Source organism: Variovorax sp. Varisp36 (genome assembly GCF_047304235.1).
In the GTDB taxonomy this organism is placed as follows: domain Bacteria; phylum Pseudomonadota; class Gammaproteobacteria; order Burkholderiales; family Burkholderiaceae_C; genus Variovorax.
In genome coordinates, this window is record NZ_JBGLYU010000003.1 from 1 (window position 1) to 54,583 (window position 54,583).

General features: G+C 68.2%; 53 protein-coding genes. 24 read left to right on the forward strand and 29 right to left on the reverse strand.

Going from position 1 to position 54,583, the window contains the following annotated elements; all coding sequences use genetic code 11:
• Positions 1-71: 71 nt before the first annotated feature.
• A complete protein-coding gene (locus ACCD11_RS02780; RefSeq protein WP_007836795.1) occupies positions 72-527 on the reverse strand; it encodes a hypothetical protein in 456 nt (151 codons plus the stop codon).
• Positions 528-662: 135 nt separating this feature from the next.
• Between ACCD11_RS02780 and ACCD11_RS02785 the strand changes: the two genes are divergently transcribed.
• On the forward strand, positions 663-1,088 hold the full coding sequence (locus ACCD11_RS02785) for a hypothetical protein (RefSeq protein ID WP_007836797.1): 426 nt from the start codon (positions 663-665) through the stop codon (positions 1,086-1,088).
• 22 nt (positions 1,089-1,110) lie between these two features.
• Here the strand turns inward: ACCD11_RS02785 and ACCD11_RS02790 are convergent, their stop codons facing one another.
• On the reverse strand, positions 1,111-2,118 hold the full coding sequence (locus ACCD11_RS02790) for a recombination-associated protein RdgC (protein WP_413312227.1): 1,008 nt from the start codon (positions 2,116-2,118) through the stop codon (positions 1,111-1,113).
• A gap of 129 nt (positions 2,119-2,247) precedes the next feature.
• Here ACCD11_RS02790 and ACCD11_RS02795 point away from each other — a divergent pair, with 129 nt between their 5' ends.
• Positions 2,248-3,198, forward strand: a complete 951-nt coding sequence (locus tag ACCD11_RS02795; RefSeq protein WP_413312228.1) for a branched-chain amino acid transaminase — start codon at positions 2,248-2,250, stop codon at positions 3,196-3,198.
• Positions 3,199-3,206: 8 nt separating this feature from the next.
• Positions 3,207-3,416 carry a zinc-finger domain-containing protein gene (locus ACCD11_RS02800; protein ID WP_007836801.1) on the forward strand — a complete coding sequence of 70 codons (210 nt, stop codon included), beginning with the start codon at positions 3,207-3,209 and terminating at the stop codon, positions 3,414-3,416.
• 45 nt (positions 3,417-3,461) lie between these two features.
• Here the strand turns inward: ACCD11_RS02800 and ACCD11_RS02805 are convergent, their stop codons facing one another.
• The 6 genes from ACCD11_RS02805 to ACCD11_RS02830 form a co-directional block, all read right to left on the reverse strand.
• Positions 3,462-4,733, reverse strand: a complete 1,272-nt coding sequence (locus ACCD11_RS02805; protein ID WP_413312230.1) for an O-antigen ligase family protein — start codon at positions 4,731-4,733, stop codon at positions 3,462-3,464.
• Positions 4,734-4,876: 143 nt separating this feature from the next.
• Positions 4,877-6,076: an ATP-binding protein gene (locus ACCD11_RS02810; protein ID WP_413312232.1), complete on the reverse strand. Its 1,200-nt coding sequence runs from the start codon at positions 6,074-6,076 to the stop codon at positions 4,877-4,879.
• Between the two features lie 15 nt (positions 6,077-6,091).
• Positions 6,092-6,814, reverse strand: a complete 723-nt coding sequence (locus tag ACCD11_RS02815) for a response regulator transcription factor (protein ID WP_007838761.1) — start codon at positions 6,812-6,814, stop codon at positions 6,092-6,094.
• A gap of 117 nt (positions 6,815-6,931) precedes the next feature.
• The gene (locus tag ACCD11_RS02820) at positions 6,932-7,792 is read right to left on the reverse strand and encodes a beta-ketoacyl synthase chain length factor (RefSeq protein WP_413312234.1); all 861 of its coding nucleotides are present in this window, start codon (positions 7,790-7,792) and stop codon (positions 6,932-6,934) included.
• 112 nt (positions 7,793-7,904) lie between these two features.
• Positions 7,905-9,110: a beta-ketoacyl-[acyl-carrier-protein] synthase family protein gene (locus ACCD11_RS02825; protein ID WP_007838018.1), complete on the reverse strand. Its 1,206-nt coding sequence runs from the start codon at positions 9,108-9,110 to the stop codon at positions 7,905-7,907.
• Positions 9,111-9,247: 137 nt separating this feature from the next.
• The gene (locus ACCD11_RS02830; RefSeq protein WP_413312237.1) at positions 9,248-10,633 is read right to left on the reverse strand and encodes an AmpG family muropeptide MFS transporter; all 1,386 of its coding nucleotides are present in this window, start codon (positions 10,631-10,633) and stop codon (positions 9,248-9,250) included.
• Between the two features lie 60 nt (positions 10,634-10,693).
• On the opposite strand from ACCD11_RS02830, the gene ACCD11_RS02835 reads away from it, so the two are divergent.
• From ACCD11_RS02835 to ACCD11_RS02895, 13 genes are all read left to right on the forward strand, one after another.
• Positions 10,694-11,548: a M48 family metallopeptidase gene (locus tag ACCD11_RS02835; protein ID WP_413312239.1), complete on the forward strand. Its 855-nt coding sequence runs from the start codon at positions 10,694-10,696 to the stop codon at positions 11,546-11,548.
• 196 nt (positions 11,549-11,744) lie between these two features.
• A complete protein-coding gene (gene atzF / locus ACCD11_RS02840) occupies positions 11,745-13,496 on the forward strand; it encodes an allophanate hydrolase (RefSeq protein ID WP_413312241.1) in 1,752 nt (583 codons plus the stop codon).
• A gap of 22 nt (positions 13,497-13,518) precedes the next feature.
• Complete coding sequence (locus ACCD11_RS02845) at positions 13,519-14,520, forward strand: ABC transporter substrate-binding protein (protein WP_413312243.1); 1,002 nt, start codon at positions 13,519-13,521, stop codon at positions 14,518-14,520.
• Positions 14,521-14,525: 5 nt separating this feature from the next.
• On the forward strand, positions 14,526-15,353 hold the full coding sequence (locus tag ACCD11_RS02850) for an ABC transporter permease (RefSeq protein WP_413312245.1): 828 nt from the start codon (positions 14,526-14,528) through the stop codon (positions 15,351-15,353).
• Positions 15,354-15,476: 123 nt separating this feature from the next.
• Positions 15,477-16,310: an ABC transporter ATP-binding protein gene (locus ACCD11_RS02855; RefSeq protein ID WP_413312247.1), complete on the forward strand. Its 834-nt coding sequence runs from the start codon at positions 15,477-15,479 to the stop codon at positions 16,308-16,310.
• The gene (hpxZ, locus tag ACCD11_RS02860) at positions 16,307-16,687 is read left to right on the forward strand and encodes an oxalurate catabolism protein HpxZ (RefSeq protein WP_413312249.1); all 381 of its coding nucleotides are present in this window, start codon (positions 16,307-16,309) and stop codon (positions 16,685-16,687) included. Before ACCD11_RS02855 ends, hpxZ begins: the two co-directional genes overlap by 4 nt.
• A gap of 49 nt (positions 16,688-16,736) precedes the next feature.
• Entirely contained in the window at positions 16,737-17,861 is a 1,125-nt protein-coding gene (locus ACCD11_RS02865; RefSeq protein ID WP_413312251.1) for a BMP family ABC transporter substrate-binding protein, read from the forward strand.
• Between the two features lie 19 nt (positions 17,862-17,880).
• On the forward strand, positions 17,881-18,948 hold the full coding sequence (locus tag ACCD11_RS02870; RefSeq protein WP_413312253.1) for an ABC transporter permease: 1,068 nt from the start codon (positions 17,881-17,883) through the stop codon (positions 18,946-18,948).
• A complete protein-coding gene (locus ACCD11_RS02875; RefSeq protein WP_413312254.1) occupies positions 18,945-19,868 on the forward strand; it encodes an ABC transporter permease in 924 nt (307 codons plus the stop codon). The genes ACCD11_RS02870 and ACCD11_RS02875 overlap by 4 nt, the downstream gene beginning before the upstream one ends.
• Before the next feature lie 5 nt (positions 19,869-19,873).
• Positions 19,874-20,581, forward strand: a complete 708-nt coding sequence (locus tag ACCD11_RS02880; RefSeq protein ID WP_413312255.1) for a cysteine hydrolase family protein — start codon at positions 19,874-19,876, stop codon at positions 20,579-20,581.
• A gap of 5 nt (positions 20,582-20,586) precedes the next feature.
• Entirely contained in the window at positions 20,587-22,176 is a 1,590-nt protein-coding gene (locus ACCD11_RS02885) for an ABC transporter ATP-binding protein (RefSeq protein WP_413312257.1), read from the forward strand.
• Between the two features lie 87 nt (positions 22,177-22,263).
• Entirely contained in the window at positions 22,264-22,941 is a 678-nt protein-coding gene (locus tag ACCD11_RS02890; protein WP_413312258.1) for a cysteine hydrolase family protein, read from the forward strand.
• A gap of 28 nt (positions 22,942-22,969) precedes the next feature.
• Complete coding sequence (locus tag ACCD11_RS02895) at positions 22,970-23,713, forward strand: GntR family transcriptional regulator (protein ID WP_413312259.1); 744 nt, start codon at positions 22,970-22,972, stop codon at positions 23,711-23,713.
• Positions 23,714-23,844: 131 nt separating this feature from the next.
• Here the strand turns inward: ACCD11_RS02895 and ACCD11_RS02900 are convergent, their stop codons facing one another.
• Both ACCD11_RS02900 and ACCD11_RS02905 read right to left on the reverse strand, forming a co-directional pair.
• Complete coding sequence (locus ACCD11_RS02900) at positions 23,845-24,810, reverse strand: tripartite tricarboxylate transporter substrate binding protein (protein WP_413312260.1); 966 nt, start codon at positions 24,808-24,810, stop codon at positions 23,845-23,847.
• A gap of 44 nt (positions 24,811-24,854) precedes the next feature.
• Positions 24,855-26,096 carry a flavin-dependent oxidoreductase gene (locus ACCD11_RS02905; RefSeq protein WP_413312262.1) on the reverse strand — a complete coding sequence of 414 codons (1,242 nt, stop codon included), beginning with the start codon at positions 26,094-26,096 and terminating at the stop codon, positions 24,855-24,857.
• A 106-nt stretch (positions 26,097-26,202) separates the two neighbouring features.
• On the opposite strand from ACCD11_RS02905, the gene ACCD11_RS02910 reads away from it, so the two are divergent.
• Positions 26,203-27,096, forward strand: a complete 894-nt coding sequence (locus ACCD11_RS02910) for a LysR family transcriptional regulator (protein WP_413312264.1) — start codon at positions 26,203-26,205, stop codon at positions 27,094-27,096.
• 3 nt (positions 27,097-27,099) lie between these two features.
• Here the strand turns inward: ACCD11_RS02910 and ACCD11_RS02915 are convergent, their stop codons facing one another.
• From ACCD11_RS02915 to ACCD11_RS02930, 4 genes are read right to left on the reverse strand one after another with little or no spacing between them, the layout of a single operon-like run.
• Entirely contained in the window at positions 27,100-29,079 is a 1,980-nt protein-coding gene (locus ACCD11_RS02915; RefSeq protein ID WP_413312265.1) for a DUF4034 domain-containing protein, read from the reverse strand.
• A gap of 39 nt (positions 29,080-29,118) precedes the next feature.
• On the reverse strand, positions 29,119-29,895 hold the full coding sequence (locus ACCD11_RS02920; RefSeq protein WP_413312267.1) for a DUF1266 domain-containing protein: 777 nt from the start codon (positions 29,893-29,895) through the stop codon (positions 29,119-29,121).
• Positions 29,889-31,124 (reverse strand): hypothetical protein, encoded by a 1,236-nt coding sequence (locus tag ACCD11_RS02925; protein WP_413312269.1) that lies wholly within the window; start codon positions 31,122-31,124, stop codon positions 29,889-29,891. Before ACCD11_RS02925 ends, ACCD11_RS02920 begins: the two co-directional genes overlap by 7 nt.
• A gap of 17 nt (positions 31,125-31,141) precedes the next feature.
• Entirely contained in the window at positions 31,142-31,945 is an 804-nt protein-coding gene (locus ACCD11_RS02930) for an exodeoxyribonuclease III (protein WP_301503818.1), read from the reverse strand.
• Between the two features lie 12 nt (positions 31,946-31,957).
• Between ACCD11_RS02930 and pyrE the strand changes: the two genes are divergently transcribed.
• Both pyrE and ACCD11_RS02940 read left to right on the forward strand, forming a co-directional pair.
• Complete coding sequence (gene pyrE / locus ACCD11_RS02935) at positions 31,958-32,641, forward strand: orotate phosphoribosyltransferase (protein ID WP_007838033.1); 684 nt, start codon at positions 31,958-31,960, stop codon at positions 32,639-32,641.
• A gap of 14 nt (positions 32,642-32,655) precedes the next feature.
• Complete coding sequence (locus ACCD11_RS02940) at positions 32,656-33,348, forward strand: DUF4124 domain-containing protein (protein WP_413312271.1); 693 nt, start codon at positions 32,656-32,658, stop codon at positions 33,346-33,348.
• A gap of 103 nt (positions 33,349-33,451) precedes the next feature.
• Here ACCD11_RS02940 and gatB read toward each other — a convergent pair whose 3' ends face one another.
• The 3 genes from gatB to gatC are packed head-to-tail and all read right to left on the reverse strand — an operon-like array spanning position 33,452 to position 36,733.
• Positions 33,452-34,942 carry an Asp-tRNA(Asn)/Glu-tRNA(Gln) amidotransferase subunit GatB gene (gene gatB / locus ACCD11_RS02945; protein WP_007833429.1) on the reverse strand — a complete coding sequence of 497 codons (1,491 nt, stop codon included), beginning with the start codon at positions 34,940-34,942 and terminating at the stop codon, positions 33,452-33,454.
• Between the two features lies 1 nt (position 34,943).
• Positions 34,944-36,434, reverse strand: a complete 1,491-nt coding sequence (gatA, locus tag ACCD11_RS02950) for an Asp-tRNA(Asn)/Glu-tRNA(Gln) amidotransferase subunit GatA (protein ID WP_413312273.1) — start codon at positions 36,432-36,434, stop codon at positions 34,944-34,946.
• Positions 36,434-36,733: an Asp-tRNA(Asn)/Glu-tRNA(Gln) amidotransferase subunit GatC gene (gene gatC, locus ACCD11_RS02955; protein WP_007833433.1), complete on the reverse strand. Its 300-nt coding sequence runs from the start codon at positions 36,731-36,733 to the stop codon at positions 36,434-36,436. The genes gatA and gatC overlap by 1 nt, the downstream gene beginning before the upstream one ends.
• Positions 36,734-36,948: 215 nt before the next feature.
• On the opposite strand from gatC, the gene ACCD11_RS02960 reads away from it, so the two are divergent.
• The 4 genes from ACCD11_RS02960 (at position 36,949) to mrdA (ending at position 41,702) form a co-directional block, all read left to right on the forward strand.
• Positions 36,949-37,992, forward strand: coding sequence for a rod shape-determining protein (locus ACCD11_RS02960; protein WP_007833435.1), 1,044 nt, complete (start codon positions 36,949-36,951; stop codon positions 37,990-37,992).
• An 86-nt stretch (positions 37,993-38,078) separates the two neighbouring features.
• The gene (gene mreC / locus ACCD11_RS02965) at positions 38,079-39,038 is read left to right on the forward strand and encodes a rod shape-determining protein MreC (protein WP_007833437.1); all 960 of its coding nucleotides are present in this window, start codon (positions 38,079-38,081) and stop codon (positions 39,036-39,038) included.
• On the forward strand, positions 39,035-39,556 hold the full coding sequence (gene mreD, locus ACCD11_RS02970; protein WP_007833440.1) for a rod shape-determining protein MreD: 522 nt from the start codon (positions 39,035-39,037) through the stop codon (positions 39,554-39,556). Before mreC ends, mreD begins: the two co-directional genes overlap by 4 nt.
• Before the next feature lie 175 nt (positions 39,557-39,731).
• Positions 39,732-41,702 carry a penicillin-binding protein 2 gene (gene mrdA, locus ACCD11_RS02975; RefSeq protein ID WP_007833442.1) on the forward strand — a complete coding sequence of 657 codons (1,971 nt, stop codon included), beginning with the start codon at positions 39,732-39,734 and terminating at the stop codon, positions 41,700-41,702.
• Positions 41,703-41,828: 126 nt separating this feature from the next.
• On the opposite strand, the gene fahA is transcribed toward mrdA, so the two are convergent.
• The 6 genes from fahA to ACCD11_RS03005 all read right to left on the reverse strand — a co-directional run bounded on the left by fahA (position 41,829) and on the right by ACCD11_RS03005 (position 48,409).
• Entirely contained in the window at positions 41,829-43,094 is a 1,266-nt protein-coding gene (gene fahA, locus ACCD11_RS02980; RefSeq protein ID WP_413312276.1) for a fumarylacetoacetase, read from the reverse strand.
• Between the two features lie 37 nt (positions 43,095-43,131).
• Positions 43,132-44,109, reverse strand: coding sequence for a Bug family tripartite tricarboxylate transporter substrate binding protein (locus ACCD11_RS02985; RefSeq protein ID WP_413312278.1), 978 nt, complete (start codon positions 44,107-44,109; stop codon positions 43,132-43,134).
• On the reverse strand, positions 44,106-45,419 hold the full coding sequence (gene hmgA / locus ACCD11_RS02990) for a homogentisate 1,2-dioxygenase (protein WP_413312280.1): 1,314 nt from the start codon (positions 45,417-45,419) through the stop codon (positions 44,106-44,108). Before hmgA ends, ACCD11_RS02985 begins: the two co-directional genes overlap by 4 nt.
• A gap of 47 nt (positions 45,420-45,466) precedes the next feature.
• Positions 45,467-45,664, reverse strand: coding sequence for a DUF2783 domain-containing protein (locus ACCD11_RS02995; protein WP_007833460.1), 198 nt, complete (start codon positions 45,662-45,664; stop codon positions 45,467-45,469).
• 8 nt (positions 45,665-45,672) lie between these two features.
• Positions 45,673-47,310, reverse strand: a complete 1,638-nt coding sequence (locus tag ACCD11_RS03000; RefSeq protein ID WP_413312282.1) for an FAD-dependent oxidoreductase — start codon at positions 47,308-47,310, stop codon at positions 45,673-45,675.
• Between the two features lie 139 nt (positions 47,311-47,449).
• On the reverse strand, positions 47,450-48,409 hold the full coding sequence (locus tag ACCD11_RS03005) for an MBL fold metallo-hydrolase (RefSeq protein ID WP_413312284.1): 960 nt from the start codon (positions 48,407-48,409) through the stop codon (positions 47,450-47,452).
• Between the two features lie 143 nt (positions 48,410-48,552).
• Between ACCD11_RS03005 and ACCD11_RS03010 the strand changes: the two genes are divergently transcribed.
• Complete coding sequence (locus ACCD11_RS03010; RefSeq protein WP_413312286.1) at positions 48,553-49,398, forward strand: IclR family transcriptional regulator; 846 nt, start codon at positions 48,553-48,555, stop codon at positions 49,396-49,398.
• A 4-nt stretch (positions 49,399-49,402) separates the two neighbouring features.
• On the opposite strand, the gene ACCD11_RS03015 is transcribed toward ACCD11_RS03010, so the two are convergent.
• From ACCD11_RS03015 to ACCD11_RS03040, 6 genes are all read right to left on the reverse strand, one after another.
• Complete coding sequence (locus ACCD11_RS03015; protein ID WP_007833468.1) at positions 49,403-49,624, reverse strand: hypothetical protein; 222 nt, start codon at positions 49,622-49,624, stop codon at positions 49,403-49,405.
• 30 nt (positions 49,625-49,654) lie between these two features.
• A complete protein-coding gene (locus ACCD11_RS03020) occupies positions 49,655-50,335 on the reverse strand; it encodes an ABC-type transport auxiliary lipoprotein family protein (RefSeq protein ID WP_413312287.1) in 681 nt (226 codons plus the stop codon).
• Positions 50,336-50,355: 20 nt separating this feature from the next.
• Positions 50,356-51,315 (reverse strand): MlaD family protein, encoded by a 960-nt coding sequence (locus tag ACCD11_RS03025; RefSeq protein WP_007833473.1) that lies wholly within the window; start codon positions 51,313-51,315, stop codon positions 50,356-50,358.
• Between the two features lie 14 nt (positions 51,316-51,329).
• A complete protein-coding gene (locus ACCD11_RS03030; protein ID WP_007833475.1) occupies positions 51,330-52,169 on the reverse strand; it encodes an ABC transporter ATP-binding protein in 840 nt (279 codons plus the stop codon).
• Between the two features lie 12 nt (positions 52,170-52,181).
• Positions 52,182-53,348, reverse strand: a complete 1,167-nt coding sequence (locus ACCD11_RS03035; protein ID WP_413312289.1) for an MlaE family ABC transporter permease — start codon at positions 53,346-53,348, stop codon at positions 52,182-52,184.
• Positions 53,349-53,517: 169 nt separating this feature from the next.
• Complete coding sequence (locus ACCD11_RS03040) at positions 53,518-54,465, reverse strand: LysR family transcriptional regulator (protein ID WP_413312290.1); 948 nt, start codon at positions 54,463-54,465, stop codon at positions 53,518-53,520.
• Between the last annotated feature and the right edge of the window lie 118 nt (positions 54,466-54,583).

The window sequence follows — 54,583 nt, forward strand, 5'->3', positions numbered from 1 at the left end:
TTATTTGCGTTCGGTCGTCTTCGCCTGGCATAACCGCCGCCGGCGGTGGGGGGGGCCGCGCCCCACCCTCCCTATCCCCCGATGTGCATCGTGAACGCCGGTCCGCTGTTGAGCACGCATTGGCCGCTGCCCAACGTGGCCGAGTTCATCGTGTACTGGCAACTCAGGTTGCCGCCGCGGCTGCCGGTGGCATTCGCCACGCCGGTGCCTCGCGAGCCTGCGACCCGGGTTGCCTCTCCCTGAAACTGTTCGCCGCCGATCTGTGCGTTGAAGTGGCCGCGGCCGTTCATGTCGTTCGTGACCGTGCCGGCGACGGCGCCGTAGCGCGCGGCTTCGGCGTTCGACGGGTACAGCCGCGCGTTGAAGGTCTGTGCGACCGGGCCCGGTGCCACGGCGTACGCCTGCGAGGGCGGTGCTGCGGGAGCGGGTTGTCCGAGCGGGACCACGTAGCAGCCGCTGAGGGCGATGCCCGCGAGCGCGGCGACGAGGGTGAGACGAACGAAAGTGACGGAACGCGGAATGGTCATACGCTTTTCAGTGGCCCGGGCTGATGCCCGTGCGGCGAAATGTGCCGCGTGGCGCTCGCGTGCCGTGCGCTTTTCGGGGGGAGTACCGTCCGGCGCGCCCGGCGGTAGCCATGGTCGCTACTGCGGGCGGCGACAATGCGCGCCATGAATTTCAAGAAATTTCTGGTGCCCGTCGGTGCCGTCCTTCTCCTCGGGCTGGCGTGGCGCAGCGGCGGATGGGGCGGCGTGGCCCTGGCCGGTGGCGCGATCGTGATGTTCCTGCTGTTGCACTTCAACCGCGCGATGCAGGTGCTCAAGCGAGCCGCCGAGCGGCCGGTGGGCTATGTGGCAAGTGCCGTGATGCTCAATGCCAAGCTCAAGCCTGGGGTCACGCTGATGCACGTGATCGCGATGACGCGCGCCCTCGGCGAGCTGCGCTCGCCCAAGGACGAGCAGCCCGAGCACTACCGCTGGACCGACGGCGGCGGCTCGTACGTAGACGCCGTGTTCAATGGCGGCAAGCTGCAGAGCTGGACGATGACGCGGCCCGAAACCCCGGAAGAAGACCCGCCGGCGGCCTGAGCCACGCCTGTTGGAAGACGCGTCAGAACGGCGCGTCTTCTTCCTCGGGCGCGTCGGCCGGGGTCGTCATTGTGGGAGCGGCTGCTGCTGCGGCGGCGGGCTTCGCCGCTTCGTCCGGCACGGCCGCCGAGAATGCCGCCTCGCCGCCGAGCGCATCGAGCAGCGCCGGCACCAGCTGGCCCAGTTCGCCCGTGGCAATGGCCACGTCGGCGTCGAAGTTGTCTTCCTTCTTGCCGCCCGCGGCGCCGTCGCCCGTGCCTTCGAGGAAGGTGATCTTGCGGATCAGCAGGCCATGCGTCAGCTCGAACGACACGCGGTCGTCCCAGGTGAGCGCCAGGCGCGTCGGGCGCTTGCCGTCCGTGATGTGCTTCTGCACTTCCTCGATGTCCAGTGGATGCTTGGCGTAGCGCACCACGGCCTTGGAGTCGTCCGAGGCCTTGAGCTCGCACTCGCGGTCGATGGTGAAGCCGGCTGGCGGCTCCTGCGTCAGCAGCCAGTTGGCCATGGCGGCGGCGGGCTCGATCTGCGTGTTGATGAGGGCCACCGCGAAACCGTCGAGCGACTTCACGAGGCTGGTGACCACTTCGTCGGCGCGCGATGCGTTGCCGCTGTTGATCACGAGGCGGTTCTCGGCCTTGTCGATCCACACCGTCACGCGCGCACTGCGGGTGAAGGCCATCGGCAGCAGCTCCAGGGTGATGTCTTCCTTGAGTTCCTTCTTTTCCTTCTTGCCGGGCTTGCGGCCGGTGGTGGCTTCGATCTGAGCGCAGCGTTCGTCGAGCTTGCGGCGCACCACCGAGCCGGGGACCTGCTTGCTCTCGATCATGTATTCGACCAACCACTGGCCGTCGATGGACTCGACCAGCGGGCCATTGGCTTCGCCGCGGGGCTCGACCCAGCCGGCGGACTTTTCCTGCGAGGGGCCACAAGGCACGAAGCGCTGCTTGCCGAGCCCTTCTTCTGCCTCGGTCAGTGTCTGGGACCAGGCAGGTTCGATGCGATAGACGATGACGTTCTTGAATACGGACACGGAAACCCTTTTCCACTGGTTTGCACAACCGGGCATTGTCGGGCACCCCGCCAATCCCGCCGCCGTAAAATCGAAAGCTTTTGCGACTTCCCACCTCGCTCCCAACACCGCTTCCAAAGGAATCAGGAAATGAGCTCGATCCCCCCCTCGCTGGACGACCGTGACGGCAAGATCTGGATGGACGGCGAACTCGTGGACTGGCGCGACGCCAAGATCCACGTGCTGAGCCACACGCTGCACTACGGCTGCGGCGCCTTCGAGGGCGTGCGCGCCTACAAGACGCCCGAGGGCGCCGCGATCTTCCGCCTGGCCGAGCACACCGAGCGCCTGTTCAACAGCGCCAAGATCCTGCGCATGAAGATCCCGTTCACGCAAGAACAGCTGAACGAGGCCCAGAAACAGGTGGTGCGCGAGAACAAGCTCGAAAGCTGCTACCTGCGCCCGCTGATCTGGATCGGCTCCGAGAAGCTCGGCGTGAGCCCCAAGGGCAATCGCGTCCACGCCATGGTCGCGGCCTGGTCGTGGGGTGCCTACCTCGGCGAAGAAGGCATGAAGCGCGGCATCCGCGTGAAGACTTCGAGCTACACCCGCCACCACGTCAACATCACGATGACGCAGGCCAAGACGGTGAGCAACTACACCAACTCGATCCTCGCCAACATGGAAGCGCTGGACGACGGCTACGACGAGGCACTGCTGCTCGACGCGAGCGGCTTCGTCTCCGAAGGCGCGGGCGAGAACATCTTCGTGGTCAAGGGCGGCGTGGTCTACACGCCCGACCTGTCGGCCGGCGCGCTCAACGGCATCACGCGCAACACCATCCTGCACGTGTGCAAGGACCTGGGCCTGGAGCTGGTGCAGAAGCGCATCACGCGCGACGAGGTCTACATTGCCGACGAAGCCTTCTTCACCGGCACCGCCGCTGAAGTGACGCCCATCCGCGAACTCGACCGCGTCGAGATCGGCAACCGCGGCGACGGCGGCGCCCGTGGCCCGATCACCGAGAAAATCCAGTCTGCCTTCTTCGACATCGTGAACGGCAAGAATCCCAAGTACGCCCACTGGCTCACGAAAGTCTGAGAAAACCCATGTCCACCAATGCAGTCGTCGAACTCCTGGCCAAGGAGCTCAATCATCAAGGCGGCGTATTCTGCCCCAGCCCCAAGGCCGACATGAAGCTCTGGAACAGCCACCCGAAGGTCTACCTCGACGTGGCGCGCACCGGCGAGGCCAAGTGCCCGTATTGCGGCACGGTGTACCGGCTGAAGGCCGGCGAGACGGTGTCGTCGCGGCACTGAGCCGCTGGCCGCCGAGCCATCCGGCCCCGGCCGTCCGATGCCTCTTCAGGCAGCCGGGCGGGTGGGGTCTTTTTCCAGGTTTTCCAGGCTCTTCAAGCGCGAGGACAGCAGTCCGCGCCACGGATCCGGGTCGTTCTTCTCCTGCGCGAGCCGCAGGTAGACCATCGAGACGAACAGCAGCGCCAGGCCGATCTGCGCGTCGCGCATGGCCGAATTCACGCTCGATGCGATCAGCGCGATCAGCGTCGCGGCCAGCGCATAGCGGCCCGCGATGTCGGGCCGCTTCCATGCCTGCCAGACGGCGGCGACCATGATGATGAGCAGGCTCAGCAGGGCAGGCAGCCCGCCTTGCGCGCCGGCCCACAGGAAGTCGTTGTGCGGCATGTTCGAGTCGGCGAGCAGCGCCGGGCCGCGCTTGTGCCACTGGTCGGTCCAGCCACCGATGCCCCAGCCGGTGAACGGTCGATCGGCGATCATGAGGCCGGTGTCGCGGTACATGTAGTAGCGGATGACCCAGCTGCCCTTGAAGACCGCGCCGGCCTGCGCCTCCTCGAGTTCCTGCACGCCGGTCTCGACCTTGTGCTGCAGCTGCGGCACCTGATAGAGCGCCGCCCCGAGCACCACAGCCCCCAGCACCAGCGCGCCCACCAGCATCTTCAGGTGATTGCGCCACTGATGGACGCAGACCACCGGAATCACCAGCAGCAGCGCGAGCACCGAGGTGCGCGAGGTCAGCGGCAGCGCCACCACCAGGCCCAGTCCGAGCATCAGCACGAAGGCGGGAATGGAGCGCAGCGGCCTGTGCGCGGCGATCTGCGCGATGCCCCACACGGCGGCCGTGGACGCCACCACGCTGAACAGCAGTGCGTTGCTGATCGACTTGTTGCCCACTTCCATCACCACCGCGCGCAGCGGCAACCAGATGTTGAAGCCGCCGACCGCGTAGAAGAAGCTGACCAGCAGGATGTTCAGCACGGCGACCAGCAGGAAGCCGCGCAGCGCCCAGATGGCCTCTTCGCGCGTGAGCGCCATCGCCATGAGCATGGTGAGGCCGATGCGGATGCCGTGGAACAGGTTGGAGCCGGTCTCGGGATAGTGCTGCCCGATGGCCAGCACGATGAAGGTCCAGGCCAGGTAGGCCATCACCGGCCACCACAGCGGGTTGGCGCGCAGCCGCGCATAGCGCTTGTCCAGGCCGCCGGCCACCAGCATGGTGAGCAGCAGCAGGATGGCCGAAAGATAGGTGACGCCGACCGGCATGAACACCACCAGCCCCCAGAACATGGCCGCGGGCCGAACGATGTGCGATCTCTGCATAGGGGCGGGATTTTAGGTGGACGGGCTTGGTACTCCCCCAGGCTTCGCGCACTTCGTGTCGCTTCTCCTTCCCCCTCGCCGGGGGCGACGCCTGCGGCCCGGCGAAGCCGCTTCCGCGGCGTCCCGCCAGCAGGACCGGGGGCTCAATGCCCGCGCGCGGCCACCGGCAGGCGGATCACGAAGCTCGCGCCGCCGCCCGGGCGGTCTTCGCAGCGCACCGTGCCGCCATGGCGCTCGGCGATCGACTTCACCAGCGCCAGCCCCAGGCCGACGCCGCCGTTGCGCTCGCTGGCGCCGGGCAGCCGGTAGAAGGGCTCGAAGATGCGTTCGCGCAGGGCCGTGGGCACGCCCGGGCCGCGGTCGTTGACGCGCACGGTGGCGTAGCCGTTGGCGCTGCCCAGCTCCACGGCGATCTCGCCGGCACCGTAGCGGCGGGCGTTCTCCAGCAGGTTGCGGATCGCGCGGCGCAGCAGGCGCGACACACCCGGCACGGTCAGCGTGGCGTTGTCGGTGCCTGCGGCCAGGTCGAGTTCGGCGTTCACCTGCGAGCATTCCTCGGCCGCGAGGCCGGTCAGGTCCACGGCCTCGATGGTGCCCATGTCGGCCTCGCTGGCGTCGAGGCGGCTGGCCAGCAGGATCTCGTCGATGAGTTGGTCGAGCTCGCCGATGTTGCGCGAGATCTCTTCTCGAGCCGACTGGCTCGGGCGCTCGCCCATCAGCTCCAGGCCCATGCGGATGCGTGTGAGCGGCGAACGCAGCTCGTGCGAGGCGTTGGCCAGCAGCGACTTGTGCGAACGCACCAGCTGCTCGATGCGTTCGGCCGACGCGTTGAATCGTTTGGAGAGATCGGTCACTTCGTCCTGCCCTTCTTCGGTCACGCGCACCGAGAGATCGCCTTCGCCCCATCGCTGCACGCCGCGCTGCAGCGATTCCAGCCGCTGCGTGATGCGCCGCACGATCGGATACACGCCCAGTGCCACCGCTACCCCCACCAGCGCGATCATCCATCCCAGCCCGAACGGCGTGCGCCATGGCGCGAAGCCGGCTGAGCCCGGGAGCCGTTCGCGCGGCGCCACGCGCAGCGTGAGCGCCTTGCCGTCGCTCAGCGTCACGTCGAACTCCAGGCCCTGGCCCGGCACGCGCAGCGCGGTGCCTGCGCCGATGGGCTTGTCCTGCGCGTCGAGCACCACCACGTGGCGCGGCACCGGCGCCAGGCGCTCGCGCTCGGCCTCCGCCGCTTCGCGCACGATCCAGTTGGCCATCAGCGTGAGGATGACGACGCCACCCACCACCGCGAGCCAGATGCGGACGTAGAGGTGGCGGGAATAGAGGTTGCGCAGCATCGGGCCGGGGTCGGGTCAATCTTGCTGCTTGGCAAAGACGTAGCCCACGCCGCGCACCGTGAGGATGCGCTTCGGGTTCTTCGCGTCGACCTCGATGGCCGCGCGGATGCGGCCCATGTGCACGTCGATGGAGCGGTCGAAGGCCTCGAGTTCGCGGCCGCGCACGGCTTCCATGATCTGGTCGCGCGTGAGCACGCGGCCCGCGCGTTCGGCCATCGCCACCAGCAGGTCGAACTGGTAGGAGGTGAGGTCGGCCAGCGCGCCGGCCACCGACACGGTGCGCGCGTTGCGATCGATCTCCAGCGTGCCGAAGCGCATCACGGTGGAGGCTTCGGCCTCGGTGGCGTTCTCGCTGCGGCGGCGCAGCACGGCGCGGATGCGCGCCAGCAGCTCGCGCGGCTCGAAGGGCTTGGGCAGGTAGTCGTCGGCGCCGATCTCCAGGCCGATGATGCGGTCCATCGGGTCGCCCTTGGCCGTCAGCATCAGCACCGACACCTTCGACAGCGGAGCAGGCAGCGCGCGGATGCGGCGGCACACTTCGAGCCCGTCGGTGTCGGGCAGCATCAGGTCGAGGATCACGAGGTCGGGAGCGTGCTGCTGCAGCTGCTCGAGTCCGCTCGCGCCGTCGCCGGCATGGTTGAACGCGAAGCCCGACTGCGTCAGGTACTCGCCCACCATCTGCGCCAGGCGGGCGTCGTCTTCGATCATCAGGAGTTGGGGGGTGCTCATGCGCTTCATGGTCGTCCAAAGTGAGCAAGCGGGCTTGAACGCTCCGTAAAGTTGGGTAAACCTCGAACACCCCTGTCAACCGGCGATGCTGCGAAAAGCATAGCGCCGACTCCAGAGGGCGTGGGCTCAGCCCCGCTCGAGCGGCCGCAACTGCAGCCGCAGCGACAGGGACGAGGACAGCGGCAGGTCAACCGGCGCGCCCGCGCCGTTTCCCGAGTGCGCCAGGTGCGCCAGCGATTCGAACAGCGCCAGCGCCTGGGCCATGGGGTTGATCTCGGCCAGCGATTTCGCCGCTTCCGAGCTCGGTGGCGTGGCTGCGGGCGCCGTGCCGCCCTCGCCGGCCAGCGACCAGTCGAGCGCCGCCACGGTGCGCTGCGTCGGCTCGTGGGCGATCACCAGCGCCACCGCCAGCAGGCCGCGGCTGTCGGTGACCGAAGCCAGTGCGCCCACCGTGGGCGTGTCGCAGCCCACCAGCAGCACCGGCTCCTGGTCGCAGGCGCACTGCACCGCCGCTTCGAGCAGGCCCGAGGCAAAGCTGTGCTCGTAGGCCGAAATCGCGTTGCTGGCCGCCATGCAGCCGGTGCCGATGGTCCAGTAGCCCACGGCCGCGTTGTGCACCGAGTTGTGGAACTTGGTGGGCGACAGCATCTTCGGATCGCTCGCGAGCGTGCTGCACATGTAGTCGTTGATCGACAGGTCGCCGTGCGCCGACGTGAACACGCAGGGCACGTCGGCCGCGTTGCGGCCCGAAGCGGCCATGGCGGCGGCCGCCACTTCGAGCGCCAGCGCCACGGTGTCGGGCGCGCGGCGGCGCTCGGCCGGGGCCAGCACCTGCGGCGAGGGGCGCTTCGCGGGCGGGTCGGCCAGCGCGCCTTCGCCGCGGAAGGCGGCGCGCGCGGCGTCCCAGCCGGGCAGCGTGGGCGTCCAGAAGGCGGGGCCTTCGATGTAGAGGGTCGGGCGGGTAGGGACGCTTGTCGTGGTTGTCATTGGATTGCCTTCTCGCGGAACACCGTGGAACCGGCTTTGCCGGGCCATTGGTGTTGCCCCCGGTCGGGGGGAGGAGAAGCGACACGAAGTGCGCGCAGCCTGGGGGCGAGCCTCATGATTCCGCCTTGCCGAAAACGAGGGAGCAGTTGTTGCCACCGAAGCCGAACGAATTGGACAGTGCATAGCGCACCTCGCCGTGCGCCGGTTCGAGCTTGATCTGCGGGCCGAAGCCTTCGTCCAGCGTGCGGGTGTTGACCGTGCCCGGCATCAGGCCGCGCTCGATGGCCAGCAGGCTGATGACAGCCTCGACGATGCCCGCCGCGCCCAGCGTGTGGCCCATGAAGCCCTTGGTCGAGCTGGCGTGCGTGCGCGCCGGGAAGCGGCGCGCCACCAGCGCGCCTTCGACCTCGTCGTTCTTCTGGCTCGCGGTGCCGTGCATGTTGATGTAGTCGATCGCCTCGGGTGGCAGGCCGGCGCGCGCCAGCGCTTCGTCGAGCGCACGCTCGGCGCCCAGGCCCTCGGGGTGCGGCGTCGACATGTGGTGCGCATCGCTGGCCTCGCCATAGCCCAGCAGGTGCAGCGGTGCGGCATCGGCGCCGGCCTGCACGCGCTCGACCAGCGCGAAGCCCGCGGCCTCGCCCAGGCTGATGCCCTTGCGGGAGGCGTCGAAAGGCCGGCACGGCTCGCTCGACACCAGTTCGAGCGAGTTGAAGCCGAACAGCACGCTGCCGCACAGCGTGTCGGCCCCGCCGACCACGGCCGCGTCGGCCAGGCCCAGCCGGATCAGCCGCTCGGCCGAGGCGAACACCTTGGCGCTCGACGAGCAGGCGGTGGAAATGGTTTCGCTCGGGCCGCTGATGCCCAGCAGCTGCTGCGTGAACATGGCCAGCGAATGCGGCGTGTGCACCCTGGCGCGGCGCTGGTTGGGCGGGAACATGCCCTGTTCGTCGAGCTGCGTGTAGGCCAGTTCGGTTTCGCCGATGCTGGCGGTCGAGGTGCCCAGGATCAGCGCGACGCGCGAAGCACCGTACTTCTCGCGCGCCGCAGCCACCGCCTCGAGGAAGCCATCGGCCTGCAGGCCCAGCCAGGCGAGCCGGTTGTTGCGGCAGTCCCAGTGGGCCAGCGATTCGGGCAGGCGCACTTCTTCGAGTCCATCGACGCGGCCGATCCAGGTGGGCAGCGGCGCATCGCCGAAGTCGTTGGCGCGCAGCCCGCTGCGCGACTGCGCAAGCGCGTCGGCCAGCACTTCCTTGCCGACGCCGACGGCGGAAGTCGCCGTGTAGGCGCTGATTTGGAGAGGAGAAATTCGGGACGGCACGATCTTGTAGGGGCTTGCTGGCAGACGGGTGCGCGGGAAGTGGCGCAGGAAGGGAAAAGAAAACGAATGTATAGCGCCCGCAGCCTACCAGTTGCGCGGTGCGCGCAATGTCGGCTGTTTCCTATAAGGCCCAGGCCCTATTGACGGTCCGCGGGCCTTGTGGTCGTCGTCAGCCGCGAGGCCAAAGCCACCAGCACCAGCACCGGCAGGCCGAGCATCGCGGTGGCGACGAAGAAGGTGCTGTATCCATAGGCATCGACGAAGGCGCCCGAATAGCCGGCGATGAACTTCGGCAGCAGCAGCATCAGCGAGCTGAACAGGGCGTACTGCGTGGCCGAGTAGCTGATGTTGGTGAGGCTCGACAGGTAGGCGATGAAGGCCGCCGAGGCGATGCCGCCGGCCAGGTTGTCGGCCGAGACCACCGCGATCAGCGCCGTCAGGTCGTGCCCGCGCGAGGCCAGCCAGGCGAACAGCAGGTTGCTGGCCGCGCTCAGCACCGCGCCCAGCATCAGCACCCGCATCACGCCCAGGCGCATCGACAGCACGCCGCCGACGAAGGCGCCCACCAGCGTCATGATCACGCCGTAGATCTTGCTGACCGTGGCCACCTGATCCTTGGTGAAGCCCATGTCCACGTAAAAAGGGTTGGCCATGATGCCCATCACCACGTCGCTGATGCGGTAGATGGCGATCAGCGAGAGGATCAGCGCGGCCTGCCACCTGTAGCGGCGGATGAAGTCGGCGAAGGGCTCGATGAGCACGCTGCGCAGCCACTCGGCGGCATTCTTTGCCTTGGGCAGTACGCGCGGCACCGGTTCGGGCGACAGCAGCACCGTCAGCACTCCCACCGCCATCGAAGCGGCCATTACCAGGTACGCCGTCTTCCACGCCCCGTTCTGGTACGCCGCCGCACCCGTGACCGCGGCCGCCGGCGCCATCTCGGCCCAGGCCGCGACCCACAGCACGCCCGCACCGGCCCAGATCATCGCGAGCCGGTAGCCCGTCTGGTAGGCGGCCGCCAGCGCGGCCTGCTTGCGTGTCTCGGCCGATTCGATGCGGAAGGCGTCGAGCGCGATGTCCTGCGTGGCCGAGCCGAAGGCCACCAGCAGCGCGCACCAGATCAGCGGCGTGAGCCCCTGGCGCGGGTCGTTCAGCGCCATGCCGATCAGGCCGGCGATCACCACGCACTGCGCCAGCAGCAGCCAGCCGCGCCGGCGTCCGAGCAGCGTGGTCAGCGGCGGCAGCGGCAGCCGGTCGACCAGCGGCGCCCAGACCCACTTGAAGCCGTAGGCCAGCCCGACCCAGCTCAGGTAGCCGATGGTGGTGCGGTCGATGCCCGCTTCGCGCAGGCGAAAACTCAGGGTGCCCAGCACCAGCAGCAGCGGCAGCCCGGCCGAGAAGCCCAGCGCCAGCATGCGCAGGGTGGCGGGCTCCAGGTAGACCTTCAGCGCATCGCGCCAGGGCGGGGAAGAGGCGGTGGGGGTTTCTGCGGAAGGTACGGACATGAGCCTCGGATTGTCCATGAGTGCCGGGGGGCCTCGCCCCGGCCCTTTGTCTTCATTTGTTCCTATGATCCGGCTCCTATGTGCACACGATGCGATCGCCCTGTTTCCGCCATCTCCACAGCCTCCGCATGGAATCCCCGGCGGGCCTTCCTGCTGGCGGCCGCCGGCGCCGCCCTCAGCGGTAGGGCGCTGGCGCAGGTCAATGTCGGCAATGCCTCGGTGGCGCGCAACCTCGTGCCGGCCGACAGGATCGAGGCGGCCGGCGTGCAGCAGTATGGCCAGCTGCTCGAACAGGCGCGCGCCAAGAACGCGCTCGCGGGCGACGGCAACCCGCAGCTGCAGCGCCTGCGCGCCATCGCGAAGCGCCTCATTCCCTTCGCCACGCCCTGGAATTCGCGCGCCCGCGACTGGAAGTGGGAGGTCAACCTGATCGGCAGCAAGCAGATCAACGCCTTCTGCATGCCCGGCGGCAAGATCGCCTTCTTCACCGGCATCCTCGAACAGCTCAAGCTCACGGACGACGAGGTCGCGATGGTCATGGGCCACGAGATGGCCCACGCGCTGCGCGAGCATGCGCGTGCCCGAATGGCCAAGAGCGCGGGCACGGGCGCGGCGCTCTCCATCGGTGCGCAGCTGCTCGGGCTGGGGCAGATGGGCGACCTGGCGGCGCGCGCCGGCACGCAGCTCCTCACGCTCAAGTTCAGCCGCAGCGACGAGTCGGAGGCCGACCTCGTGGGGCTCGAACTCGCGGCACGTGCGGGCTATGACCCGAAGGCATCGGTGTCGCTGTGGCAGAAGATGGGCACGGCGTCGAAGAACCAGGGCGGGCTGAGCTTTCTCTCGACGCATCCGAGCGGGCCGGACCGCATCGCGAAGCTGGAGGCGAACCTGCCGAAGGTGGAGACGCTCTACCGCGACGCGAAGAAGAGCTGACCTGCCTGACTCCCTCTCTCCCCTGGGCAGGGGTGAGGGTGGCCGCCTTCATACGAGGGCCGCGCTTCTTCGCCTGCAACTGCCCTCGCCCCAACCCCCTCCCCGAGGGGAGAGGGAGCAACGGCCCAATTCCCTGAATTGATCCGCGCGACCCTGCGTCGCCGCTGGCACGCCGCTTGCATCTTAACTTGTACACATGTTTGGATGCTTGATGATGGTGCATGAAGAAAACGGATCGCCCGCCGCCGCCTGGATCACCAGGTTCGCGCAGCCCATGGCGCACGCCCGGGCTGGCGAAGCCCCCGGCTCAGTCCTGCCGCTCGACGGGCTGCGCTTCGCGGTCAAGGACAACATCGACGTGGCCGGCGTGCCCACCACCGCCGCCTGTCCGGCCTTCGACCGCCTGCCCCCGGTCCACGCGGCCGTGGTGCAGCGCCTGCTTGAAGCCGGTGCATCGCTGGCCGGCAAGACCAACCTCGACCAGTTCGCCTGCGGCCTGAACGGCACGCGCTCGCCCTACGGCGAGGTGCCCAATGCCTTCGACGCGCGCTATGTCTCGGGCGGGTCCAGTTCGGGCTCGGCCTACGTGGTGGCGGCTGGCGAGGTCGACTTTGCGCTGGGCACCGACACCGCGGGCTCGGGCCGCGTGCCGGCCGGGCTCAACAACATCGTCGGCCTGAAGCCCTCGCGCGGCCTGCTGAGCACCTTCGGCGTGGTGCCCGCTGCGCAGAGCGCGGACTGCGTCTCCATCTTTGCGCGCACCGTCGCCACCGGGGTCGACGTGCTGCTCGCTTGCGCCGGCTACGACGCGCGCGACCCCTATTCGCGCGACCTGCCTTTGCGCCGCGAGCCGCTGCCTGCGCACTTCCGCTTCGGCGTGCCCGACAGGCTAAGCTTCTTCGGCGACACCGCCGCCGAGGAGGCCTTCAACGACGCGACCGCACGGCTGCTGGCCATGGGCGGCTCGCCCGTCAGCATTCCCTACGCCCCGCTTGCCGAGGCTGCTGCGCTGCTCTATGAAAGTGCGCTCGTCGCCGAACGCTACGCCGCGGTGCGCGAGTTCTTCGACGCGCACGGCGACGAAGTGATCGAGCCCGTGCGCGGCATCCTCGCGAGCGGCCGCAGCTACGCCGCCGCCGACGTGTTCGAAGCCCAGACGCGGCTGCGCGCCATTGCGCAGCAGGTCGAGCCGATGTGGCGCGGCATCGACGTGTTGCTCGTGCCCACCGCGCCCACGCACTACACCCGCGAGCAGATGCGCGCCGATCCGGTGGTGCTCAACCGCAACCTCGGTGCGTACACCAACTTCGTCAACCTGCTCGATTACGCCGCGCTCTCCGTGCCCAGCAGCCTGCGCGCGGACGGCCTGCCGTTCGGCATCACGCTGATCGGCCCCTGCGGCAGCGACCTTGCGCTGGCCGACCTGGGCCAGCGCTACCACCACGCCACGGGGCTCGCGCAAGGCGCCCTCGGCCTGCCGCTGCCCGCGCCGCGCGCCATTCCCGGCCTCGCCGCGCCGGGTGCCGGCACCCTGCCCATCGCTGTGGTCGGCGCGCATCTTTCGGGCATGCCGCTCAACGGCCAGCTCACAGAGCGTGGCGCCACGCTGCTGCGCACCACCACCACCTCGGCCGCCTACCGCCTCTATGCGCTACCGGGCACCGTGCCGCCCAAGCCCGGCCTGCAGCGGGTGGCACAAGGCGATGAAGACGCTCTCGCCATCGCGCTCGAGGTGTGGGCCTTGCCCCTGGCGCAGGTCGGCAGCTTTCTTGCCCTCATCCCGCCGCCTCTTGGCCTTGGCAGCGTCGAGCTGGCCGATGGCAGCTGGGTGAAAGGCTTCATCTGCGAGGGCCATGCACTGGTTGGCGCGCAGGACGTGACCCGTTACGGCGGCTGGCGCGCATATGTCGCGAGCCGCGCCACCCGAGTTCCAACTGATTCCAACTGATTCCAACTGATCAGGAGTTCCGATGAACACCCCAGAAAAATCTTCCACGTCGCGTCGGCGGTTGCTGCAGGCCGCTGCTTCCGGCCTGGCTGTGCTGGCTGCGCCTGCCGTCGTGCACGCGCAGGCCGCCGCACCCAAGCTGCGTATCGGCTTCTGGCCCGTGGCGGCCGGCCTGCCGTTCTTCGCGGCGGTCGACAAGGGCTACTTCAAGGAGGCCGGCCTCGACGTCGAGCCGCTCAAGTTCGCCGGCGCGCAGCAGGTGATGGAAGGCATGCTCGCGGGCCGCTGCGACGGCAGCGCCAACGGCACGGGCTCGGCCAACCTCGCCATCGGCGAGATCGCGCAGCCCGGCCTGTTCAAGATCTTCTGCACCAACCCGAGCAACGCGAAGTTCGTGCTCGACGAGTTCATCGTCGCGCAAGATAGCCCCATCAAGACCATGGCCGAGCTGGCCGGCAAGAAGGTCGCCTCGGGCCCGGGCATCCAGAACGTGACGCTGTGCAAGACCATGCTGGAGCGCGCCGGCGCCAAGGGCGCGGTCGTGAGCGAGCTGCCCATCGGCCAGCACGTGGCCGCGCTGGTCGCGGGCCAGGTCGACGCCTGCTACACGCTGGAACCCACCGGTACCGTGGGCCGCATGAACGGCACCACGCGCGTCATCGAGGCCGGCGTGGTCGCCAAATACATCCTCGGTGACCCGATGGCGCCGTGGCACGGGGGTGCGGCCAGCCTCACCACCGAGTTCATCAAGAAGAACCCCGAGGTCGCGAAGAAGTACATCACCGCCTATGCGCGTGGCGTGGAGCTGGTGCGCAGCAAGCCCGATGAGGCGCGCCAGTTCATGAAGGGCTACACCGCCATCGAAGGCAAGCTCACGGCCGAAGTGCCGCTCGCGTCGTACATGCTCTACAACGAGTTCAAGCTCAGCGACGTCGCATACTTCCAGAAGTTCTACGACCTGTTCACCGAAAAAGGCATCTTCGAGAAGAAGGTCGCGGTGGACGCCTTGCTCTACAAGGCCTGACGACCATGGCCGACGCAAGCTCGACCACGGCCGCGCCGTGGACCCCGCCGGCCAGCGCCGCCACATCGACGCCCAGGCCACCGCTGCGCGACCGCCTGCTGCCGTTCATCGGTCCGGTGGTGCTGTTCATCGTGTGGGACCTGGTGGTGCGGCTGGGTTTCATCAAGCCGATCCTGCTGCCCACACCCGCCGACACCATCGCCGCACTCATCACCGGCCTGGCCGGCGGCCCGCTGCTCACCGACTTCGCCATGACCGTGTGGCGCACCGTACAGGCCTTCGTCATTGCGGCGGCCATCGGCGTGCCGCTGGGCGTGCTGCTCGGCAGCAACGAGAAGGCCTACCGCAGCGTGGAGTTCCTGATCGACTTCTTTCGCTCCACGCCATCATCCGCGCTCATCCCGCTGTTCCTGCTGATCTTCGGCGTGAGCGACGTCAACAAGGTGGCCATCGCGGCCTTCGGCGCGCTGCTCATCGTGGTGTTCAACAGCGCCTACGGCGTCATCAACGCACGCAAGCAGCGCGTGATGGCGGCCAAGGTGATGGGCGCCTCGCGCTGGCAGGTCTTCAAGGACGTGCTGGTGTGGGAAAGCCTGCAGCCCAGCTTCGTCGGCCTGCGTTCGGCAGTGTCCATGGCGCTGGTGATCGTCATTGTGGCCGAGATGTTCATCGGCTCCGACACGGGGCTCGGCCACCGGATCATCGACGCGCAGCAGGTGCTCAACGTGAAGAGCATGTACGCCGCGATTCTTGCGGCGGGTGCGTTGGGCTATGCGCTCAACATTCTTTTCCTGATCGCCGAGCGCCGCATCGTGCACTGGAGCGGAAGGTGATGGACCACCCCCAGGCTTGCTCGCTTCGCGTAGCCGCCAACCCCCTGCGAGGGGGCGCTGCCTGCGGCCCGGCAAAGCCGGTTCCGCGGCAGCTCACGCAAAGACCCCGACAGGAGCGCATCCATGCGAGCTTCAACTGACATCGTCCTCAACGGCCCGGTGTACGCCGACGTGCCCAAGCCCGTGTTCAGGCCTGGCCCGGCCGGCACGCACATCACCATCCGCGGTCTCACCAAGTATTTCGCAGGCTGGCCGCTGTACGAGAACTTCGACCTCGACATTCCCAAGCACGCGATCGTCTCGGTGTTCGGACCGAACGGCTGCGGCAAGTCCACGCTCATCAACATGATCGCGGGGCTCATTCCCATCGACTCGGGCGAGATCCTGTTCGACGGCAAGCGGCGCTTGGACACCAAGATCGGCTACGTGTTCCAGAACTACCGCGAGGCGATGTTCCCGTGGATGCGCACCATCGACAACATCGCCTATCCGTTGAAGCTCGAAGGCCGCAGCAAGGCCGAGGTCGACCGGCGCATGGAAGAACTGGTGGCCTCCTTCGACGTGAAGTTCGACCTGAAGCGCTTTCCGTACGAGCTCTCGGGCGGCCAGCAGCAGACGGCGTCGATCATGCGCGCGCTCGCGCCGGAACCCGAGGTGCTGTTCCTCGACGAGCCCTTCTCGGCGCTCGACTTCGAGATGACGCTCTTCATCCGCGAGAAGCTGCAGGAAGTGTTCATGCAGACCGGCACCACCATGCTGCTGGTGTCGCACGACCTCGAGGAGGCCGTGTACCTCGCCGACGAGGTACTGCTGCTGACCAAGCGGCCCACGAAAGTGGCCGAGATCCTGCGCTATGGCGATGCGCGCCCGCGCACCGTCGAGACGCTGAGCACCGAGAGCTTCGTCGCGACCAAGAAGCTCAGCCTGGACATCTTCCAGCGGGAGGTTCGCCGATGACGCCGGAAATCAACATCCCCGAGGTGCTGGCCGAAGTGCAGGCCGTGTTCGCCCGCTACGAGGCCGCGCTGGTCGGCAACGACCGCGCCACGCTCGACGAGCTCTTCTGGAACAGCCCCCACACGCTGCGCTACGGCTTTTCCGAGAACCACTACGGCCACGCCGACATTGCCGCCTTCCGCGCCTCGCTGCCCGTGCAGAGCCCGCCGCGCGAACTGCTGCGCACCGTCATCACCACCTACGGCCGCGACTTCGCGACCGCGAACGTCGAGTTCCGCCGCGAAGGCAGTCGCCAGACCGGCCGCCAGAGCCAGACCTGGATGCGCACGGCCGAGGGCTGGCGCGTGGTCGCCGCCCACGTGAGCCTGCTCGGCTGAGCCCGGGGGCACATTTTTTGCACCTCAACCTGTAACGGAGAAGAACGCCATGACCCGCCACCTCAATCGCCGCGATTCGCTCAAGACACTGGCCGCGCTGGGCACCGCCGGCAGCCTCGGAAGCTGGAGCGCGCTCGCCGCCGCCCAGGCCAAGCCCAAGCCGCTCACCGTCGGCGTGATCTACGTCGGCGCGCGCGACGACTACGGCTACAACCAGGCGCACGCGATGGCCGCCGCCGAGATCAAGAAGCTGCCCGGCGTGAAGGTGGTGGAGGAAGAGAACGTGCCCGAGACGGCGGCCGTGCAGAAGACCATGACCGGCATGATCTCGCAGGACGGCGCGGGCCTGCTCTTTCCCACCTCGTTCGGCTACTTCGATCCGCACATCCTCGCGGTCGCGCCCAAGAACCCCGACGTGCGCTTCTCGCACTGCGGCGGCCTCTGGACCGAGGGCAAGCACCCCAAGAACGTCGGCAGCTTCTTCGGCTACATCGACGAGTGCCAGTACCTCAACGGTGTGATCGCCGCGCACATGACGAAGAGCAACAAGATCGCCTTCGTCGCCGCCAAGCCCATTCCGCAGGTGCTGCGCAACATCAACGCCTTCACGCTCGGCGCGCGCTCGGTCAAGCCGAACATCACCTGCAGCGTGATCTTCACGGGCGACTGGTCGATGGCGGTGAAGGAGGCGGAAGCCACCAACAGCCTGGCCGACCAGGGCTGCGACGTGTTCACCATGCACGTGGACGGCCCCAAGGTGGTGGTCGAGACGGCGGCCAAGCGCGGCAAGATGGTCTGCGGCTACCACGCGAGCCAGGCCAAGCTCGCGCCCAATGCGTACCTCACCGGCGCCGAGTGGAACTGGCTCACCGCCTACAAGACCGCCATCGAGGCCGCGCAGGCCGGCAAGCCGCATCCCAACTTCCTGCGCGGCGGCCTGAAGGAAGGCTACGTGAAGATGTCGGCCTACGGCCCCATGGTGCCGGACGCCGCGAAGAAACAGGCCGACGAGATCAAGGCCAAGATGATCGCGGGCAGCTTCGACATCTTCAAGGACGGCATCAAGGACAACAAGGGTGCGGTCGTGGTGCCGGCGGGCAAGGTCCTGAAGCAGACCGACCTGGAGCTCGAGAAGATGAACTACCTCGTCGAAGGCGTCGTCGGCAGCGTTTGACCGTCACACCGTCAACGCCATGCTGCGCCCCGCGCTCTTCAAGGAACTGGCCCTGCCGGTGTTCGCCATCGCGGCGGCGCTGCTGCTTTTCGGGCTGGTGGTGGCCTTCGCCGGCATCGACCCGGTGGAGGTGTGGGCCACGCTGTTCAAGGGCGCGTTCGGCGACTGGTTCTCGTGGCAGAACACGCTGCAGCGCGCGGCGCCGCTGATGCTCACCGCGCTGTGCGTGGCGCTGCCCGCGCGCGCGGGGCTGATCGTCATCGGCGGAGAGGGGGCGCTGGTGCTGGGCGGGCTGGCCTGCGCGGCGCTGGCGCATGCGGTGCCGCTGCCGGGCAACGTTGTCGGCACTGTGGCTGTCTGCATCGCCGGTGCGCTTGCCGGCGCGTTGTGGATCGTGCTGGCTGGCTGGCTGCGCCAGTACCGTGGCATCAACGAGACCATCAGCAGCCTGCTCCTGGCCTACATCGCCATCGGCATCTTCAAGCACCTGGTCGAGGGGCCGCTGCGCGATCCGGCCAGCCTCAACAAGCCATCGACCTACGCGCTGGGCGACGGACTGCTGATCGGCGGCATCGGCGGTTCCGACGTGCATTGGGGGCTGGTGATCGGCATCGTGGCTTGCCTGGGGCTCGGCTGGTGGCTGCGCGCCACGGCCTCGGGTTTTTCGGTGCGGGTGGTGGGCGGCAATCCGCGCACCGCGCAGCTCGTGGGCCTGCCGGCCACGCGGCTCATTCTTTCGGCCTGCGGGCTCGGCGGCGCATGCGCGGGGCTGGCGGGCGCCATCGAGGTGGCGGCGGTGCACACGAATGCGAACGCATCGCTGATCGCGGGCTACGGCTACGCGGGCATCCTGGTGTCTTTCATCGCGCGGCACAACCCGGTGGCCATCGTGCCGGTGGCCATCCTGTTCGGCGGCTTCGGCGCGGCGGGCAGCCTGCTGCAGCGCCGGCTGGGCCTGCCCGATGCATCGGTGCTGGTGCTGCAGGGCATCGCCTTCGTGCTGATCCTCGCTAGCGAAGGCCTGCGCACGGTCGACTGGAAGAAGTTCGGCGACCGCATGCTTCCGGAAGCAAGGAGCTACACATGACGGCCGACCAGTGGATCGCGCTGGTCGCCGGCATCGTCGGCGGCGCATTGCGCGTGGGCGCCCCGTTCCTCTTCGTGAGCCTGGGCGAGTGCCTTACCGAGAAATCGGGCCGCATCAACCTCGGCCTCGAAGGCGTGCTGGTGCTGTCGGCCATGGCTGCCTTCGGCGGCGCCTACCTCACCGACTCCGCATGGCTCGGCGTGCTGATCGGCGCGCTGGCCGGTGCGGCGCTCGCGCTGCTGCACGGGCTGCTGTGCTCGCTCGATCGCGTGAATGACGTGGCGACCGGCATCGCGCTGATGCTGCTGGGCACGGGGCTCGCGTTCTACCTGGGCAAGCCGCTGATCCAGCCGCAGGCGCCGCAGATCCCGGCTATTCCGCTGGGCTTCTGGAGCGACAACACCGTGGTGCGCTCGGCCCTGCAGCTCAATGCGCTGGTGCCCATCGGCGTGGCGCTCGCGGTGCTGCTGTGGTGGGGCTTCGCGCGCACGCGCGCCGGGTTGCTGGTGCGCATGGCGGGCGACTCGGCGCAGGCGACGCGCGCGCTCGGCTATTCGGTCTCGGGGCTGCGCATCGCGGCCACCACGGCGGGCGGCTTCATCGCGGGGCTGGGTGGCGCGTCGCTCACGCTCTTCTATCCGGGCAGCTGGAACGAAGGTATCTCCAGCGGACAAGGCCTGATCGCGGTCGCGCTGGTGATCTTCGCGCGCTGGAGCCCGCTGCGCTGCGTGGGCGCGGCGCTGCTCTTCGGCGGCGCGGGCGCCATCGGGCCGGCGCTGCAGTCCATCGGCATCGGCTGGGGCTACCACCTCTTCAACACGGTGCCTTATGTGCTCACGCTGGTGATCCTGGTGTTCACCTGCAGGCCGGGCAGCGCCGCCGCCGGCAGCCCCGGCGAACTCTCATCGACAAGGAACTGAACGTCATGACCGAAACGACGACATCGACGAAGACCGTCGCCGCCGAGCCCTACGCCTGGCCCTACAACGCGAACATGCGCCCCGACAACACCGCGCTGATCGTCATCGACATGCAGACCGACTTCTGCGGCAAGGGCGGGTATGTCGACGTGATGGGCTACGACCTGTCGCTGGTGCAGGCGCCGATCCAGCCGATCGCGCGAACGCTGGCAGCGCTGCGTCCGCTGGGCTATCACATCATCCACACGCGCGAGGGCCACCGGCCCGACCTCGGCGACCTGCCGGCCAACAAGCGCTGGCGCTCGCGGCAGATCGGTGCGAACGGCGTGGGCATCGGCGACGACGGGCCCTGCGGGCGCATCCTGGTGCGTGGCGAGCCCGGCTGGGAAATCATTCCCGAGCTGGCGCCGATGCCGGGCGAGGTGATCATCGACAAGCCAGGCAAGGGTTCGTTCTACGCGACCGACCTGGAGCTGATCCTGCGCACGCGCGGCATCGAGAACATCATCCTCGCGGGCATCACCACCGACGTGTGCGTGCACACCACGATGCGCGACGCCAACGACCGTGGCTTCGAGTGCCTGCTGCTGTCGGATTGCACCGCGGCCACGGACTACGGCAACCACCTCGCAGCGCTGAAGATGATCACGATGCAGGGTGGCGTCTTCGGCGCGCACGCCACCTCGCAGGCGCTGCTGGCCGCGCTGGACTGACCGCGATGGGCGCCGCGTCTTCTTCCTCCCGTGCCATCGGAGGCCTGCCGGCGGGCAGCGGCGCGCTCGCGCTGGACACGTATCAACTCACCAAGCGCTTCGGCGACTTCACCGCGATGGACCGCGTGACGATGCGCGTCGAGCCCGGCACGGTGCATGCGCTGCTGGGCGAGAACGGCGCGGGCAAGAGCACGCTGGTGAAGTGCGTGGCCGGCTTCCAGCGCGCGGAGGAGGGCAGCATCCTGATCGACGGGCGCGAGCAGGACATCGCCAACCCGATCGTGGCGCGCGCGCTGGGCATCGGCATGGTCTACCAGCACTTCACGCTGGCGCCGGGCATGACGGTGGCCGAGAACCTGCTGCTGGCGGGCGGAAAGACGCCGGCGGTGATCGACTGGAAGAGCAAGCGCGCGGAGCTGCAGGGCTTCCTGGCGACCACGCCGTTCAGCCTCGACCTCGACGCGCGGCCTGCCGAACTCGCGGCGGGCGAGAAGCAGAAGCTCGAACTGCTCAAGCAGCTCTACCTGAAGCCGCGCCTGCTGATACTCGACGAGCCGACCTCGGTGCTCACGCCGCAGGAGGCCGACGAGGTGCTGGGCCATGTGCGCGAGTTCGCGCGCAGCGGGCTGTGCACCGTGCTCATCATCACGCACAAGTTCCGCGAGGTGATGGCGTATGCAGACAGCGTGACGGTGCTCAGGCGCGGCAAGGCGGTGCACCATTGCCGCGTGGCCGATACCACTCCGGCGCAACTGGCGCAGGCCATGATGGGTGGTGAGCAGGCTGTTTCGCCGCAGCAGTCCGCCGTGACCAGGAAGCTCGTACCGGCTGGTGCATCCGTTGCATTGAAGGTCGAAGGGCTGAAGGCGCAGGGCGATCGCGGAACGCTGGCGCTGCACGAGCTGAGCCTGTCGGTGCGCGCCGGGGAGATCCTCGGCGTGGCCGGTGTCTCGGGCAACGGGCAGCGCGAGTTGGTCGAGGTGCTGGTGGGGCAACGGCCGCGACTTGCAGGCAAGGTCGCGGTGATGGGGCAGCCCTACGCCGCGCGCCGCGCCGAGAACCGCGAGCTCAAGGTGCGCAGCCTGCCGGAGGAGCCGCTGCGCAACGCATGCGTCGGCGATCTCAGCGTCGCGGAGAACATGGCGCTGCGCGACTTCGACCGGCCGCCGCTGTCGCGCGGCGGCGTGCTGAACTTTCCGCGCTGGCGCAGTCGGGCGCGCGAGTGGATCGGCGAATACGGCGTGAAGACGCGGGGCGAGGGCGCGCCGATCCGCAGCCTCTCGGGCGGCAATGTGCAGCGCGCGGTGCTGGCGCGTGAGCTGGCGGGCGACATCAATGTGCTGATCGCGGCGAACCCGGTGTTCGGGCTGGACTTCGCGGCCGTCGCTGAAATTCATTCGCGCATCGTGCAGGTGCGTGAGAAGGGCGGGGCAGTGCTGCTCATCAGCGAGGACCTCGACGAGCTGCTGGAGCTGGCGGACCGCATCGTGGTGATGAGCGAAGGGCGGATCGTGTTCGAGACTTCGGCCGCCGGGGCCGAGCGGCATGTGATCGGGGCGCACATGGGGGGTGGGCATCATGAGGTTGTGGCATGAGTGCTCTGCATGTTTCTTGGGCACCGCCCGCCGGGCTCGGTGGTGGGGTGAGGGCCGTCTTGGTCCGGGACATTCTTGAGAACCAGCATGCGCATAGAAGAAGCAAACCCCTTTCCGTACGAATTCGATGTAGCGAAGACCGCGCTGGTCCTCATCGACATGCAGCGCGACTTCATCGAGCCTGGCGGCTTCGGCGAGACGCTGGGCAACGACGTGGCGTTGCTCGAAGCCATCGTCCCGGCGACGAAAGCCGTGCTGGAAGCGTGGCGGGAGGCGGGCGGCCTCGTCGTGCACACGCGCGAGGCGCACAAGGCCGATCTTTCCGATTGCCCGCCGGCCAAGCGCAATCGCGGCAACCCCACATTGCGCATCGGCGACGAAGGGCCGATGGGGCGCATCCTTGTGGCCGGCGAACCGGGCAACCAGATCATCGAAGCGCTGGCGCCCATCGACGGCGAGATCGTGATCGACAAGCCGGGCAAGGGCGCTTTCTACGCCACCGGCCTGCACGAGCTGCTGCAGGCGCGGGGCATCACGCACCTGCTGTTCGGCGGCGTCACCACCGAGGTCTGCGTGCAGACCAGCATGCGCGAAGCCAACGACCGGGGCTACGACTGCCTGCTGCTGGAGGATTGCACCGAAAGCTACTTTCCCGCGTTCAAGGCGGCCACGCTCGACATGGTGCGCGCGCAGGGCGGCATCGTCGGCTGGACGGCGCCGGGCGCGGCGCTGCTGGCGGCGCTGATGAATGGCCGCCCTTCTTGACGCATCGGCCTGCGACTACCATTCCAACGTGTCTACTGCCCGCACCCACTCTGAAACTTCTGTTGCCGCTCCCGATGCGGCGGTCTTCCGCACGCGGGCCGACGAGGTCTACGCTCAGCTCAAGCGCGACGTGGCCGATTTCATCCTCGTGCCGGGCGACCGCTTCACCGAGAGCGAGATCAGCGACCGGCTCGGCGTGTCGCGCACGCCGGTGCGGCAGGCGCTGTTCAGGCTGCAGCAGGAGGGTTTCGTCGAGGTGCTGTTCCGCAGCGGCTGGCGCGTGCTGCCCTTCGACTTCGACCAGTTCGAGCAGCTCTACGACCTGCGCATGGTGCTCGAGACCACCGCCGTGCACCGCCTCTGCGAGACCGACCGCCACATCGACCGCCGCCTTCTGGAGACGCTGGCCGACATCTGGCTGGTGCCCGCGGCACAGCGCAGCACCGACATGGCGCAGGTGGCGCAGTGGGACGAAGCATTCCACTGCTCGCTGGTGGCCGCCGCCGGCAACGCCGAGATGGCTCGCGTTCACGGCGACGTGACCGACCGGATCCGCATCATCCGCCGCCTCGACTTCACCAAGCAGCCGCGCATCGACGCCACCTACGACGAGCACGCCAAGATATTGAAAGCCGTGCGCGCGAACCGCGGCGACCAGGCCGCGATGCTGCTGCGGGCGCATATCGAGACCAGCCAGGCGGAGGTGCGCAAGATCACGCTGCACCAGGTGCATCTGGCGCGGCATGCGGGGAAGGCCGGGGCAACGCGCTGACTGACTGACGGTCGTGCGCCCCGAAACCAGATTCCAGGAACACCGAGGAACCGGCTTTGCCGGGCCTCAGGTGTTGCCCCCGGAAGGGGGGCGTAGCGACACGAAGTGCGCGCGGCCTGGGGGAGAGCCGATCAGTCCGCGGTGATATTGCCGCGCTTCACCACCGTGGCCCAGCGGTCCGCATCCTTCTTCAGCAGCGCGCCGAACTCCGCCGGCGTCGAGCTCGCCGGCACCATGCCTTGCGACTCGAAGGACTTCGCCACCTCGGGCTGCTTCAGCACCGCCGCGATCTCCTTGTTGAGCCGCGCCACCACGTCCGCGGGCGTGCCCTTGGGCGCGAGCACGCCGTACCACATGTCGACGTTGTCGGCGGTCACGCCGGCCTCTGCGAGCGTGGGCACGTCGGGCAGTTGCGGCAGGCGCTTGCCGCTGCCGGTGGCGATGGCCTTGAGCTTGCCGGCCTGGATGTGCTGCAGCGCCACGTGCACCGGCAGGAACATGTAGTCGATGCGCCCGCCGAGCAGGTCGGTCACCGCGCCGGCCGTGCCCTTGTAGGGCACGTGCAGCAGATCGGTGCCGGTGCCCTGCATGAGCAGCGCCATCGACAGGTGGTGTGGCGTGCCCACGCCCGGCGTGGCGTAGGTCAGCCTGCCGGGCTCGGCCTTGGCTGCGCTCACCATCTGCTGCACCGACGACACCTTCTGTACGTTCGGGTTGGTCACCAGCAGCAGCGTGCCCCACGAGGTGAGGGACACCGGTGCGAAGTCGGCCACCGGGTCGTAGCTCAACGAGCGGTAGAGGCTGCGGTTCATGACCAGCGTGTTGACCTGCACCAGCAGCGTGTAGCCGTCGGGCTTGGCGCGCGCCACGCGCTCGCTGCCGATGTTGCCGCTGGCGCCGGCCACGTTCTCCACGATCACCGGCTGGCCCAGCTTCGCGGGCAGGCGTGCCGAGAGCTGGCGGGCGATCAGGTCGATGCCGGTGCCGGGGGTGTAGGGCACCACCAGCGTGATGGGTTGGTCGGGCCAGGCGAAGGCGGTGGTGGCACTGGCCGCGACGAGCAGGGCGGCGAGGGATTTCTTGATCAGCGAGCGCATGGTCTGTCTGTCTCCGTGTTCTTCTGTGGGTTGCCAGTTCAGGTTCAAAGATAGGAAGCGCGCGCCTTCAGGGCCGCCGGGTCGTAGCCGGCCACGCGCTTGTAGTTGTCCGAGATGGCCTGCAGCTCGGCGACCGGCACCACCTCTTCGATGCGGTCGAAGCGCTTGCCGCCCGAGCGCTCGAACACCTCGCGCAGGATGGCGTCGGGCGGATTGCTGCGGTTGGTCAGCACCACGTCGGTGGTGGCCTTGACGCGCACGCGGTCGTAGTCTTCGAGCGCAGCGGTGCCGACGCCCTGCTTCTTCAGCGCGCCTGCGAGAAAGCGCGCGTCGATGATCGCCTGGCCTGCGCCGTTGGAGCCGCGCGGCACCATCGGGTGTGCGGCGTCGCCCAGCAGCGTGAGGCGGCCGTGCGTCCAGCGCGGCAGCGGGTCCTGGTCGACCATCGGGTACTCGAGGATGGTGTCGGAGGCGAGGATCAGCGCCGGCACGTCAAGCCAGTCGAAATGCCAGTCCGCAAAGGCCGGCAGGAAGTCTTCGAGGCGGCCCGCGCGGCTCCAGTCGCGCATGGCGGGTTGGGGCGCGTGGATCTCGGCCACCCAGTTCACCAGCTGGTTGCCCTCGGCGTCGATGTTGTCGCGGATCGGGTAGATCACCATCTTGCCGACCGACAGCCAGCCCGCGCGCACCATGCTGCCGCCCGAGAGAAAAGGCTTCCAGCGCGCGGTGCCGCGCCACATGTTCACGCCCGAGTAGCGCGGTGCCCCTTCGCCCGGATAGAGTTGCTTGCGCAGCGCCGAGTGGATGCCGTCGCAGCCCACCGCGACGGCGCCGCGCACCGGCGGCGCGCCGTCGGCGAAATGCACCGTGACGCCTTCCGCGTCCTGCTCCACGTGCGTGCAGCGGCGGCCGCACACCACGCTGTCGGGGCCCAGGCGCTTCAGCGTCTCTTCGTACAGCACGGTCTGCAGGTCGCCGCGGTGGATGGAGAACTGCGGCCAGTCGTAGCCCGCATGCCGGCCCGCCGCCTCGCGAAAGACCAGTTGGCCGTGCTCGGTGAAGAACACGGCTTCCTTTGTGCGCACGCCCACCTTGTCGAGGGCCTCCAGCAGCCCGAGTTCGGTGAGCTCGCGCACCGCGTGCGGCAGCAGGTTGATGCCAACGCCCAGCGGCTTGAGCTCGGGCACGGCTTCGTACACGCGGCAGGGAATGCCGGCCTGGTGCAGGCTCAGCGCGAGGGTCAGGCCGCCGATGCCGGCGCCCAGGATGATGACTTCGTTGCTCATGGTGATCTGATCGGTCGTTGCGTGCGTTCTTGTCTCGGCCCGCATTAGGAACCCGGCTGGATCATTTGAGAAATTTAGATGTGATATGGATTTATCATCAATCCATATGAATCTATCGACCCGCCAGCTGCGCGCCTTCCTGCAGGTGGCGCGTGTCGGCAACTTCACGCGCGCGGCCGAGCAGACGCACATCACGCAGGCCGGGCTCAGCATCCTGATCCGCGAAATGGAGAAGCAGCTGGGCTGCCGCCTCTTCGACCGCACCACGCGCGTGGTGAGCCTCACGCCCGCGGGCCGGCGCCTGCTGCCGGTGGTGGAGCGCATGGTGACCGACCTCGACGACGTGGCGGCCGAGCTGAGCGCCGAGGGCGACGCGGCACGCCAGACGCTGCGCATCGCGGCCACGCCGCTGGTGTCGTCGAACCTGCTGCCGCAGGTGTTCGCCAGCTTCCGCCTGGCCCATCCGCAGGTGAGCCTGCGCCTGTTCGACGCCGACCTGCGCGACGTGGAGGCGATGGTGGCGGCCGGCGAGGCCGACGTGGGCCTGGGCTTCTTCTTCAAGGCCGCGCCGGGTCTGGCGCGCGAACCGGTGGGGCGCTTTCACCTGATGCGCGTGGAGGCTGGAGAGCCGCAGGCCGTAGGCACCGCCCCCTGGTCGGCATTGCGCGGCACCGAACTCGTCGGCCTGCCACCCGGCAATCCGATCCAGAAAGTCATCGACCAGCACCTCGCCGCCATCGGCCGCGCCGACGCGCAGCGCACCGTCTTCAACTTCTTCGGCACGCTGATCTCGATGGTGGAAGCCGGCTTCGGCACGGCCGTGATGCCCACCTTCGCGCTCGCCGCCTGCCGCCGGCATCGCGTGCGCACCGACGTGCTGATCAAGCCGAAGGTGGGGCTGGACTTCTACCGCATCACCAAGCGCGGGGCGTACGAGACGGAGGCGATGCAGGCCTTCGTCGCGACGCTGGAGAAGGCGCTGCCGGAGTTGTCGCGCTGAAGGTCAGACCATTGCGTTGTCGGCGCCGGGGATCTCATGCGCCTTGATCTGGCGCCGTGTGAGTTTGTAGAGCGTGGACGACAGGAAGCCGTCCTGGTGATAGTTCTTCGTCACGTTCCGGACGTAGTCGCTTTCGGGGGCCACAGCCTGTGCGCCCATGATCCATCGCACGCTTTCGCGGTAGTCGTAGAGCTTCTTGTCGTCGTTGTCGGCCAGCAGCACCGACATCGTGGCCATGGCGGTGGCATCCCCTTGTCGCGCGTGTTCGCGTACCAGCTCGACGTATTCATGGCGCGCTGGAATGTCTTCCAGCGCGCCGATGAACATCAGCATGCTCTCCAGGCCCTCGGTATGGCCCAGCTCGTGTGCCTGGCGAGCGGCTTCCACGGCCTGCCGCAGGAGACGTGAACGCTCGGTCGGTTCCTTTGTGGCGTGGCCGAGGTTGTAGCTGGCGTAACCCAGCTTGTATGCCCCCATGTTGCCCCCACTTTCGGCCGTCTGGCGGTAGTAGGAAATGGCCTTCCCCAGGTCGGGCGCAACGTGCACTCCGTCCTCGTGGAACAGACCGAGCAGGTAGTCGCAGGAATCACCGCCTGCCGCCAGGCCCATGGTCGCCAGTTCGAATGCATCCGACTCGCGATTGCCCCTGCGGAACGCGTAGGCCACCTTGTTCCATGCGAGCGAGCCCGGGGCTTGCCGGCGAGCGGCATCGAACCAGGCCTCCGCGGTTGCCGCGTTCTGCACGAAGCCCAGCAGGCCCTTCAGGGTGCAGTATCCATGGAGGATCATCGCGGCAATGGATTCGCCGGCGTTGGCGCTGCGCACGATGGCTTGTCCCAGCCAGGACGGATCCTGCGGCTCGAGTTTGCAGCAAAGCATGACTGCCCTGGCCATGGCCTCGTCGTCGTCGATGGGCCAGTGCGCCTCTGCTTGCTTCAGGCAGGCGAGGGCTTGCGGCAGGTCGTTGCGTCCGTAGTGGGCGCTGGAGATCCAGTACAGGGCCTCCCATCGGTGATAGGGATACAGGGCTTCTTCGGCGCGCTTGCGGGTGGCCGCGATCCAGTGGCGAACGTCCTCCGGGTCATCGTCCTCGTCCACCTCGTTCTCCAGATAGTCGTCGCGCCAGATCTCATGGCGCAGTCGATCTTTCTCGATCTCGTTCAGGTGCGCGCAAGTGGGCGAAGCGATGAAGGCTCGGACCCGGTCGTGGCTGCCGCCCCACCGTGGCTGCATGAACCAGATGCATTGGCGCAGAAAGAAAAACAGCCGTGGGTGCAGATGGATCGTGGCGTGCATCCAGTACTGCCTGCCGTTCAGCAGTTTCTTGCCTTGCATCGGTGGGGGCAGGGATTCGGGTGCGGTCTGAGGGCAGGCAATGCGTTCATCGGCGCGGATGCCGGAGCGTGCGAGCATGGCCAGCAATTCGTCGCGAGTGTCGGCAGGCATGCCTTCGACCGGCAGGTCGTGCGCCAGCTCGCCGATCGAACTGCGGCCGCTGCGCACCAGTTCCGAAAGCCACTCGGGCTCGTTGAACGCGGCCACGCTCTGCATCAGCAGTGCGGGAGCGCTCCACAGCGTGGGGCTTCGCTCCAGCGCCTGAATGGCACAGACCGCCGCGTGTGTGCAGCAGGCGTGGGCGCAGGTCCATCCCAGCTCGGTCACCGTGCTCGACCAGCCGGAGCCTCGGTACTCGTAGGCCCAGTGGAACCAGTAGTGCGCCTCGCTCAGCCATGCATGCGCCGACTCCGGACGGGCCGTCTGCCAGGCGCGCAGAAGCGCCAGTCCTTCGGCGCCGGCGTCGATGCAGTCCTTCAGGTCGGCGGGCAGTGCGCCGTAGTAGCGCTCTTCGCTGGCACGATCATGAAAACTCGCGGCAAGCGCCTCATCGAAGAGCTGGTCGAGTGCGGCGTAGTCGCCCGCACGCAGCAATGCGCTGGCGTCGCAGACTTTCCACGGCGAAGGAACGAGTGCAGCTGTAGTCATGGTGTGAGGTGAAAAAGAGAAATGAGACACCAGCCCTCGTCAGGCGGGTCCAGGCTGAGGGTCGAAGATGCGATAGCGCTTCCAGGGCAGGGCGAGCCAGCTGCCTTCGGTGTTGCGAAGGTGCTCGTGCACTTCCATCATGGCGCGTGTCGAGGCGGGGCCGTCCTGGTTGCTCATGCGCAGCCAGTGCTCGCGTGCCCGGGCATAGGCCAGGCCGAAGTCTTCCCAGCTCTCGAAACTGTCCTGCGCGCGCTGCGCGTTGAGAAAGAGCACCAGCCAGGCGCGTGTCTCCGGCACCCAGCCGAGGTGGGCGATGCAACGCACCAGAAAGGCCGTGCGTGCGCAATCGAACGCCAGCGCGTCGCGTACGCGGCCCTGCGCGGCGAGCTGCTCGTAGAAGCCGTCGTGCGAGCGCCCCAGGCCCCCGACCCAGCCGTCGAGCGCTTCCTGCATGCGTGCGCCGATGGCGGAGGCGGGCAGGTCGGCAGCGATGTTCATCTCGCGCAGCACTTGACGCCCGAGCTGTTCACGCCTGTCTGCGGGAAGGTCGAGCGTCAGCGTGTCGCCATTGCATGGCAGTCCATTGCGGATCGACAGAATGTCGCCGAGCGCGAGAGCCCAGCGGCGGCGGTTGGGTGGCGCGGCGTCGGCCTTGGCTCGGACGGCTCGCAGCGCAAGACCACCCCTGGCGGGCAAGGCCGTGTCGCGGCCGTCCTGCTGGTCGCCATCGCGCGCCAAGCCCCACAAGATGGCCGCCGTACGCAGCACGATGAAAAGCACTGCCAGACCCGCGAGCCATGCGAGCGCCGTCAACACGTGGAGCCTTTCCGGGCGAGATCGAGCGGAATGCCCTCGATCTCGCAGGCGCCGGCGGGCATCTCCCGCAGTGCGGCCGGCAGCGCGTCCTGCGGCAGCATGAGGCGCGCAGCTGCAGCCACCCCGGGGTCGATCTGCCGAAGCCGCGCCAGCTCGCCTGGCGCAATGCGCAGCAGCAACCATTGCAACGCGGCCGGCGGTTGCTCGAAGTGCTCGGCCAGGTGGAAGTTGGCGCTCATCACGCTGAGCAGGTAGTTGGCGTCGACCACCTCGGTCACGAACTTCCATTGGCCGGCGGATGGCTCTTGGGCGGCTGCCTGGGGCTCGAACACCAGGCCCATGCCTTCGCAGTCGGGATGCCGTTCGCCCCGTGGCGGAACGGTACGCAGGAACTGCAGCACGTCGTCCGCATACTTGCGGATCGGGTGGCGGTTCTGCTTGCCCTTGATCTGGTCCACGCGCAAGCCGTCCGGATACACGGCAAGGCTGATGGTCACATGCGGCATGTTGCCCGCGCTGCGCAGCGTGAACAGCCGCAGCCGGCCATCCTGCGCCGCCTGTGCGTACTGCTCTCCATAGCCGCCGCTGAGCTTCTTGAGGCTGGCGAACTGGCCAAGGCAGTGCTGCATGTGGTACGACTCGTACGCCATTTCCTCGCGCAGCGCGGCATGCTGGCCGTCAAATTCGAAGATCACGCCGTTGGGCGTGCGCAGTACTTCGCGCAGGGCCAAGCCGCTGCTGGGGACCCAGCCCTTGCTTCGGCGGGACTGCATGCGCTGGTGCTCTTGCTCCCACATCGTCAGCGCCATGAAGCAGTTGATGCGTTGCAGCTTCTGTTCGAGCCGTGTGCCACGCCGCGAGCGCAGAAACTCGACCAGCACGCGCTCGCGTTCGATCAGTAGAAGATGCTCGGGGTCGAGATACCAGCAGTCCTTGCCGGCCCCGGTAGCGGACGGCTGCAAGAGCTTGACCAACCACTCCGGCACGGAATCGCCCGTGCCGGTCACGGCTTGAAAGTCGGCAATCGATCGCAGCGGCAGCACATGTTCGAAGCTGCCGATCGCCCAGCGGAAGAAATGGTTGCGCAGCCAGGCTCCCATGTCGGGCTCGTCGCCCCGTTCAGTGCTGCGCCGGATGATCGCTGCCTTGACCTCGGGCGCGTTGACCACGTCGCGTGGCAGATAGGCGTTGGCTGGCGAAGGATTGGTAGCGGGTGCTGGCAGCGGCATCGGACCCGGATGATGACCTACAGCTTGAAGTCGTAGTCCACGGTGATCGGCGCATGGTCCGAAAACTTCACGGTTTTGTAGATTTGCTCGCTCCGCGCCAGCGCCGCGAACTTCGGCGTGGCCAGGTGGTAGTCGAGCCGCCACCCCACGTTGTTCGCATAGGCCTGGCCGCGGTTGCTCCACCAGGTGTAGGCCTCGGCCGTGGTGTCGGGCTTGAGCATGCGATAGACGTCCACCAGGCCCGCGCCCTCGGCGCCGGCGTCGAGCAGCTTCGTCATCCAGGCGCGCTCCTCGGGCAGGAAGCCGCTGTTCTTCTGGTTGCCGCGCCAGTTCTTCAAATCGATCTCCTTGTGGGCGATGTTGATGTCGCCGCACAGCACGAACTCGCGCTCCTTCTTCAGCGCCACGAGGTGCGGGAAGAAGCCCTTGAGGAAGCGGAACTTGGCTTCCTGGCGCTCCTCGCCCGAGCTGCCGCTCGGGAAGTAGCAGCTGATGACGGAGAACTTGCGCTTGGGTGTGTCGAAGCGCAGTTCGAGATACCGGCCCTCGGCGTCGAACTCGGCGTCGCCCCAGCCCACCACGACCTGGCTCGGAGCGTGCTTGGTGTACACGGCGGTACCGGCGTAGCCCTTCTTCTCGGCGAAGTGGAAATGGCCCTTGAGGCCGGCCATTTCCTCGAACCGGCCCTCGATGTCGCTGGCCTGGACGCGTATCTCCTGCATGCAAATACAATCCGGCGCAAGTTCGGCCACCCAGTCGGCCACGCCTTTGGTAGCGGCCGAACGCAGGCCATTGAGATTGAGACTGGTCAGTTTGAACACAAGGAATTCCCGATGGCTGTAGATGGTGAGAAAAGCAGCGCGGTTGCACAGGACTTCGTCCAGTTCGCCCTGGATGCCGGCGTGCTGCGCTTTGGCGAATTCAAGACCAAGGCGGGCCGGATGAGCCCGTATTTCTTCAATTCGGGACTCTTCGACGACGGCGGCAAGATCGCCCGGCTCGCCGGATTCTATGCAGACCGGCTGATCGAGAGCGGGCTCGAATTCGACATGATCTTCGGCCCCGCCTACAAGGGCATCCCGCTGGGCGCCACGGTGGCCGCGGAACTCGCGCGACGCGGACGCAACTACCCCTTTGCCTACAACCGCAAGGAAGCCAAGGCGCACGGCGAGGGCGGCAACCTCGTGGGCGCCCCGCTCAAGGGCCGCGTGCTGATCGTCGACGACGTGATGTCGGCCGGCACCGCGGTGCGCGAGTCGATTGCGGCGATCCAGGCGGCCGGCGCCACGCCGCATGCCGTGGCCATCGCGCTCGACCGGCAGGAGAAGGCGACCGAGAACGGCGTCGACGTGGACCACAGCGCCGTGCAGTACGTGCGCAACCAGCTCGGCCTGTCGGTGATCGCCATCGCCACGCTGGACGACCTGCTGAGCTACCTCTCGGGCAATGCCGCGGCCGACCTGGGCGCGCACCGCGAGCGCGTGCTGGCCTACCGCACGCGCTACGGCGCCAGCTGAGGCAAGGCCGCCCGATGCACGACGCAAGCGCCCCTGGCATGCCGAGCCGCCGGTTGGTGTCGGCCTCCCTGTTCCTGGTTGTTTCTTCGTTCTGCGGCGCGCTGCAGGCGCAGTCCCCGAAAGTGGAGGGCGCCTCCCCCGGCATCTACACCTGCACCGACGCCCGTGGCCGCACGCTGACCGCCGACCGGCCGATTGCCGAGTGCAGCGACCGCGAGCAGCGCGAGCTGAACCCGAGCGGCTCCACCCGCCGCAAGGTCGAGCCGACCTATACCGCGCGCGAACTGCAGGAGCGCGAGGACCGCGCCCGCGAGGCCGCCATCCAGGCCGCGCGCCAGACCGACGAGCGCCGCCGCGAGCGGGCCCTGCTGGTGCGCTACCCCAATGCCGCCACGCACGACCGTGAACGCGCCGAGGCGCTGTCTCAGATCGACGCAGTGACGCAGGCCGCGAAGAAGCGCATCGCCGAACTCGGCGAAGACCGCAAGAAGATCGACGAGGAGCTCGAGTTCTACAAGCAGGACACGAGCAAGGCGCCGGGCGCGGTGCGCCGCAAGCTCGAAGACAACACGCAGAGCGTGGCGGTGCAGAATCGCTTCATCGGTGAGCAGGAAGAAGAGAAGAAGCGGGTGAATGCGCGCTTCGATGAAGAGCGCACGCGCTTGAAAACGCTGTGGTCGCCGCAGAACGGCGGGAATCCCAGGTAACCCCCCAGGCTTCGCGCACTTCGTGTCGCTTCGCCCGCCCCCCCTGCCGGGGGCAACACCGGCGGCCCGGCGAAGCCGGTTCCGCGGTGTTCCCCGAAGGGCCTTAGCCGAGCTTCGCCTTGAGCAACTCGGTGACTTGCGCCGGATTGGCCTTGCCGCCGCTGGCCTTCATGACCTGGCCCACGAGGGCGTTGAGCGCCTTCTCTTTGCCGCCGCGGTATTCCTCGACGTTCTTGGCGTTCTTCGCGATCACCTCGTCGAGGATCCTGTCGAGCGCGCCGGTGTCGGCCATCGGCTTCAGGTCCTTGGCCTCGATGATCGCGTCGACATCGCTGCCTTCGCCGGTCCACAGCGCGTCGAACACCTGGCGCGCGGCGTTGTTCGGCAGTGTGCCGTCGGCGATGCGCTTCACCAGTTGGGCCAGCTGCTGCGCCTTCACCGGCGCGGCCTCGATGCCGATCTCGGCGGCGTTCAGGCGGCGCGCCATCTCGCCGGTGATCCAGTTGCTCGCGAGCTTGGGCGTGGCGCCCGCGTTCACGGCTTCGTCGAAGTAGGCGGCCAGCGCAGCGCTCTGCGTGAGCTGGGCGGCGTCGTATGCCGACAGGCCGTGCTCGCGCACATAGCGCTCGGCCATCGCGCGCGGCAGCTCGGGCATGGTGGCCTTCACGCGCTCGATCCAGTCGGCAGCGATGACCAGCGGCGGCAGGTCCGGGTCGGGGAAGTAACGGTAGTCGGCCGAGTCTTCCTTGGCGCGCATCGCGCGCGTCTCGCCGGTGTCGGGGTTGAACAGCACGGTGGCCTGCTCGATCTTGCGGCCGTCCTCGATCTCCTCGATCTGCCAGCGGATCTCGTAGTCGATCGCCTGTTGCATGAACTTGAAGCTGTTCAGGTTCTTGATCTCGCGGCGCGTGCCTAGCTTGTCGCCGGGCTTGCGCACCGACACGTTGGCGTCGCAGCGGAAGCTGCCTTCCTGCATGTTGCCGTCGCAGATGCCGATCCAGGTGACGATCTTGTGCAGTTCCTTCGCATAGGCCACGGCCTCGGCGGTGGAGCGCATGTCGGGCTCGGTCACGATTTCAAGCAGCGGCGTGCCGGCGCGGTTCAGGTCGATGCCGCTCTGGCCGATGAAGTCCTCGTGCAGCGACTTGCCCGCGTCTTCTTCGAGGTGGGCGCGCACGAGGCGCACGGTCTTCTGCTCTTCGCCGAGGAAGAACGACACCGTGCCGCCCTGTACCACGGGAATCTCGAACTGGCTGATCTGGTAGCCCTTGGGCAGGTCGGGGTAGAAGTAGTTCTTGCGCGCAAACACGCTGCGCGGCGCGATGTGCGAGCCCAGCGCCAGGCCGAGCTTGATGGCGCGTTCGACCGCGCCCTTGTTCATCACGGGCAGCGTGCCGGGCAGCGCGAGGTCGACCGCGCAGGCCTGCGTGTTGGGCTCGGCGCCGAAGGCGGTGGAGGCGCGGCTGAAGATCTTGCTCGCGGTCGACAGCTGCGCGTGCGTCTCGAAGCCGATGATGACTTCATAGCCGCGCACCAGCGGGCCGGTCGGGCGGCCCTGTTGTTGTGCTTCGAATGTGTTCACGGTTTCGCTCATCTCAAAAGCCCCCCGGCGTGCGTGCGTGCCAGTCCGTGGCCTGCTGGAAGCGGTGCGCTGCGTTCAGCAGCTTCGCTTCGCCGAAGTAGTTGCCGATCAGCTGCAGGCCCACGGGCATGCCGCCGTCGAAGCCCGCAGGCACGCTCATGCCGGGCAGGCCGGCCAGCGATGCGGGCAGCGTGAAGATGTCGGCGAGGTAGTCGGCCACGGGGTCGCCGCCGTGCTCGCCGATCTTCCAGGCGGTGGTGGGCGCGGCGGGGCCGGCGATCACGTCGCACTGCTTGAAGGCCTGCTGGAAGTCGTCGGCGATCATGCGGCGCACTTTCTGCGCCTGCAGGTAGTAGGCGTCGTAGTAGCCGTGCGAGAGCACGTAGGTGCCGATCATGATGCGGCGCTTCACTTCGTCGCCGAAGCCTTCGGCGCGCGTCTTCTCATACATGTCGGCGAGGTCCTTGTACTGCTTCGCGCGGTGGCCGAACTTGACGCCGTCGAAGCGGCTCAGGTTGCTCGAGGCCTCGGCCGCGGCGAGGATGTAGTACACCGGAATCGACAGCTCGGTGCGCGGCAGGCTCACCTCGACGCGCTTCGCGCCGAGCTTCTCGTACTGCGAGAGCGCCGCATCGATGGCCGCGCGTACGCCGGGCGCCACGCCTTCGCCGAAGAACTCCTTCGGCACACCGATGCGCAGGCCGTCGAGCGAGTCGTTCAGCGAGCGGCCGAAGTTCTCGGCGGGCTTGTCGAGCGAGGTCGAATCGCGGTCGAGGTCGGGGCCGCAGAAGGCCGACAGCAGCAGCGCGCAGTCTTCGGCCGAGCGGGCCATCGGGCCGGCCTGGTCGAGGCTCGATGCGAAGGCCACCATGCCGTAGCGCGAGGCGCGGCCGTAGGTCGGCTTGATGCCGGTCACGCCGCAGAACGACGCGGGCTGGCGGATCGAGCCGCCGGTGTCGGTGCCGGTGGCCGCGGGGGCCAGGCGTGCCGCGACGGCCGCCGCGCTGGCGCCGGACGAGCCGCCCGGAATGCGCTCGCGGTTCCACGGGTTCTGCACCGGCACGGCGGTGTCGTGGCCGACGGCGGGCACGGCGACGTTCTCGTTGGCCGAGCCCATCGCGAACTCGTCGCAGCTGAGCTTGCCAAGCGTGACCGCGCCGGCTTCGGCCAGGCGGCGCACCACGGTCGCGTCGAAGGGTGAGCGGTAGCCCGCGAGCATCTTCGAGCCGGCGGTGGTGGCGAAATCGGTGGTGACGAAGATGTCCTTGTGCGCGATCGGCACGCCGGCCAGTGCGGGGGCATTGCCCTTGGCGATCAGTGTGTCGGCGGCGCGGGCCTGGGCCAGCGTGACTTCTTCATTGATGTCGACAAAAGTGCCCAGCGATTCGTGCGCCTTCATGCGGCCCAGGAACGCCTGCGAGGCTTCGACGGCCGAGACCTTGCGTTCGGCCAGGGCGCGGGCCAGGGCGACCACGCCCATCTGGTGCAATTGTTCGCCGCTCATTATTCGATCACCTTCGGCACGAGGAACAGGCCGGCTTCGACGGCCGGGGCGCTCTTCTGGTTGGCTTCGCGGTTGTTCGGTTCGCTCACCACGTCGTCGCGCAGGCGCAGCGTGATGTCTTCGAGCGCGGCCACGGGATGGGCCAGCGGCTCGACGCCGGTGGTGTCGACGGAACGCATACGTTCGACTAAATCGAAGAAGCCGTTGATCTGGCTGAGCATGCGCTCGCTTTCACCGGAAGCAAGCTGCAGCCTCGCCAGCGAGGCAATGCGCGCAATATCTGAAGCGGAGAGTGACATAGGTCGGGACGGCCAAAAAAAGCGGGGGTAATCGCACGCCGAAACGGGTGCTAATACAGGAACCAGAGGGGATTCGGTTATTATCCCGCCTTTGCCGCAACCCCCGCGAACACGCCGGCTTTTGCGCCAAAAACGATCAATTCACCCCGTCACACGACCCAAAAAATAGAGCGACGACCTGCCGATGCGCAGGCCGTGCTCAGAGGATTCCGCACATGTTTGGAGCTTTCCGTCGGTACTTTTCCACCGACCTTGCGATCGACCTCGGCACCGCCAACACCCTGATATTCGCCCGCAACAAGGGCATCGTGCTGGACGAACCCTCGGTTGTCGCGATCCGCCACGAAGGCGGCCCCCACGGCAAGAAGGTGATCCAGGCCGTCGGCCGCGAAGCCAAGGCCATGCTGGGCAAGGTGCCCGGCAACATCGAGGCGATCCGCCCGATGAAGGACGGCGTGATCGCCGACTTCGTGATCACCGAGCAGATGATCAAGCAGTTCATCAAGATGGTGCACCCGCGCACGCTGCTCACGCCGAGCCCGCGCATCATCATCTGCGTGCCCTGCGGCTCCACCCAGGTCGAGCGCCGCGCCATCAAGGACGCGGCCGAAGCCGCTGGAGCCACCTCCGTCTATCTCATCGAGGAACCCATGGCTGCAGCCATCGGCGCCGGCCTTCCCGTCAGCGAAGCCTCGGGCTCGATGGTGGTGGACATCGGCGGCGGTACCACCGAGGTGGGCGTCATCAGCCTGGGCGGCATGGTCTACAAGGGCTCTGTGCGCGTGGGCGGCGACCGCTTCGACGAAGCCATCATCAACTACATCCGCCGCAACTACGGCATGCTGATCGGCGAGCCGACGGCCGAAGTCATCAAGAAGAACATCGGCTCGGCCTTCCCGGGCTCCGAAGTCAAGGAGATGGAAGTCAAGGGCCGCAACCTGTCCGAAGGCGTGCCGCGCAGCTTCACCATCAGCAGCAACGAAGTGCTGGAAGCCCTGACCGATCCGCTCAACAACATCGTCTCGGCCGTGAAGAACGCGCTGGAACAGACGCCGCCCGAGCTGGGCGCCGACATCGCCGAGCGCGGCATGATGCTGACCGGCGGCGGCGCGCTGCTGCGCGACCTCGACCGCCTGCTGGCCGAGGAAACCGGCCTGCCGGTGCTGGTGGCCGAAGACCCGCTGACCTGCGTGGTGCGCGGCTGCGGCATCGCGCTGGAGCGCATGGACCGTCTCGGCAGCATCTTCACGAGCGAGTAAAACGCGAAAGCCATCATCGGCCGGCCTCTGCTTGCGCAGGCCGGCTTTTTGTTATTTGATTCCGCACCACCGCCGGGTCTGAATTCATGCCTCTGGGCACGCTCGATCGCACAGCGCCACCCCTGTTCAACCAGGGGCAGTCGGCACTCAGCAAGCTGATCTTCTTCGGCGCGCTCGCCCTGTTCCTCATGGTGGCCGATTCACGCTTCCGCATCGTGCAGCCGATCCGTGCGGGTATCGGCGCGGTGCTCTACCCGGTGCAATGGGTGGCGATGAAGCCGGTGCAGGCGGTGCTCGGCGGCGGGCGCTACCTCGAAGACTTGCAGACCGCCCAGCGCAACGAGGAAGACGCGCGCAAGGCGCTGATGATGCAGGCCGAACGCGCCGCCCAGGCCGACACGCTGACGCAGGACAACGCCCGCCTGCGCGAACTGCTCGAACTGCGCCAGACCACCACGACGCCGGGCCGCGCGGCGGAGGTGCTCTACGACGCGGCCGACCCCTACACCCGCAAGATCGTCATCGACCAGGGCATGACCCAGGGCGTGGCGCCCGGCTCGCCGGTGATCGACGCGCGCGGCGTGCTCGGCCAGGTCACGCAGGTGCTGCCCTTCACGAGCGAGGTCACGCTGGTGATCGACCGCGACCTTTCCATTCCCGTGCAGAACACCCGTACCGGCGTGCGCAGCGTGGCCTTCGGCGACGCCTCGGCCCACGGTGGCGGGCTGGAGCTGCGCTTCATGGCCGCCAACGCCGACCTGCAGGAGGGCGACCTGCTCTCCACCAGCGGCGTCGACGGCATCTATCCCGCCGGCCTGCCGGTGGCGAAGATCGAGCGCATCGAGCGCCGCGCCGACTCCGCCTTCGCCCGCATCTACTGCGTGCCGCTGGCCCACGTGACGGCCGCGCGCTACGTGCTGGTGCTCGAACCCACCGGTGCCCCGATGGCGCCGCCGCCCGCGCCCGCGGCGGCCACGCAGCGCAAGCGGCCTGAAGGCAAGCCCGGCGCGGGCAAGAACGAGAAGAAGCCGGGAGCGCGCCAATGATCAAGCGTCCCGGCCAGCAGCAGCTCCTGCTGCCCGTCAGCCCCGTCTTCATGTGGTCGAGCCTCATCGTGGCGCTGCTCGTCAACATGATTCCCATTGGCCGCGCCGTCTGGATGCCCGACCTGCTGGCGCTGGTGATCGTGTTCTGGGGCGTGCACCAGCCCGCACGCGTGGGCGTCGGCGCGGCCTTCGTGTTCGGGCTGTGCATGGACGTGCACCAGGCCTCGATGCTGGGCCAGCACGCGCTGGCCTATACGACGCTGGGCTTCTTTGCGATCACCATCCACCGGCGCCTGCTCTGGTACCCGGTGGCGTCGCAGGCGCTGCAGGTGCTGCCGCTGTTCGCGCTGTCGCAGCTGATCGAGGTCATCACGCGGATGGTCGGCGGCGGCGTGTTCCCGGGCTGGACGGTGCTGGTCTCGCCTGCCATCGAGGCTGCGCTCTGGCCACTGGTCACCGCCTTGCTGCTCGCACCACAGCGCCGTACCCCGGAACCCGACGAGAACCGTCCGCTATGAGCTCTCCCCCAGGCTTCGCGCACTTCGTGTCGCTTCGCCAACCCCCTCGCCGGGGGCAACACCAGCGGCCGGGCAAAGCCCGTTCCGCGGTGTTTCGCGATGAATCCGCGCCGCTTCCGTTCGGCTCGGGAGGCGCATTTGCCATCGCACCTGCGCGCGCCTAAGCTCCCTCCGCATGACCGAAATCCGCAACGTAGCCGCCGACCTTGCGCGCTTCAAGCGCCGCGTGATCGTCATCGGTCTTGCCGTACTGTTTGCCTTCGGCCTGCTGTGCGCGCGGCTGGTGTACCTGCAGGTCGTGCGCCACGAAGACCTGGCCGAGCAGGCCGAGAGCAACCGCACGGCCATCGTGCCGGTGGTGCCCAACCGGGGGCTGATCCTCGACCGCAACGGCATCGTGCTGGCCTCCAACTACTCGGCCTACACGCTGGAGATCACGCCCTCGAAGGTGGGCGACGTCGAGGAAACCATCGACAGCCTGACGCAGGTGCTCGAAGTCTCGCCGCGCGACCGCCGCCGCTTCAAGCGCCTGCGCGAGGATTCGCGCAGCTTCGACTCCATTCCGATCCGCACCCGCCTGAGCGACGAGGAAGTCGCGCGCTTCGCGGCGCAGCGCTACCGCTTTCCGGGCGTGGAGATCAAGGCGCGCCTGTTCCGCAACTACCCGCAGGGGGAGCTGGCCTCGCACGTGCTCGGCTACATCGGCCGCATCAACCAGCGCGAGAAGACCGCAATGGAAGACTGGGACGAGGAAGACCAGGCCAACTACAAGGGCACCGACTACATCGGCAAGCTCGGCATCGAGCAGAGCTACGAGAAGACGCTGCACGGCCAGACCGGCGTGGAACAGATGGAAACCTCGGCCGGCGGGCGCGCCGTGCGCCGGCTCGCGAGCCACCCCGCCACGCCGGGCAACACGGTGATGCTGTCGCTCGACATCAAGCTGCAGAAGCTGGTGGAAGACATGTTCGGCGACCGCCGCGGCGCGCTGGTGGCCATCGACCCCAAGACCGGCGAGGTGCTGGCCTTCGTGAGCAAGCCCACCTTCGACCCGAACCTGTTCGTCGAAGGCATCGACAACGAAAGCTGGGCGGCGCTGACCGAGTCCATCGACAAGCCGCTGCTGAACCGCGCGCTGCGCGGCACCTACCCGCCCGGCTCGACCTACAAGCCCTTCATGGCGCTCGCCGCGCTGCAGACGGGCAAGCGCGGGCCCAGCGTGGTGATCAACGACCCGGGCTATTTCAACTTCGGCGGCCACCGCTTCGGCAGCCCTGAAGGCAACATCGGGGGCGTCGACATGCGCCGCTCGATCCAGCTGTCGAGCAACATCTACTACTACTCGTTGGCCAACGAGATGGGCGTGGACCTGATCCACGACTTCATGAAGCCGCTGGGCTTCGGCCAGATCACCGGCATCGACCTGGGCGGCGAAGTGCGCGGTGTGCTGCCGAGCACCGAGTGGAAGCGCAACACCTACAAGCGGCCCGAGCAGAAAAAATGGTACGCGGGAGAGACCATCTCGCTGGGCATCGGCCAGGGCTACAACGCCTTCACGATGCTGCAGCTCGCGCAGGCCACGTCCATCGTGGCCGACGGGGGCATGAAGCACAAGCCGCACCTCGTGCTGGCCACGCGCAACACGGTGAGCGGGCAGGTGGTTCCGCTGCCCCAGCCCCCGGCGGAAAACCTCGGCTTTGCGGCAGCCAACGTGGCGGTGGTCCGTGAGGGACTGACCAGCGTGGTCACCAGCGGCACCGCGCGCGGTGTGTTCGCGGGCGCGGGCTACCAGGCGGCCGGCAAGACAGGCACGGCGCAGGCGGTGACGCAGGCGCAGAACACCAAGTACAACGCGCGCGCACTCGAAGAGCATCAGCGCGACCATGCGCTGTTCATGGCCTTCGCACCGGTGAACGATCCGAAGATCGCGGTCGCGGTGATCGTGGAAAACGCGGGTTGGGGCGCCGGCGCCGCGGCGCCCATTGCGCGCCGCGTGTTCGACTACTGGTTGATGGACCAATACCCGAGCGAAGCCGACATGGCCGCGATCAAGATCGGCAAGGCCGCCGCGCCGATGGGCAAGCCGCGCGTGGCGAGCGAAGTGGCATGGCCTGCCGCTGCGGCGACTCCTGCAGCCGCGCCCTGATCTCCTGCTCCCTCTCCCCTTGGGGAGAGGGTTGGGGTGAGGGTGAGCGGCAATGAAGTCCGCGCGATGTTGCAAGGCCGGCTGCCCTCACCCTGGCCCTCTCCCAGAGGGAGAGGGGACAAGACGTCAGACCACGGTGCCGGTGACTTCACCCAGGCCGATGCGCACCGCACCGTCACGTTCGCACCAGCCACGCATCACCAGCGTATCTCCGTCCTCCAGGAACGTGCGCTTCTCGCCGTTCGGCAGCGTGATCGGTTGCTTGCCGCCCAGCGTCAGCTCGATCAGCGAGCCGGCTTCGTCGGCCTCGGGGCCCGACAGCGTGCCCGATCCCAGCAGGTCGCCCGGCTGCAGGTTGCAGCCGTTCACCGTGTGGTGCGCGACCAGCTGCGCGGCTGTCCAGTAGGCGGCCTCGGTGGTGTTGCCGCGCGTGAGGCGCACGGGCGCGACGCCCTCGGCGCGCATCTTCGCGGTCTGCAGCAGCACTTCGAGCGTGATGTCGAGCGCGCCGCTCTCGCGGTTCGGCGCCGAGTCGAGGTACGGCAGCGGCTGCGGGTCTCCGGCGGGACGCTCGAATTTCGCGCGGAAGGGCGCCAGCGCCTCCATCGTCACGATCCAGGGCGACAGCGTGCTCGCGAAGTTTTTCGAGAGGAAGGGGCCGAGCGGCTGGTATTCCCAGGCCTGCAGGTCGCGTGCCGACCAGTCGTTGAGCAGTGTCACGCCGAACAGGTGTTCCTCGGCATCGGCGATGGCGATGGGCTCGCCCTGCGCGTTGCCACGGCCGATGAAGAAGCCCAGCTCCAGCTCGTAATCCAGCCGCTTCGACGGGCCGAAGCTCGGCTCGGCCGCGTCGGGCGCCTTGGTCTGGCCCTGCGGGCGCTTGAAGACCTGGCCGCTCACGCCGATGGACGATGCGCGGCCGTGGTACCCGATGGGCACCCACTTGTAGTTGGGCATCAGCGGCTGGTCGGGGCGGAACAGCTTGCCGATGGTGGTCGCGTGGTGGATGCCGGTGTAGAAGTCGGTGTAGTCGCCGATGCGGCAGGGCACGGTCATCTCGGCCTCGGCTTGCGCGAGCAGCGCCTTCGACCACGCGGCCTGCTTGTCGCTGCCTTCGGCCAGGCCGGCGGAGATGGCGGCACGCAGTGCCTGCCGCTCCTTCGTGCCGGCTTCCATCAGCGCGTTCATGTCATCGGTGTCGACCAGGCCTGCCGCGCGCAGGTCCAGCACCTGGTCGCCGATGGCGACGCCGATGCGGAAGGCTTCATTGCTGCCGGCGAAGCGGAAGCGGCCGAAGGGCAGGTTCTGGATCGGGAAGTCGCAGCCGGCTTCATTGGCCGAGGCGACCCAGCTGCGCAGCTTCGGGTCATGGGTGGCGTTCAGTGCGGTCATGGATGTCTTTCTGCTCGATGTCTGTTTGTCTGTCTGATCAGTCTGCGGTCATGCCGGCCTTCTTGGCCACGTCACCCAGGCGCTGGTATTCGGTCTCGGTCAGCGTCGCCAGCTCATGCGGCGTCGAGCCGCGCGGCGAGAAGCCGGCCTGCGCCAGCTTGGCCTTCACGTCGGGCATCGCGAGCGCCTCGACGAAGGCTTCGTTCAGCGCCTTCACGACCGGTGCCGGCAGCTTCGCCGGCCCGTACACGCCGAACCACGGCTCCAGCGCGTAGCCCTTCAGGCCCGCCTCGGCCATCGTCGGCACGTCGGGCAGCGAGGGCGAGCGGCTCGGCCCCGCCACCGCCAGCGCGCGCAGCTTGCCAGCCTGGATGTGCGGCAGCGAGGCCGGCAGGTTGTCGAACATCACGCCGATGTTGTTGCCCAGCATGTCGGTGATGGCCGGGCCGCTGCCCTTGTAGGCCACGTGCACGAACTCGGTGCCGGTCATCTGCGCGAACATCACGCCGGCCAGGTTCATCGAGGTGCCGGCGCCCGCGGTGGCGTAGGGCAGGCCGGGGGTCTTCTTCGCGGCCGCGATCAGCTCGGGCACCGACTTCACGGCCGAGGCCGCCGGCACTTCGAGCACGATGGTCGAGGTGCCCAGCAGGCTGATGGCGGTGAAGTCCTTGCGCGGATCGAAGGCCATCGACTTGTAGATGTGCGGGTTCAGCGCATTGGTCGAGATCGCGCCGAAGCCGATGGTGTAGCCGTCGGGCGCGGCCTTGGCCACCGCGTCCATGCCGATGTTGCCGCCCGCGCCGCCGCGGTTGTCGATCAGCACCGGCTGGCCCAGTTTTTCCGACACCTTCTGGCCCACGGTGCGTGCCACCAGGTCGGTGGTGCCGCCGGGTGTATAGGGCACGATGAAGCGGATGGGCTTCGAGGGGTAGTCGGCGGCCTGCGCGAACAGGGGCGCGGCCAGCAATGCCACGGCCGCAGCGCGGCGCGTGAGGGTAAACGGTGTCTTCGTCATGCCTTGAACTGGTCCTTGAGGCCGACCCAGCAATCGGCGTAGTCCGTGTCGAGCGCCGGGCTCTTCAGCGCGAAGTTCGTCGGCACGAAGCGATAGCGGCTCTCGAACATGAAGGCCAGCGTGTTGTCGAGCTTGTGCGGCTTGAGGTCGGCGTGCGTGGCCTTGTCGAAGGCTTCCTCGTCGGGGCCGTGCGGCACCATGCAGTTGTGCAGGCTCGCGCCGCCGGGCTTGAAGCCGCCCGGCTTGGCGTCGTACTCGCCCAGCACCAGGCCCATGAACTCGCTCATCAGGTTGCGGTGGAACCACGGCGGGCGGAAGGTGTTCTCCATCACCATCCAGCGCGGCGGGAAGATCACGAAGTCGCAGTTGGCCGTGCCGGGCGTGTCGCTCGGCGAGGTCAGCACGGTGAAGATCGACGGATCGGGATGGTCGAAGCTGATCGAGCCGATCACCATGAAGTGCGCCGTGTCGTACTTCACCGGCGAGAGGTTGCCGTGCCAGGCGACCACGTTGAAGGGCGACTGCTTCATCGGCGCCTGCCAGAAGCGGCCGCCGAATTTCTTGACGATCTCGTAGGCGCCTTCTTCCGATTCGAAGGCCGCCACCGGCGCCTGGAAGTCGCGCGCGTTGGCCAGGCCGTTCGAGCCGATCGGGCCGAGTTCGGGCAGGCGGAAGTGCGCGCCGTAGTTCTCGCAGACGTAGCCGCGCGAGAGGCCGTCGGGCAACGCCACCTTGAAGGCCATGCCGCGCGGCAGCAGCGCGATCTCGCCGGGCTTCACGTCGAGCACGCCGAGTTCGGTGGTGATGACGAGGCGGCCCTGCTGTGGCACCACCAGCATCTCGCCGTCGGCGTTGACGAAGGCGCGGCGCTCCATCGAGCGGCCCGCGAGGTACATCAGCGAGCCGATGCCGACCTGCGATTCGGCGTCGCCATTGGCCGCGATGGTGCGCATGCCGTCGATGAAGTCGGCCTTGGCCGCCGCTTCGTCCAGCGGCTGCGGGTGCCAGCGCAGCGGCTCCGGCGGCAGCGCGACTTCGCGGTCGGCGCCGGTGCTCCACAGCGGCTGGGCGTACGGCTGGTAGCGGCCCGACACCACCGAGGGCTGTCGGCGATACAGCCAGCTGCGGCGGTTCTCGTGGCGCGGCGCGGTGAAGGCGGTGCCGGAGATCAGCTCGGTGTAGAGGTCGAAGGGGCCGCGCTGCGGATTGTTGCGACCCTGCGGCAGCGCGCCGGGCACGGCCTCGGAGGCATATTCGTTGCCGAAGCCGCTCTGGTAGCGCCGTTCGGGGGACCGGGTTGCTTGGGTCATGTGCTTGCTCTTTCGGGAGTCGCGATGAGGTTGGAATGCGGTGGTGCTCAGCCCGCGCGGGCCGCGTCGAAGGCTTCGCGCAGCACGGCCAGCGAACCGACGTGGTTGGCCAGCACGAGTACGAGGCGCGCGTTGAAGGCGTGGCTCTCCTCGGTCGAGAGCCCCTGGTGCGCCTCGATGAGCGCTTCGTAGAAATCGTCGGGGGCGTCGAGGTTCGGCGCGGTGATCAGGTGTTGTTGCTGCATGGTGTTCTTCACGCCTTTGCGAGTGCGCGGTCGATGGCCGCGCGGATGTCCGCCGCCGCGGGCTGGCGCCAGCGCGCGCACACATGCTGGTCGGGCCGCAGCAGGTACACGGTGCCGGGCCGGGCGTCGTAGCGCTGCGCGGCGAGTTCGCTGCCCCGGGCGCCGTCCTCGACGCGCACCACGTGCAGCGGCAGGTCGCTGGCCTTGAGCTCGCCCAGGCTGCGCTCGGCCGCCTCGCCCTCGCCGAAAACCAGCGCGGTGAATTGCGAGACGTGGCATTCGCGCAGCAGCCAGCCGGTGCTGCCGTCCGCATGCACCACCGGCGCGTCGGCCGCCGCGGCGCCTGGCACCATCGCGCCCGAGAAGGTGTCGGCATCGGCCGTGTTCAAAGGCGAATCGCGCAGCACCGTGGCCACCGACAGCCGTCCGCTGTTGACCAGCGTGCGCGCAAAGGCGTGGCGCTTCGTCAGCTCCAGCACCGCGTCGCGGAAGAGGCGGCTCACCTCGCTCTTGGGCGTGATGAAGTCGGTGGCACGGGTGGAGTTGCGGATGTTCTCGTCGGCGGCGTATTCGCGCTCGCTGGCGTAGCTGTCGAGCAGCGTGTCGGGCGCGTTGCCCTGCACCACGGCCGCGAGCTTCCAGGCGAGGTTGTCGGCGTCCTGCACGCCCGAGTTGGCGCCGCGCGCGCCGAAGGGCGACACGCCGTGCGCCGAGTCGCCAGCGAACAGCACGCGGCCTTGGCGGAAGTGCTCCATGCGCTGGCAGGCAAAGGTGTAGACGCTGGCCCAGCCGATCTGGAACTGCACGCCCTCGAAGCCGATGCTGTCGAGCAGCGCGCGCACGCGCGGCGTGATGTTCTCGGGCTTGCGTTCTTCCACCGGGTCGGCGTCCCAGCCGAGCTGGAAGTCGATGCGCCACATGCCGTCGGCCTGCTTGTGCAGCAGCACGCTCTGGCCCGGATGGAACGACGGGTCGAACCAGAAGCGGCGCTCGGTCGGCAGGTGCGCGTCCATCGTGATGTCGGCGATCAGGAAGCGGTCGCGGAACACGCGGCCCTTGGCTTCCAGGCCCAGCAGCTGGCGCAGGTTGGAGCGCGAGCCGTCGCAGGCGGCGACGTGGTCGGCCTGCAGTTGGTAGCTGCCTTCGGGCGTCTCCACGGTGAGCACCGCGCCGTCGCCGCGCTGCGCGATGCCGGTGACCTTGTTGTTCCAGCGCAGGTCGATCAGCGGCAGCGTGGCCGCGCGTTCGACGAGGTAGCCTTCGACGTAGTACTGCTGCAGGTTGATGAAGGCCGGGCGCTCGTGGCCGGGCTCGGGCAGCAGGTCGAAGCGGTAGACCTGCTCGTCGTGGAAGAACACCTTGCCCACGTTCCACGATACGCCCTTGTCGACCATGCGGTCGCCGCAGCCGAGGCGGTCGAACACTTCGAGCGTGCGCTTGGCGAAGCAGATGGCGCGCGAGCCGCTGGACAGGGTGTTGTCGTTGTCCAGCAGCACCACGGGCACCTGCCGCAGCGCGAGGTCGATGGCGAGCGTGAGGCCGACGGGGCCGGCGCCGACGATCACCACGGGGTGATGGGCGGGTGTGGCCGCGTCCTGGTCGGCGTGGCGGCGGTAGTCGAAGCGCAGACTTTGATAGTCGATCACGTGTTGTCTCCGTGTCTTTTGCCTTGCTCCTTCCCCCGTTGGGGGAAGGTCGGGATGGGGGCTCGACGGCGCTCGAAACTGGCGCTTTGCCTGCCCCCGCCCCAGCCCTCCCCCAGCGGGGGGAGGGAGCAATGCGGGATCAGCCTTCGAGGGCCTTCCACATGTCGATGTCGCGCTGCGCCGTCCACACGCGCGGGTCTGCATGGCCCGAGGCTTCGTCGTACGCCCGGCTCACGTCGAACGGCATGCAGTGGTCGAAGATCACCCACTGGCTGTATTTGGGCTTGAGCTTTGCGTACGTGTCCTTGTAGACCGTGTTCAGGTCGCGCCCGGCCTTCACGCCCTCCTGCACGCTGGCGTACACGTCGGAGATGAAGTTGCGCGTGCCCGTCAGGCCCTCGGCCACCTCGGCCGGCGTGGTCAGCGCTGCGCCGCGGCCCGGCACCAGCGCGGCGGGCTTGAGTGCGGCGATGTTGTCCAGCGTTTGCGGCCAGTCCTTGAAATAGGCGTCGCCGGCGTACGGCGTGGCGCCGAATTCCACCAGGTCGCCCGACAGCAGCGTGCGCTCCTGCGGCAGCCAGACGACGGTGTCGCCCTTGGTGTGGCCGCGGCCCAGCTGGATCAGTTGCACTTCGAGCTTGCCGAGCCACAGCGTCATCTTGCCGGTGAAGGTCATGGTGGGCCAGGTCAGGCCCGGCGGCACGGTCTCGACGTTCTGGAACAGGCGCGGGAAGCGGCCGATCTCGCTGGCCTTGTCCTGCTCGCCGCGCTCCACGATCAGGTCGCGCGTGTCCTGGCTGGCCAGGATGTGCTCGGCACCGTAACCCGCTGCGCCCAGCACGCGCACCGCGTGATAGTGCGTGAGCACCACGTACCTGATGGGCTTGTCGGTCACTTCGCGGATGCGGCGCACCACGTCGGCCGCCATGGCGGGCGTGGCCTGGGTGTCGGCCACCAGCACGCAGTCGTCGCCGATGACGATGCCGGTGTTGGGGTCGCCCTCGGCGGTGTAGGCCCAGGCATGTTCCGAGATCTGGCTGAAGGTGACCTTTTTCTCTTCCATGTCGGCCTGGCTGGCGAATTTCTTGGCTTGGCTCATCGGGTGTCTCCGTCGGTGGGTGGGTCTTGGATTCGTTTAAAGCAAACGAATTCGCGGTTAACGAATTTCCGCAGTGTAAACCGCGGATCAGTTAATGTCTAATCCCTTCTTCATGAACGAACGACCAGAAGGCGAGGCCGGCCATGGCAGCCAATGACACCGACCGCGCCCAGCGCGGCATCCAGAGCATCGAAGTCGGCGGCCAGCTGCTGCGCGCGCTGGTGCACCACGGCCGGCCCATGGCGCTGAAGGACCTTGCGCGCGAGGCCGACATGACGGCCGCCAAGGCGCATCCGTACATGGTCAGCTTCGGGCGCCTGGGCCTGATCGAGCAGGACCGCGCCAGCGGCCACTATCTGCTTGGCCCGCTCGCCTTGCAACTGGGCCTCATCAGCCTGCAGCAGGCCGACCCGGTGCACATCGCCACCCCGCTGATCGGCCAGTTGGCCCAGCAGACCGGCCACACCGTGGCGCTGGCCGTGTGGGGCGCGCGCGGCGCGACCATCGTGCGCACGGCCGAGTCGCCGTCGCCGGTGCACGTGAACATGCGGCACGGCACGGTGTTCTCGTTGACCAACACGGCTTCGGGCCGGGTGTTCGCCGCCTACCTCGATGCCGACGCGGTGCGCCAGCTGCTCGAGGAAGAGCGCCACCGCCGGGGCCAGCGCAAGGGGGCAGAGCCGAACCCGCCCGCCGGCATGCCGCCGGTGCAGCCTCTGCCGTCGTGGAGCGATTTCGAGCGCCAGCTGCAGGAAGTGCGCACGCACGGCATCAGCCGTTCCGACGGCGAGGTCATCCAGGGTGTCAGCGCCATGGCCGCGCCCGTCTTCGACCACACCGGTGCCATCGTGCTGGCCCTGACCGCCATCGGCCCGGCGGGCATCTTCGATACCGCGTGGGATGGCGAAATTTCCCGTGCGCTCAAGGCTTGCGCGGGCACGGTGTCGCAGCGGCTGGGCGCCACCCCCGCGCCGGCCACCCCGGGCTGAAGGTTCAGCCCTTCCTGCCGCCCAGCAGCACCAGCGCGCCGCCCACCACGATGGCGGCCACGCCGGCCCAGGCCGGGAGGTTGACGGTCTGCTTCTCCTTCATCGAGAGCTCCAGCGGGCCCAGCTTGGCCTGATGAGTTTCCTTGGTGAAGCTGAAGCTGCCGAGGCCCAGGACGGCAATGCCGCCCACGATCAGCAGGATGCCGACGATGCGTGTCGCGTTCATGGGATCGATCCTCCGTCCATCAGGTTGTGACTACCGGGGCGCCTGCGGCGATTGCTGCTGCAGCTGCCCCACCCACTGCACCACCTCGGCCACCGCGGCATCGCTGGCTGCAATCAGTGCCTTCACGCCGCCGGGCGCGTCGGCGCTGGGCGCGGGGCGGCGCACGGTGAACACGCGCTGGCCCAGCACGCGGTCGCCGCCGGCCGTGCTGCGGACCAGCGTGGCGCGCAGGCGCACCAGGCCGACGCTGGCGCTTGCCGAGTCGAAGTACTGGCTGAATTCGTCGAGCGAGATGCGCAGCATGTCTGGCACCTCGCCCTTGCTGCGCGAGATGGTGGCGCTTTCTGCCGGGCCGAGCACGGTGCGGCGTTCGGCCAGCGTGTCGCTGAGCCGCTGGCGCAGCAGTTGCGCCGGCGGCAGGCTCCAGCGCGACTGGCCGTAGGGGCGCAGCTCGTTGGCGTCGGCGTAGCCCAGCCGGTAGAGGATCTGCGTGCCATCCAGGCGCGTGTTGCTGTCGAACTCGGCCAGCGCCAGCGTGGGGAGAGGGGCGGCGGAGGAGGGCGCGGCCGCGGCAGGCGCCGCCAGGCCGGGGCCGAAGTCGTAGAGCGTGGCGCGCGCGGGCTTGTCGGGCAGCGCGCCGCAGCCGGCGGCCAGCAGCACGCAGCCCAGGACGGCGGCAGCCGGGTTCATCAAGGAGCGAATGGCGTTCATGGTCGATGGTCCTCCCTCAATCAGGGCCGTGTCGCGGCCGGCGCGCTGAAACCCGGTTCGCCCGGACCCGCGGCCGCGCCGCCGTTGCCGAACAGCAGCGATTGCGGGTTGTCGTTGATGCTGTCTGCCGCGCGGCCCAGCCGGCGCACGGCGTGCGAGGTGTCGTCGGCTACGCGGTTCACGCGCGGCAGTGTGGCCGCGTTGAACGAATCGACCGCCTGCGCCAGCGCCTTGGTGCCCTCGCTCAGCCGTTCGACGGGGCCTTCGGGTGCGTTCAGCCGGCCCACGGTGGTGTTGAAGTTGTTGGCCACGCGCGAGACGTCGCCGGCCGCCTTCTTCACCGAGGCCATCGTGTCCGGCAGTTTGGTCAGCGCAGGGTTCAGGCCGGTCTTCACCGTGTTGTCCAGCGTCTTCAGCAGCGTGTTGGCGCTGGCCGAGGCGGCCGCGATGCTCTCCAGCGCGTCGGCCGCACGCTTCTGGTTGGGGTCGCTCAGCAGCGTGTTGGCGCGCTTCGTCACTTCCTCGACCTGGTTGATGATGGCTTCGCCGCGGTCCTGCAGCTGCGCCAGTATCGACGGCTTGAGCGGGATGCGCGGCGGGTTGTCGTCGTCCGGCTTCAGTGCCACGTTCGACTCGCCCTTGTCGTCCAGCGCGATGAAGGCCAGGCCGGTCACGCCCTGGTAGCTCAGCGTGGCGAAGCTGGAGGTGGTGAGCGGCACCCGCTCGTCGACCGAGATGCGCACGCGCACATTGCCCTTGACCTTGGGGTCGAAGTCGATCGACGTCACCTTGCCCACCGCGATGCCGCGGTAGCGCACCGTCGCCTGCGGCTGCAGGCCGCTCACGGCGTCGCGCGTGGAGAGTTCGTAGATGTTGCGCACGGTGTTGTCGCGCGTGAACCAGATCACCAGCGCGACGAGCGCGGCGATCAGGCCGAGCACGAAGGCGCCGGCGGCGAGGGCGTGGGCCTTGTTTTCCATGGTGTGTCTGCCTTTCAGCGTTCGCCCGCGCTGGCGGGCTGCGATGGTGCATCGGCGGGCTTGTCGTGCAGCGCCTCCAGGGCGCGCTGGCCGCGCCCGCCGAGAAAGTATTCGTGGATGAAGGGGTGCGGATACGCGATGACCTCGCGCGCCGTGCCGGTGACGATCACCTTCTGGTCGGCCAGCACCGCGATGCGGGTGCTCAGGTCGAACAGCGTGTCCAGATCGTGCGTGACCATCACCACCGTGAGGCCCAGCTCGCGGTGCAGGCCGCGCAGCAGGTCGCAGAAGCTGTCCGACGCCTCGGGGTCGAGGCCGGCCGTGGGCTCGTCGAGCAGCAGCAGCGGCGGGTCCATGATGAGCGCGCGCGCCAGCGCCACGCGCTTGATCATGCCGCCCGACAGGTCCGCCGGGCTCTTGTTCGCATGCTGCGGACCCAGGCCCACCATCTGCAGCTTCACCAGCGCCGCGTGGCGGATCAGCTCGTCGGGCAGCAGCTTCAGCTCGCGCAGCGGAAAGGCGATGTTCTCCAGCACGCTGAAGGCCGAGAACAGCGCGCCGTGCTGGAACAGCATGCCCACGTTGGCCGCGCCCGAGGCGCTGAGCTCGCCGGGCTCCTGGCCCAGCACCTCGACATGGCCGCGCGTGGGTTTTTCGAGCCCGAGGATCTGGCGCAGCAGCACCGTCTTGCCCGTGCCCGAGCCGCCGACCAGCGAGAGCACCTCGCCGCGGTCGATGTGCAGCTGCAGGTCGCGGTGCACCACCTGTTCGCCATCGGCGCTCTGGAACGCCGTCCACAGGCCACGGATGTCCACCACGGTGGTGTCGGTGTCGGGGCGCACGGGCATGCTCATGGTTTCACGCCCTCACGCACGGAAGCCGATGCCCTTGAAGAGCACGGCGAACAATGCATCGACCAGGATCACCGCGGTGATCGAGGTGACCACCGACGAAGTGGTGCCGCGCCCGAGGCTTTCGGTGTTGGGCTTGACCTTCATGCCGAAGTAGCAGCCGATCAGCGCGATCAGGATGCCGAACACCGCCGACTTGGCCGTGGCCAGCCAGAGGTTCGAGATCGGCACCGCGCGCGGCAACGCCGAGAGAAAGTAGGCCGGCGAGATGTCCAGCGCCGCGTCGGCCGCCAGCATGCCGCCTGCCAGCGCGGCCATCGAGGTCCACAGGCTGATCAGCGGCATGGCGATGGCCAGTGCCAGCACGCGCGGCATCACGAGGCGAAAGCCGTGCGGAATGCCCATCACGCGCATCGCGTCGAGCTCTTCCGTCACGCGCATCACGCCGATCTGCGCCGTGATGGCCGAACCCGAGCGCCCGGCGATCAGCACGGCCGCCAGCACCGGCCCGAGCTCGCGCACCAGCGACAGCCCGAGGATGTTCACCACGAAAGTCTCTGCGCCATATTGGCGCAGCTGCTGCGAGATCAGGTAGGCCAGCACCACGCCGATCAGCAGCCCGACCAGCGCCGTGATGTGCAGCGCCGTGGCGCCGAACTGGTAGAGGTGCCCCGAGAAATCGCGCCACGGCCCGCGGTGCGGCGCGCGGATCAGCTTGCCGATGTCGAGCGCGAGCTGGCCAATGAGTTCCGTCAGGTCGCGCATGACGAACATCGCGCGCGGCCCGAGGTGCGTGAACGCGCGGACGCGGTCGTTCAGCGAAGGCCCGGGTTCGGCCGGCGTCGGCACGGTGTACTGCGCCACCTGGTCGAGCACTGCCTTGTGCTGCGGCGACATCTCGAGCGTCGCGGGCCATTGGTGGTGCCAGTGCTCCCACAGCAGCTGCGCGCCGATGTGGTCGAGCTGTTCGATGGGGCGCAGGTCCCAGGCGCGGTCGTCCGCGGGCGGGGCGGCTGCCAGGTCTTTCGCCAGTGCCTGCCAGGCCGGCTTGGATGACATTGCCAGCGTGGTCCAGCAGCCGCTGGCCACCGTCCATTGGCGGCCGTCCTGCTCCCGCCGCCCGACGCGGGGCCGCGCGCTGTCGGCGGCGGGAGCGTCGGCAGGCGATGTGGCAGGGGACATAGGGCGGATGAGAGGGAAAGTTAACAGGTGCAGGGCTGGATGCGCGCATCGTAACCGGGTGCATCCGTGCGCTGTGTGTCGCAGACCCCTCGTTTGCGTAGGGCGCGACGCCGTTTTTCGGTTTCCTTTTTCACGATTCGCGCCGGCCTCCGGCCCGGCCGCGGCCCGCTCATGCCGCGAAGCCCGCCGCCAGCGCCTCGCGCAGCCACGCCACGAAGGCCGTCACCGCCTGCGGCACGTGCGTGGCATAGGGCCGGATGGCATACAGCCGCTCGCCGAACGCGCCCACCGAACGCCATTGCGGCAGCACCTGCTGCAGCTTGCCCGACTGCAGCGCCGATTGGGCGCTGAAGTCCGGCACCAGCGCGATGCCCAGGCCGCCGAGGGCGGCGTCGCGCAGCGCCTCGCTGTTGTTGGCGACCAGCGGTCCCGAGACCGGCACCGTGATGCGCGGCGCCGCGGCCTTGCCCTTCTGCGGCGTGCGGGCCTCGAAATGCCAGGTCGGCGTTTCCTGCGCACGCGGGTAGTGCAGGCAGTCGTGGCCGGCCAGCGCCTGCGGCTCGCGCGGCGTGCCGCGGCGGCGCAGGTAGGCGCGGCTGGCCACCAGCACCGAGCGGGTCTCGCACAGCGTCCAGGCCACGTGCGTGTCCGGCGGCGCGGCCGTGTGGCGGATGGCCAGATCGAAGCCTTCCATCGCGAGCGAGCTGAGCCGGTCCGACAGGTCGAGCTCGATGCGCACCTCGGGCTGCGCGCGCAGGAAGTCAGCCAGCCGGGGCACCAGCTGCTGGCGCGCGAAGGCCACCGGCGCCGTCACCCGCACCAGCCCGCGCGGCACGCCCGCGAGGTCGCGCACGCCGGCGAAGCTGTGGGCGATCTGCTCGAAGGGGCCGCGCATGTCTTCCACCAGCCGCTGGCCGGCCTCGGTGAGCCGCACGCTGCGCGTGGTGCGCTGCACCAATGGCGCACCGGCCGCGCGCTCCAGCTCGGCGATGCGCTGGCTCATGGCGGCCTTGCTCACGCCCAGGCGCAGCGCCGCCGCCGTGAAGCTGCCCTGCTGCGCGAGCACCGTCAGCCAGTGCAGGTGCGTCCAGAGCGCTTCGATATTTTGGGGTTTCATGTATCCATTGTTCAGCAGGATGAACAATAAGTTCAAGCTTCGCGTCTAGGCGCGCGCCGAGGTGCTGCCTAAACTGGCCGCACCCCCTCATTCTTCTGCGTCAGCGAAAGCCTTCTCC

What these genes read in the sequence shown, in the direction of transcription:
- ACCD11_RS02780 (WP_007836795.1), bottom strand. Translation starts at nt 527, where the DNA reads ATGACCATTCCGCGTTCCGTCACTTTCGTTCGTCTCACCCTCGTCGCC.
- ACCD11_RS02785 (WP_007836797.1), top strand. Translation starts at nt 663, where the DNA reads ATGCGCGCCATGAATTTCAAGAAATTTCTGGTGCCCGTCGGTGCCGTC.
- ACCD11_RS02795 (WP_413312228.1), top strand. Translation starts at nt 2,248, where the DNA reads ATGAGCTCGATCCCCCCCTCGCTGGACGACCGTGACGGCAAGATCTGG.
- ACCD11_RS02800 (WP_007836801.1), top strand. Translation starts at nt 3,207, where the DNA reads ATGTCCACCAATGCAGTCGTCGAACTCCTGGCCAAGGAGCTCAATCAT.
- ACCD11_RS02805 (WP_413312230.1), bottom strand. Translation starts at nt 4,733, where the DNA reads ATGCAGAGATCGCACATCGTTCGGCCCGCGGCCATGTTCTGGGGGCTG.
- ACCD11_RS02810 (WP_413312232.1), bottom strand. Translation starts at nt 6,076, where the DNA reads ATGCTGCGCAACCTCTATTCCCGCCACCTCTACGTCCGCATCTGGCTC.
- ACCD11_RS02815 (WP_007838761.1), bottom strand. Translation starts at nt 6,814, where the DNA reads ATGAAGCGCATGAGCACCCCCCAACTCCTGATGATCGAAGACGACGCC.
- ACCD11_RS02820 (WP_413312234.1), bottom strand. Translation starts at nt 7,792, where the DNA reads ATGACAACCACGACAAGCGTCCCTACCCGCCCGACCCTCTACATCGAA.
- ACCD11_RS02830 (WP_413312237.1), bottom strand. Translation starts at nt 10,633, where the DNA reads ATGGACAATCCGAGGCTCATGTCCGTACCTTCCGCAGAAACCCCCACC.
- ACCD11_RS02835 (WP_413312239.1), top strand. Translation starts at nt 10,694, where the DNA reads ATGTGCACACGATGCGATCGCCCTGTTTCCGCCATCTCCACAGCCTCC.
- atzF (WP_413312241.1), top strand. Translation starts at nt 11,745, where the DNA reads ATGTTTGGATGCTTGATGATGGTGCATGAAGAAAACGGATCGCCCGCC.
- ACCD11_RS02845 (WP_413312243.1), top strand. Translation starts at nt 13,519, where the DNA reads ATGAACACCCCAGAAAAATCTTCCACGTCGCGTCGGCGGTTGCTGCAG.
- ACCD11_RS02850 (WP_413312245.1), top strand. Translation starts at nt 14,526, where the DNA reads ATGGCCGACGCAAGCTCGACCACGGCCGCGCCGTGGACCCCGCCGGCC.
- ACCD11_RS02855 (WP_413312247.1), top strand. Translation starts at nt 15,477, where the DNA reads ATGCGAGCTTCAACTGACATCGTCCTCAACGGCCCGGTGTACGCCGAC.
- hpxZ (WP_413312249.1), top strand. Translation starts at nt 16,307, where the DNA reads ATGACGCCGGAAATCAACATCCCCGAGGTGCTGGCCGAAGTGCAGGCC.
- ACCD11_RS02865 (WP_413312251.1), top strand. Translation starts at nt 16,737, where the DNA reads ATGACCCGCCACCTCAATCGCCGCGATTCGCTCAAGACACTGGCCGCG.
- ACCD11_RS02870 (WP_413312253.1), top strand. Translation starts at nt 17,881, where the DNA reads ATGCTGCGCCCCGCGCTCTTCAAGGAACTGGCCCTGCCGGTGTTCGCC.
- ACCD11_RS02875 (WP_413312254.1), top strand. Translation starts at nt 18,945, where the DNA reads ATGACGGCCGACCAGTGGATCGCGCTGGTCGCCGGCATCGTCGGCGGC.
- ACCD11_RS02880 (WP_413312255.1), top strand. Translation starts at nt 19,874, where the DNA reads ATGACCGAAACGACGACATCGACGAAGACCGTCGCCGCCGAGCCCTAC.
- ACCD11_RS02885 (WP_413312257.1), top strand. Translation starts at nt 20,587, where the DNA reads ATGGGCGCCGCGTCTTCTTCCTCCCGTGCCATCGGAGGCCTGCCGGCG.
- ACCD11_RS02890 (WP_413312258.1), top strand. Translation starts at nt 22,264, where the DNA reads ATGCGCATAGAAGAAGCAAACCCCTTTCCGTACGAATTCGATGTAGCG.
- ACCD11_RS02900 (WP_413312260.1), bottom strand. Translation starts at nt 24,810, where the DNA reads ATGCGCTCGCTGATCAAGAAATCCCTCGCCGCCCTGCTCGTCGCGGCC.
- ACCD11_RS02905 (WP_413312262.1), bottom strand. Translation starts at nt 26,096, where the DNA reads ATGAGCAACGAAGTCATCATCCTGGGCGCCGGCATCGGCGGCCTGACC.
- ACCD11_RS02910 (WP_413312264.1), top strand. Translation starts at nt 26,203, where the DNA reads ATGAATCTATCGACCCGCCAGCTGCGCGCCTTCCTGCAGGTGGCGCGT.
- ACCD11_RS02915 (WP_413312265.1), bottom strand. Translation starts at nt 29,079, where the DNA reads ATGACTACAGCTGCACTCGTTCCTTCGCCGTGGAAAGTCTGCGACGCC.
- ACCD11_RS02925 (WP_413312269.1), bottom strand. Translation starts at nt 31,124, where the DNA reads ATGCCGCTGCCAGCACCCGCTACCAATCCTTCGCCAGCCAACGCCTAT.
- pyrE (WP_007838033.1), top strand. Translation starts at nt 31,958, where the DNA reads ATGGCTGTAGATGGTGAGAAAAGCAGCGCGGTTGCACAGGACTTCGTC.
- ACCD11_RS02940 (WP_413312271.1), top strand. Translation starts at nt 32,656, where the DNA reads ATGCACGACGCAAGCGCCCCTGGCATGCCGAGCCGCCGGTTGGTGTCG.
- gatB (WP_007833429.1), bottom strand. Translation starts at nt 34,942, where the DNA reads ATGAGCGAAACCGTGAACACATTCGAAGCACAACAACAGGGCCGCCCG.
- gatA (WP_413312273.1), bottom strand. Translation starts at nt 36,434, where the DNA reads ATGAGCGGCGAACAATTGCACCAGATGGGCGTGGTCGCCCTGGCCCGC.
- gatC (WP_007833433.1), bottom strand. Translation starts at nt 36,733, where the DNA reads ATGTCACTCTCCGCTTCAGATATTGCGCGCATTGCCTCGCTGGCGAGG.
- ACCD11_RS02960 (WP_007833435.1), top strand. Translation starts at nt 36,949, where the DNA reads ATGTTTGGAGCTTTCCGTCGGTACTTTTCCACCGACCTTGCGATCGAC.
- mreC (WP_007833437.1), top strand. Translation starts at nt 38,079, where the DNA reads ATGCCTCTGGGCACGCTCGATCGCACAGCGCCACCCCTGTTCAACCAG.
- mreD (WP_007833440.1), top strand. Translation starts at nt 39,035, where the DNA reads ATGATCAAGCGTCCCGGCCAGCAGCAGCTCCTGCTGCCCGTCAGCCCC.
- mrdA (WP_007833442.1), top strand. Translation starts at nt 39,732, where the DNA reads ATGACCGAAATCCGCAACGTAGCCGCCGACCTTGCGCGCTTCAAGCGC.
- fahA (WP_413312276.1), bottom strand. Translation starts at nt 43,094, where the DNA reads ATGACCGCACTGAACGCCACCCATGACCCGAAGCTGCGCAGCTGGGTC.
- ACCD11_RS02985 (WP_413312278.1), bottom strand. Translation starts at nt 44,109, where the DNA reads ATGACGAAGACACCGTTTACCCTCACGCGCCGCGCTGCGGCCGTGGCA.
- hmgA (WP_413312280.1), bottom strand. Translation starts at nt 45,419, where the DNA reads ATGACCCAAGCAACCCGGTCCCCCGAACGGCGCTACCAGAGCGGCTTC.
- ACCD11_RS02995 (WP_007833460.1), bottom strand. Translation starts at nt 45,664, where the DNA reads ATGCAGCAACAACACCTGATCACCGCGCCGAACCTCGACGCCCCCGAC.
- ACCD11_RS03005 (WP_413312284.1), bottom strand. Translation starts at nt 48,409, where the DNA reads ATGAGCCAAGCCAAGAAATTCGCCAGCCAGGCCGACATGGAAGAGAAA.
- ACCD11_RS03010 (WP_413312286.1), top strand. Translation starts at nt 48,553, where the DNA reads ATGGCAGCCAATGACACCGACCGCGCCCAGCGCGGCATCCAGAGCATC.
- ACCD11_RS03015 (WP_007833468.1), bottom strand. Translation starts at nt 49,624, where the DNA reads ATGAACGCGACACGCATCGTCGGCATCCTGCTGATCGTGGGCGGCATT.
- ACCD11_RS03020 (WP_413312287.1), bottom strand. Translation starts at nt 50,335, where the DNA reads ATGAACGCCATTCGCTCCTTGATGAACCCGGCTGCCGCCGTCCTGGGC.
- ACCD11_RS03025 (WP_007833473.1), bottom strand. Translation starts at nt 51,315, where the DNA reads ATGGAAAACAAGGCCCACGCCCTCGCCGCCGGCGCCTTCGTGCTCGGC.
- ACCD11_RS03030 (WP_007833475.1), bottom strand. Translation starts at nt 52,169, where the DNA reads ATGAGCATGCCCGTGCGCCCCGACACCGACACCACCGTGGTGGACATC.
- ACCD11_RS03035 (WP_413312289.1), bottom strand. Translation starts at nt 53,348, where the DNA reads ATGTCCCCTGCCACATCGCCTGCCGACGCTCCCGCCGCCGACAGCGCG.
- ACCD11_RS03040 (WP_413312290.1), bottom strand. Translation starts at nt 54,465, where the DNA reads ATGAAACCCCAAAATATCGAAGCGCTCTGGACGCACCTGCACTGGCTG.